Genomic DNA, 55,381 nt, shown 5'->3' with positions numbered 1-55,381 from the left:
TGTGGCCGACCACGGCCAGTTTCAACGGTGCCTTCCAGGCGTTAGTCATGACCGCTCTCCAGCCAGTTCAACGGCGCGCAATCGGCGAACGGCAGCTCCAATTGCTGCAAGGCGACATGCCAGTCCCCCAGCCGTTCGGCATCCAGCGCTTCGCCGGGCGGCGCTTGCAGCAGCCAGACGCGGGTGGCGGCCGCATTGCGCGCCAGTTCGGCGATCAGCGCCAGGCTGCCACGGTCCGGCGAGCGCCGTGGGTCGCAGGCAATCAGCAACCGCGCGGGCGGAAAGCGGCTCAGTTGTTCGAGGAGTTTGTGGCGCGATTCACGGCTGTCGAGTATGCCGGCGTTGCCCACGGTTTTCGGCAGGTGCGGTGGCCACTCGCGTTGGTCATCGAGTTCAATGGCCACCAGCAGGGCGCCGTCGCTTTGCTGATCCGTGACACCGCTTTGCACGCGATGAAGTTGCGCCGGCGCGGCATCGCTGATACCCAGGCGCTCGCTGGTGGGCATCAAGCGTTCGCGCAGTTGGGCATAACCGGGCAGGTTCAAATCCAGGTGCAATTTCGCCTGGCCGGTTTTCCAGCGCCATCGGCAAAACAGCATCAGCAGCAAGCGCGGCAACACGCCGTACATCAGCAGCACACCCACCAGCCAGGCGGCCCAGGCTTGCCGAGCGCTTTCGATGTTCAGCGCGGCATCGCCGCTGGCGCGAATCATCTCCACGCTGGGCACGCTGAAACCGATCAAGGCCGGCAGCGCGCCGAGGGCCTGAGTCATGGCGACGAAGGTGTCGCCGCTCAGGAGGGTGGTTTCCCAGACGAAGCCGTAGCGCCGGGTGGCCATCAACGTCAGTAGAATCGCCAGGGCGCTGAGCATCGCCAGCAGCCACAGGCCGTTGACCAGAATACCGAGGGCCCAGCGATTGAGTTTTTGTCGCTGCAATAGCAGCAGCAGGGCCGGGGCCAGTTGTGCGGCTTTGGCATCACGCGCGAGTCTTTCACTGAGCCACAACCATAAGCGCCCGAGGGTGGCGCCGTGTTCGCCGGCGAAGACCAGGCCCAGCGCCCAACTGATCAGCAAAATCAGGTTCAGCCCGAGCAAACTGCCCAAGGCCCAGAACACATTCACCGGGGTTTGCCCGTCGCCCATCGCAGCAAACGCCAGGCCGGCGCCGCTGACCACGGCCAACACCGCCATCACGATCAGCGCCAGTCGCGCGCCTTGCAGCCAGTGCACGAGGGCATTGGCCAAACCATCGCGTTCGGCCAGCCACACGGCCCGACGTTGAATCCGTGCCGGCAGGTCGCCGCCAGCGCTGCGGGCCAGTCGGTTGGCTTCCAGATCCTCAAGCGGCCCGGCGTGTTCTTCACGCAGGCGGATGGTTTCTGTCAGCCAGAGGTTGTTCAGTTCAGTCACGCGGCATCCCGTCGCTTAGATTGAGTCGTGAGCATAACCGCTGTGGCGCTTATCGGGGTACGGATGGCTCTGGTATCCTCGCCGGCATGACTAAATCACTCCCCCTCAGCCTGATTGCAGCCCTCGGTGAAAACCGTGTAATCGGCGTCGACAACAGCATGCCCTGGCACTTGCCGGGGGATTTCAAATACTTCAAGGCCACCACCCTCGGCAAGCCGATCATCATGGGTCGCAAGACCTGGGATTCGCTCGGGCGACCGCTGCCGGGCCGGTTGAACATCGTGGTCAGCCGTCAGGTTGATCTGGTGTTGGAAGGCGCGGAAGTCTATCCATCGCTGGAAGCGGCCGTGGCGCGCGCCGAGGAATGGGCGAAAGAGCAGGGCGTCGATGAGCTGATGCTGATTGGCGGTGCGCAGTTGTATGCGCAGGGGATGGCTCAGGCTGACCGCTTGTATCTGACGCGCGTGGCGCTAAGCCCGGACGGGGATGCGTGGTTTCCGGAGTTTGATTTGAAGGAGTGGAAGTTGGTGTCGAACGTGCCGAATCCGGCCGAAGGCGACAAACCGGCGTACAACTTCGAGGTTTGGGAGAAGGCTTAAAAGCATCGCGAGCAAGCTCGGCTCCTACAGGGTTTTGAGGTGGAGCACACACCGTGTGAACACCACTGATCCCTGTGTAGGAGCCGGGCTTGCCCGCGATGGGGCCGGTCCTGTCGATGAAGATTTAAGCGTGAGCCAACGACCCATGCTCATCCGCATCCAGCAGCTCTTTATCCGTCTGCTGCATGATCTGGCTGGTGATCGCGCCCGCTGTCATCGACCCACTGACGTTCAACGCCGTGCGCCCCATATCGATCAGCGGCTCGACCGAAATCAGCAACGCCACCAGTGACACCGGCAAACCCATCGCCGGCAACACGATCTACGCGGCAAACGTCGCGCCACCACCGACACCCGCCACACCGGCCGAACTCAGCGTCACAATCGCCACCAGCGTCGCGATCCACAGCGGGTCCAGCGGGTTGATACCCACGGTCGGCGCCACCATCACCGCCAACATCGCCGGGTACAGACCGGCACAGCCATTCTGGCCAATGGTCGCGCCGAACGAAGCGGCGAAGCTGGCGATGGACTGCGGGATTCCCAGGCGGCTGGTCTGCGCTTCGATGCTCAATGGAATCGTCGCGGCGCTGGAGCGGCTGGTGAAAGCAAACGTCAGCACCGGCCAGACCTTGCGGAAGAAGCGCAGCGGGTTGATCCCGGCTGCCGACACCAGCACGCCATGGACCACAAACATCAGGCCCAGGCCGATGTAGGACACCACTACAAAACTGCCGAGCTTGATGATGTCTTGCAGGTTGGAACCGGCGACCACTTTGGTCATCAACGCCAATACACCGTACGGGGTCAGCTTCATCACCAACCGCACCAGGCGCATCACCCAGGCTTGCAGGGTGTCGATGGCGTTGATCACTTTCTGACCTTTTTCGACGTCATCCTTGAGCAATTGCAGGGCTGCGACGCCAAGGAACGCCGCAAAAATCACCACGCTGATGATCGAGGTCGGTTTGGCCCGGGCCAAGTCTGCAAACGGGTTTTGCGGAATGAACGAGAGCAACAGCTGCGGTACGTTCAGGTCGGCGACCTTGCCGGCGTAATCGGTCTGGATGGTTTGCAGGCGCGCCATTTCTTGTGTGCCGGCGATCAGGCCTTCGGCGGTCAGGCCAAACAGGTTGGTCAAACCGATGCCGATCAGCGCCGCAATCGCGGTGGTGAACAGCAGCGTGCCGATGGTCAGGAAGCTGATCTTGCCCAGCGATGATGCGTTGTGCAGACGGGCCACGGCGCTGAGGATCGAGGCGAACACCAGCGGGATCACGATCATTTGCAGCAGCTGCACATAACCGTTGCCGACCAGATCGATCCAGCCGATCGAGGCTTTCAGTACCGGATTGCCGGCACCGTAAACGGTGTGCAACGACACACCGAACACCACGCCCAGCACCAGCGCGAGCAAGACTTTTTTTGCCAGGCTCCAAGTGGTGTGACGGGTTTGTGCCAGCCCGAAGAGCAGGGCGAGGAACACCAGCAGATTGAGAATCAGCGGCAGATTCATAAGGACTCCAATAAGACTTGTGCTGGCTGCCTTCCCGGGCAGCTGCGAACCGGGAATCCTAACAGTTTGATATCTAATGAATTAATACCGAAAACAGAGGTTGACTGTCGTTTTTGGAATAAGCCGGTGTCGCTGTCAGGGATGCAGTTGGCGCGATGGGTACGGTAGCGGTCGCTGACAGACGAGGACTGTCACACTTATTTGTTAGCGTCGATGTCTTTCACATTCAGGGAGAGTCGTCGATGAAATTCATACCAAAAATACTGGCTGCAGCAATTTGCCTGGGCCTTGCCGGCCAGGCATTCGCCACCGATTTGAAACACTGGCCTGCCGATCAGGCCAAGGCGCTGGACGCAATGATTGCCGCCAACGCCAACAAAGGTAACTACGCGGTGTTCGACATGGACAACACCAGTTACCGCTACGATCTGGAAGAGTCGTTGCTGCCGTACATGGAGAACAAGGGCCTGATCACCCGCGAGAAACTCGACCCCTCCCTGAAACTGATGCCCTTCAAAGACACTGCCGATCACAAGGAAAGCCTGTTCAGTTACTACTATCGCCTCTGCGAAGTCGACGACATGGTCTGCTATCCATGGGTCGCCCAAGTGTTCTCCGGCTTTACCCTCAAAGAACTCAAAGGCTATGTCGACGAGATGATGGCGTCCGGCAAACCGGTGCCGGCGACTTATTACGAAGGCGACGTGGTCAAGAATCTCGACGTCAACCCGCCGAAAATCTTCACTGGTCAGAAAGAGCTGTACAACAAGCTGATGGAGAACGGCATCGAGGTCTACGTAATGACCGCCGCCTCTGAAGAATTGGTGCGCATGGTCGCTTCCGATCCGAAGTACGGCTACAACGTTAAACCGCAGAACGTGATCGGCGTGAGCCTGCTGCTCAAGGACCCCAAGTCCGGCGAGTTGACCACTGCGCGCAAACAGATCACCGCGGGCAAATACGACGAGAAGGCTAACCTTGGCCTTGAACTGACCCCATACCTGTGGACCCCGGCAACCTGGATGGCCGGTAAGCAAGCCGCGATCCTGACCTACATCGATCAGTGGAAAAAACCAGTCCTGGTCGGCGGCGACACCCCGAGCAGTGACGGTTACATGCTGTTCCACAGTGTCGACGTGAAGAAGGGCGGCATCCACTTGTGGGTCAACCGCAAAGACAAATACATGACCCAGATTAACGGCATGATGGCCACAAACGCTGCGGCCCAGGCCAAGGAAGGACTGGAAGTTACGGCGGACAAGAACTGGGTGATCGTGAAGCCTGAGGAAATTCAATAACACCGACGATGGGGCCGTAATGTTCAACCATTAAATCGGTCAGACAAAAAAATGCCCCGCACTTGGCGGGGCATTTTTATTTCTACGACTGACGTTTACAGACCGTCGAGCATTGCCTTGTTACGCACGGCACCCTTGTCGGCACTGGTCGCCAGCAGGGCGTAGGCTTTCAGGGCGGTGGTGACCTTGCGTGGACGTTTTTCCACAGGCTTCCAGCCTTTCTGATCCTGCTCGGCACGGCGCCCGGCCAGTTCTTCGTCGCTGACCAACAGGTTGATCGAACGGTTCGGAATGTCGATCAGCACCTTGTCGCCGTCCTGCACCAGACCAATCGCGCCGCCAGCAGCGGCTTCTGGCGAAGCGTGGCCGATGGACAGGCCCGAAGTGCCGCCAGAGAAGCGACCGTCGGTGAGCAGGGCGCAGGCTTTGCCCAGACCTTTGGATTTCAGGTAGGACGTCGGGTACAGCATTTCCTGCATGCCCGGGCCGCCTTTCGGGCCTTCGTAACGAATGATCACGATGTCGCCGGCCTTCACTTCGTCAGCAAGGATGCCGCGCACGGCGCTGTCCTGGCTTTCGAAGATCTTCGCGTTGCCTTCGAAGACGTGGATCGATTCGTCGACGCCAGCGGTTTTCACCACACAGCCATCGAGCGCGATGTTGCCGTACAGGACGGCCAGGCCGCCTTCTTTCGAGTAAGCGTGTTCAACGCTACGGATGCAGCCGTTTTCACGGTCGTCATCCAGGGTTTCCCAACGGGTCGACTGGCTGAATGCGGTTTGCGTCGGAATACCTGCCGGGCCGGCCTTGAAGAAGTGATGCACCGCTTCATCGCTGGTCTGGGTGATGTCCCACTTGGCAATGCCTTCGGCCAGGGTCTTGCTGTGCACGGTCGGCAGGTCGGTGTGCAGCAAACCGCCACGGGCCAGCGAGCCAAGGATGCTGAAGATCCCGCCGGCACGGTGCACGTCTTCCATGTGGTACTTCTGGATGTTCGGCGCGACCTTGCACAGTTGCGGAACGTGACGGGACAGACGGTCGATGTCGCGCAGGTCGAAATCGATCTCGGCTTCCTGGGCCGCGGCCAGCAAGTGCAGGATGGTGTTGGTCGAGCCGCCCATGGCGATGTCCAGCGTCATGGCGTTTTCGAACGCCTTGAAGTTGGCAATGTTGCGCGGCAAGACCGATTCGTCGTTCTCGCCGTAGTAACGCTTGCACAACTCGACGATGGTGCGACCGGCTTGCAGGAACAACTGCTCGCGGTCGCTGTGGGTGGCCAGGGTCGAACCGTTACCCGGCAATGCCAGGCCCAGGGCTTCGACCAGGCAGTTCATCGAGTTGGCGGTGAACATGCCGGAGCACGAACCGCACGTCGGGCAGGCGCTGCGCTCGTACTCAGCGACTTTCTCGTCAGAAGCGCTGGAGTCGGCGGCAATGACCATGGCATCGACGAGGTCGAGACCGTGGCTGGCCAGTTTGGTCTTGCCGGCTTCCATCGGGCCGCCGGAAACGAAGATCACCGGGATGTTCAGGCGCAGAGAGGCCATCAACATGCCAGGGGTGATCTTGTCGCAGTTGGAAATGCAGACGATGGCGTCGGCGCAGTGGGCGTTGACCATGTACTCGACGGAGTCGGCGATGATCTCGCGGCTCGGCAGCGAATACAGCATGCCGTCGTGACCCATGGCGATGCCGTCATCGACAGCGATGGTGTTGAATTCTTTGGCGACACCGCCAGCGCGTTCGATTTCGCGGGCGACCAGTTGACCCAGGTCCTTGAGGTGGACGTGGCCTGGTACGAACTGGGTGAAGGAGTTGGCAATGGCGATGATCGGCTTTTTGAAGTCGTCATCTTTCATCCCCGTGGCGCGCCACAATGCGCGGGCACCGGCCATGTTGCGGCCATGGGTGGATGTTTTCGAGCGGTAATCAGGCATGAAGCACTCCGGGCGGCTAATCAGGTATCAAAAGGGAAGTGAGCTTCTATTGACGTCTGGAACACTCAGAAATGGCCGTGTGTCCGGAAGTTGCCGATAACTTTGCGGGATCGCCGCGCGCTTCAGCTTGAGCTCATAAACCCGCCGGGGGATGACTGGCGATGAATGTCGCGATTCTACACGGCTGGCGTCAGGAGGGAATGCCGGCAAGCGTTGATCCCGTGCTGACGGAGCGGGCGAGATGACGACTGGCACGTATCACCCGGTATTGAGTGCCTGTTGCGTCTTGTAGTTGATGACTGCGTTCACCCCAAGCCCTGCAGCGCTCAGTGCCAGGAAGCCAAGGGCCAGAGCCGTGGTCAGGTTTTCGGGCGTCAGGTTGATCACCGAGCTGATGACGCCGCCGAACATGAAAATCAGCATGGCCCCGACCGAAGTGGAGGCCCCGGCATTCTCAGGGTGAAGACTCATCGCTTTGGAATTGGCGATTGGCCTGGCGATGGTGGTGCCGACGGTGCAAACCAGCATCGAAATCAACACCGTCGCCGCTGAAAGACCGAAGTGGCGAGTCAGCCACAGCATGATTGCGCCTGACACGGCGATCAGGCCCAGGCCGATAATGATCTGGGCGTTGGCTTGCAGGTATCGATGCAGCACGCTGGCTAATACCCCGCCCAATACGTACGCGACGCCATACAGCAGCAATGCACAGGCGAACTCATACGGTGAGAGCGCCAGGCGTTCCATGAAAATGATGGGCGAAGAAACGATGAACGAAAAATGGCAGGCGAAGGCGAGCGCCGAAATCAACCAGTACCCCATGAAACGTCCATCCGAGCACAAGCGCCAATAAGCATTGAAAAACCCTGCGTGGGATGGCTTGCGCCCGGGCGGCGTTTCCTTGAGTAGCCAATAGGCCCCGCACCAGGCAACACACGACAGAGCAATGAATACATAAAAACTGCCTTGCCAGCCAAGGCACGATTGCAGCCAGGTCCCCAACAGGGGCGAAACTGAAATGAACACTCCGCCCCCTGTCACCATCCAGATCCTGATGCGCTCCCGTTCACGACCGACGAACAGATCCTGAATCAGTGCCTGCGACAATGAAAATGCCCCGCAACCCATTGCCTGAACCATGCGAAATCCCAGGAACCAGCGGTAGTCGCTGGCGAACACGCAGCCAACCGCTCCAATAGCCGCGACAGCCATGCCTCCCAGCAGCAGCGTCTTGCGTCCCCACACATCCGATATTGGCCCGACCAGCATCACAGACAGTGCCAGACTGATGGCAAACACGCTGACAGACAGGGAAATTCCGGACGGTGAGGTCTGAAAGTAATCAGCCAGATGGGGGAAGGACGGGAGCACGACGTCGAGGGGGAAGACACCCAGCAGCGTCATGGTCATCAACAGCGTGACGGTGGCTCGACGTTTTTTGCTGAAGGCTGCATCGTTTCCTTTATTCATCAAGAAAACCGGCGCGGGTGAAGAGTTTCCGGTTGCAAGGCCGATCGAAGAAACCGGCTTTTTCCAAGGCGCCCAGGGTGGCGCTGGCCCCCGAGCGGGCGCGTTGCAGGGTGGCTTGCGCGTCGGACAGCCCTTCGATGATTTCCAGGCAGGCTGTCTCGCTGAGACCGACAAAGCGAAGGCTCGACTTCAGCCAACGCTCATCGACTTCAAAGAAAACCCGAATGAGCTCCGGCAGCAGACTCGCGCAGAACATCCGTTGCGCGCTGTTCAAGTGCAGCCACAGATAATGGAAAACTTCGCAGAAATAGCGACTGTGTCGTGCCTCGTCGGCAAGGTGATCCCTGAGCATTTCCTGAACGCCATCCACCAAGGCGTCGCGACAGATGTCGAGCAGATCCTTGGCGATGATCGTCTCGGAGACGAAGCCGGCGAGGAACCAGGCCAGTGATTTGTGCCTGTCCGGTGTGCGCTCGAGCAGGGCCTGCAGGCGGATGATTCGCTGCGGCATGACGGGCCGGTCGAACATGCCGTAGAACGCGGCAATCTGTTCGGCGAGGCTATTGGAAACGAGGGCGTGATACCCCTCGTCGGTGTAGAGCTGCAGTGCGGCGTTTTTCATCCGCCGGGGAATGCACACACCGAGGTCGTCATGGACGATGGTTTCGACAGATCGATTGACGATGCGGTGTTCGAGCAGGGTGGTGTAGTCGAGGAAGTACACCAGATGATTGGCCGATAATCGATGAGTGATCGCCCGCCCTGCGGCTTTGACGGACGGGTGATTCAAATAAGGCAGGAAGGCTGGCGGGAACCAATGCCGGGTTTGCAGTTGCTGCTCAATCTCCGGCGGCAATAAATAGGTGTGCTTACTGGTTCGCACTGCGGCGCGGTTATCCCAGTCGCCGAGGGTGAAGCGATCAGCCCAGCCGGTGGGAAGTGTTGCCTGTTCATGGCGCGAGTCGGTCATGATGGCGAGTCCTGACGGCTCAGCAGCGCTTTCAATTCCTTGCACAGCGCCTCCCCGTCGCTCTTGCCACAACCGACAAAAAACAAGGGCTGTTCGGGGTTGTCATTGAGTCCCAGCAGCGTTTCAACCTGATCGTCCGTCAGCGCTCCGGTCAACCAGGTGTTCAGGCCCAGCGAGGTGGCCACCAGCTGGAAGGTCTGGGAAATGTGCCCGGCTTCAACGTAGGCCATTCGATACGCGCGCGAGTGTTCATATTTCCACCACAACTTGTCGAACCGACTGGTGATGAACAGACCCACTGGCAGGTTATTAATGAAGTGTTGCCCGCACAGCAATTGCCCCAACGGTCGGCCGGGCAGTGGATTGACGAATCTCAGCGCATGTCCGCTTGGAAGGTAGGCATAGAGCCCGGGATTCAGGCCAATGACATTCTGTACCAGCAGGAAACCTTCGCAGGCGTTGAGCCCACCCCCGGATGGACTGGTACGTCGGGCGCCCAGCCCTTCGACACAGTTTTCGTCGATGGCATCTTCACGTTCTCGCAGGTAGCCCAGGGACAGGTATAGCAGCGTGCTGACCACCTCAAGTGAGAGGGCATCCCCGGTGAAGGTACGGCAGGTTTTCCGATCGATCAGGGTGTTTGCCAGAGAGCCTTCCGGCAGGCATGAAGGTTTCGGCAGCTCAATCAGTTCGCCTGCCAGACGTTCGACAAGCCTGTTGTCGGGAGCCGGTGTGGCCAACACTTCGCTGCAATGGTCCAGATACTCTCTGGACCATTCATGAATATTTTGTGGAGTATGTTTGCAGGGAATGTTCTTGGTGCCGATATGGAATATTTTCGACAGTTCATCCCAGCCCCATTCAATAATGACGGGTGTTGAAAGTGTAAGTATTCCTGCATCAAGAAGTTGTGTGTCTATTCTGTTGCTGCTATTGAATTTGCCCGGGTTGCTGATAAGTTCTGCAAGTCGGGTTGAATGCTCAAGATCCAGTTCGTATTGTTTGTGGTTTTTGTAGTCCCAAACTATTTGTCCGGGCGTGCGCGGGAGTATGAAGAGATGAGGGTTTATCTGCATGATAGGCGTTTTGCTCTGGAGTTTTTCATAAAGAACGCTGGGTAGCCGGCACTCCCCAGCGCTTCATTTACTTAGCGGTTTTTTGGGGCAACCAGAAAAGACAGATTGGCGATGTTGTTAGCTTCCAGAGTAATTGCTTTCATGTTTTGAATTCCTTGTCATTGATAGTGAGTGTCACTTCTGTGTGACAACTTAATCATAGTTGTTAATCAGTCCTTATCAAGGGGAGATTGAGTAGGAAGGTTCTAGTAGTTTTGTCAGATCAGTCACGGGTAAGGCGGGATTTTGTAAGGCGTATTCTCTGAAATAAAAAATACAGAGAAACGTCCTGCAAGTCGCACGGATTGCAAGTGTAGGAAGTTGTAAGTTTGAATATCGAATAATAGAACGGGGAACCGAGTGGTTCCCCGTCAAACCGGCCTTATCAGCTGTTTGGCAGCAGGCGGCAGGTGATGCTTTTGATGTAGCGGGTTTCGGCGATGGCCGGGTGAACCGGGTGGTCCGGACCCTGAGCGCCACGCTCCAGCAGCTGGATGTTGCGGTCCAGGTGACGGGCGCTGGTCAGCAGGATGTTTTGCAGGTCGTCTTCGGGCAGGTGCATCGAGCACGAAGCGCTCACCAGGATGCCGTCCTTGCTGAGCAGGCGCATGGCTTGCTCGTTCAGGCGACGATAGGCACCTTCGCCATTTTTCATGTCTTTCTTGCGCTTGATGAATGCCGGAGGGTCGGCCACGATCACGTCGAAACGCTCTTCGCTGGCTTTCAACTCTTTCAGGGCTTCGAACACGTCGCCTTCAATGCAGGTCATCTTGTCGGCGAAACCGTTCAGCGCGGCGTTGCGCTCGACGCCGTCGAGGGCGAAGGCTGACGCATCGACGCAGAACACTTCACTGGCGCCGAACGCGGCCGCTTGCACGCCCCATCCGCCGATGTAGCTGTAGAGGTCCAGCACGCGTTTGCCTTTGGCATACGGGGCCAGGCGAGCGCGGTTCATGCGGTGGTCGTAGAACCAGCCGGTTTTCTGGCCTTGCATGACCGGCGCTTCGAATTTCACGCCGTTTTCTTCCAGCGCCACCCACTCCGGCACCAGACCGAACACGGTTTCGACGTAGCGGTTGAGGCCTTCGGCATCACGGGCAGCGGAGTCGTTCTTGAACAGAATGCCGCTTGGCTTGAGCACTTGGGTCAACGCGGCGATCACGTCTTCTTTATGAGCTTCCATGGTCGCCGAGGCGATCTGCACCACGAGGATGTCGCCAAAACGGTCGACCACCAGGCCTGGCAGCAGGTCGGAGTCGCCGTAGACGAGGCGATAGAACGGCTTGTCAAACAGACGATCGCGCAGCGACAGGGCGACGTTGATACGGTGAACGAGCAACGACTTGTCCAGCGGCAACTTGATGTCACGCGACAGCAGGCGGGCGCAGATCAGGTTGTTCGGGCTCATGGCCACGATGCCCAGCGGCTTGCCGCCGGCTGCTTCGAGGATCGCCTGATCGCCGGCCTTGAAACCGTGCAAAGGCGTGGCGGCTACATCGATTTCGTTGCTGTAGACCCACAAGTGGCCGTTGCGCAGGCGACGGTCGGCGTTGGCTTTGAGGCGCAGGCTAGGCAGGGACATGACGTCGCTCCGGAAAAAAGAGCGGGAGTATAGCGTGTTGCGCAAGGCCACGGTTTGGCGGATGGACATGCGGTGAAGGTCGCGGCTGAAGATGAAACTTCAACAGATGGACCGTCCAAGGTGTCGGATCCAACTTTTAGAAGCTAGAATCTGCGCCTGGCCCAGAGTGTGTACTTATGTCCCAAGAGCTGACTACCGAACAGATTCAACAGTCCCTGCAAGGCATCAGCGTGCCCGCCCAGCCGCAAATCATGGTGGATTTGCAGATGGAGCAGTACATGCCCGACCCGGACCTGGAAGTGATCGCGAAGCTGATCTCCCAGGACCCGGGCCTCTCTGGCTCCTTGTTGAAAATCGTCAACTCGCCGTATTACGGCTTGAGCAACAAGATCACCTCGATCCAGCGTGCGGTGAACCTGCTGGGCAGTCGTTCAATCATCAACCTGATCAACGCGCAGTCGATCAAGGGTGAGATGAATGACGACACCATCGTTACCTTGAACCGTTTCTGGGACACGGCTCAAGACGTGGCGATGACCTGCCTGACGCTGGCCAAGCGGATTGGTGCGCAGGCCGGCGATGAAGCGTATGCCCTGGGGTTGTTCCACGATTGTGGCGTGCCGTTGATGCTTCAGCGTTTCCCTGAGTACATGACCGTGCTCGAACAGGCTTACGCCAATGCCGGCCCCGAGTGCCGAGTGGTGGACACCGAGAACCGGGTGTTCAACACCAACCACGCCGTGGTCGGCTACTACACTGCCAAGTCCTGGCGTCTGCCGGACCATGTGACCGCCGCTATCGCCAATCACCACAACGCGTTGGCGATCTTCAGCGATGAGTCGTCGCGCAATGCCCAGCTCAAGAATCTGCTGGCGATCCTGAAGATGGCCGAGCACATTTGTGCGTCCTACCGGGTGTTGGGCAACCAGACCGAAGACCACGAATGGAACAGCATCGGGCATCTGGTGCTCGACTATGTCGGCCTCTCGGACTACGACTTCGAGACGCTCAAGCAAACGATTCGCGACCTTGGCACTCACCGCTGAGTGTTGGATAGCCTGATTCGAGTGCGCCATGCCTGAACTGCCAGAAGTCGAAACCACCCGCCGCGGGATTGCGCCGTACCTGGAAGGCCAGCGGGTCTGCCGGGTGATCGTGCGTGACCGGCGTTTGCGCTGGCCGATTCCCGAAGACCTCGATGTGCGCTTGTCCGGGCAGCGCATCGTGCTGGTGGAACGGCGTGCCAAGTACCTGCTGATCAATGCCGAAGTCGGCACACTGATCAGCCATTTGGGCATGTCGGGGAATTTACGCTTGGTGGAAGCCGGACTGCCGGCGGCCAAGCACGAGCATGTGGATATCGAGCTGGAGTCCGGGCTGGCGCTGCGTTACACCGACCCGCGCCGGTTTGGCGCAATGCTCTGGAGCCTCGACCCGCTTAACCACGAATTGTTGATTCGCCTGGGGCCGGAGCCGTTGACCGACCTGTTCGACGGCGAACGCCTGTTCCAGCAGTCGCGCGGGCGATCCATAGCGGTCAAGCCGTTCATCATGGATAACGCAGTGGTGGTGGGTGTCGGCAATATCTACGCGACTGAAGCGCTGTTCGCCGCCGGCATCGATCCGCGCCGCGAAGCCAAAAGCATCTCCCGGGCGCGATATTTGAAACTGGCGATCGAGATCAAACGCATCCTCGCCGCGGCCATCGAGCGTGGCGGCACCACCCTGCGCGACTTCATCGGGGGTGACGGTCAGCCGGGTTACTTCCAGCAGGAACTGTTTGTGTACGGTCGAGGCCATGAGCCCTGCAAGGTCTGCGGTACAGAACTGCGGGATGTGAAGCTCGGCCAGCGCGCCAGCGTCTTTTGCCCACGCTGTCAGAGCTGAAAAACCCCACGGTCTATAGTCAGTGTTCTCACTGCCTCGCATAAGGACCGTGCCATGAGTCTTTTTCGAACCCTTGCCGTTGTTTTGCTGTTGAGCGTGAGTACCTCAGCGCTGGCGTCCAGCAGTGGCAGTGGCGATCCGCTCTACACCATCCACAATCCTCCGGCGTACGCCATGATCGGTGATTTGCTGATTGCCCGACCTTTGTTGGTCGTCGCGACGGTGATCGGTGCGGGCGTGTTTGTGGTGTCTTTGCCGTTTACCGCGCTGGGTGGCGGGGTGGGCGATGCGGGACAGGCGTTGGTCGTTGATCCGGCGAAAGCCGCATTCGTGCGATGCCTGGGGTGTATCGGGGAGGGGTTTGAGCAGCAGGAATGAAGGCAGTTATATCTTTGGTGTGGCTGATGGCCTCATCGTCGGAACGCCGCCCGGAGCAAGCTCGGCTCCTACAAGTTCACGCGATCAACTGTAGGAACCGAGCTTGCTCGCGATGGCGGCATGGCAGGCAGAAAAAATCTCAAGCCTTGCCAGTAATTTTCCGGTACTTCTCCATCAGTTGCTCTTCTGTCTCCGGGTGCGCTTCGTCCAGTGGAATGCAATCCACCGGGCACACTTGCTGGCACTGAGGTTCGTCGTAGTGGCCGACGCACTGTGTGCACAGGTTCGGGTCGATCACGTAGATCTCTTCGCCTTGGGAAATAGCGGCGTTCGGGCACTCGGGTTCGCAGACGTCGCAGTTGATGCAATCGTCGGTGATGATCAGGGACATGCTAACTCCAGCCAGGGCGACAGGCCCGGGCGCAATAAACCAATGCGCACAATTGTGCCGCATTGGCGCCCGCAGTGCACGCAGGCGCCGATTCAGCGGTCGTTACTTCTTGAAGCGCTCGGTGAGGGCGTCCGCCACCGCAGGGTGGACGAACTTGGTGATATCGCCGCCAAGCGCTGCGATTTCACGGACCAGCGTCGAGGAAATGAACGAATAACGCTCGGACGGTGTAAGAAACAGGCTTTCTACATCCGGCGCCAGCTGGCGGTTCATGTTGGCCAGCTGGAATTCGTATTCAAAGTCCGACACCGCGCGCAAGCCACGCAGGAACACGTTGGCGTTCTTCTCTTTGGCGAAGTGCGCGAGCAGCGTCGAGAAGCCGACGACTTCAACGTTCGGCAGGTGTTTTGTGACCTCGCGGGCCAGCTCCACACGTTGCTCCAGAGGAAACAACGGGTTTTTCTTCGGGCTGGCGGCGACGGCAATGATGACATGATCGAACAGGCGCGCGGCGCGTTCGACCAAGTCGCCATGGCCCTTGGTAATAGGGTCGAAGGTACCTGGGTACAACACTCGGTTCATCGCGTCGTCCTGGCGGGAGTCCGTTGGGGAGTCGGATGGTATCGCAGCCTTCCCGGTCGGCCAAGTCGCCTGTTGGGTAAGAAAGCACTATAGACGATACGAATATTCTCCATTCTTATGGGTTTTTCAAACGTTCGGCCAGCGAAGTGGCCAATTGCGCTGTCAGCCCATAGACCGACAATTGCGGGTTCGCACCAATGCTGGTGGGAAACAGTGAGCCATCATGGATCGACAGATTGCTCAGCTGATGATGACGGCCAAGGCTGTCGGTCACGGCGTTTTTCGGGTCTTCGCCCATCGCGCAACCGCCCATCACATGGGCACTGCCCAGGCGTGTGCGATAGAGCTCAAGGCTCAAGCCATCGATCAGCGTGCGTGCTTCAGCCAGGGTTTTCACGTAGCGAGCGTCGGCGTGCATGGGCATGACCGCACTGGCGCCGCCGGCAAACTGGATCTCGGCCATGCTGTGAAAGGCTCGGCGCAGGCCCTCCCAGGCATAGGGCGAGACCTGATAGTCGAGCACCGGCGTATTGTCGCCGCGCAGCTCGACGCTACCGCCGGTGCTCTCTGGATGAAAACCGTCGCGCAACAGCGCCAACATCGCATGGGTATGGGGCAGGTGCTCCATGTGCTGGGCGTTTTCCGTGCCGAAACCACCAAGCAGGGTCGTCGCCAGCGCCGGGTGCAGCGGCGGGACTTCAAGTTTGTAGGACATCTTGCCGGTGGTGCCGTCCTGCCATTGGAAATGGTCGGAATAGATCGACTGGGGCGCGCCGTAGAACGGGTTGACCACCTCGTCGAACAAGGCGGCGGACATGTTCACCAAATGCAAAAACGTTCTTTTGCCCAGGCGTTTATGGGGATCGGGCGCGTCGGAACGCAGGAGCAGCGCCGGGCTGTTGATGCCGCCGCCGGCCAATACGTAATGCCGCGCCTTGACCGTGATCGTGCGTCCGGTCGGCGCAACGCAACGGTCATCCATCGCTACGCATTGCAAGCCGGTGACTTTGCCATCCTTGATCGACAGCTGTTGCGCGCGGGCCAGGTACAACAGCTCACCACCTTTTTCCAGCGTGGCGGGAATGGTCGTGACCAGCATCGATTGCTTGGCGTTGGTCGGGCAGCCCATGCCGCAATAGCCCAGGTTCCAGCAGCCACGCACGTTGCGCGGAATGACGTGCCAGCTGTAACCGAGTTTTTCACAGCCTTTGCGGATCACATCGTTGTTGGCGTTGGGCGGCACCCTCCACGGTGCGACACCGAGGCGTTGTTCCATTTTCTCGAACCACGGCGCCATTTCGGCGGGGGAGTGGCCTTTGACATCGTGCTCCTTGGCCCAGTGTTCGAGCGTCGGGGTCGGCGTGCGAAAGCTCGACGTCCAGTTGATCAGCGTGGTGCCGCCCACGGCCCGGCCCTGGAGGATGGTGATCGCGCCATCCTTGCTCATGCGCCCGATGCCTTCCTGATAGAGGCTGGTGTAGGCCTGGTCTTCGAGCATCTTGAAGTCGCTGCTGGTCTTGAGCGGGCCTTCTTCGATCAGCAGCACTTTGTAGCCGGCCGCACTGAGGATTTCAGCCGTGGTACCACCGCCGGCACCGCTGCCGATGATCGCCACATCCGCTTCGAGGGTCAGGTCTTGGGTCAGTTGCGAGCCATTGTAGGTTTTCCAGCCACGGGACAGGCCTTCTCGGAACGGATCGGGTACGGGCATCTTCAAGTTCTCTTTTTATTTTGTTTTTGGTGGTGAGGCGCCTCGGTCTCAAACGGCAGGCGGCCCGGGATATCCGCAATGCACCCACGACTCCGCCCGGCTGTACCACGCCATCATCACCAGTTGCAGCAATGAGCTATGCCCCATGCGCAACAAGCTCAACGAGCTGTTTTCCCAGCGATCAAGAAAATGCCGGATCTCTTCGCTGCTGGCGTTTTCCCAGCTGCCCCAGATGCCGGTCAGCGGGCCGCGCGTCACCGTCATTCCCAGCACATCGAACAATTGCTGGGTCAGCTTGAGCATTTCCGGCGACAGGTGATTCAAGGCGTTATCCAGGCAGTGCAAGGTCTCGTCGACCGATGCCGGCATCTTCCCGGCGGCGACGCTGCCCTCGAGCATCACCGGGATCAGTGCGCGCAAAAACAGCAGATCGCCGCTGCGCAGGATCACGAAGCCGTTCGCCGCAACACTCGACGAGCAGCCGCTGAGGCTCGCACCCAGTCCGGCGGTGGCGAGAAAGGCGGTGGCGCCGAGGCTGAATTTCAGCAGGCCGCGCCGTGACAGCGCGGGTGTATCGGTCAGGCTTGGGCTCATTATTGTTTTTACCCGGTGGTGGCGATCGTTAGCGGATGAACAGTTTCTGGATCAGTTTTTGAATGGACTTTCCGTACGGCGGGTAGATCAGTTTTGCCGCGTTGAACCGCTGCTTGATCAGTACACCTTTGGCCTTGCTGAAGGTCAGGAAGCCTTCGTGGCCGTGGTAATGGCCCATGCCCGAAGCGCCGATACCGCCAAACGGCATGTCGTCTTGGGCGACATGGAGCAGGGTGTCATTGAGGCAAACCCCGCCGGAATGGGTTTCGTGGAGCACACGGTTTTGTTCACGCTTGTCGTAGCCGAAGTAGTACAGCGCCAGTGGGCGAGGGCGTTGGTTGATGTAGGCAAACGCCTCGTCCAGATGCTTGTACGGCACGATCGGCAGCAGCGGGCCGAAGATTTCGTCCTGCATCACCGTCATGTCGTCGGTGACATTGAGCAGCAGGCTGTGGCTCATGCGACGGCCCTGACCTTGATCGAACAGCGGGATCAGCAGCGCACCTTTGCTGGTGGCATCGCTGACGTAGCCGTTGAGGCGCGCCAGTTGCCGCTCGTTGATGATGGCGGTGTAGTCCGGGTTGTCAGCCAGTGTCGGATAAAAACCGCGAACCACCTGGCGATAGGCTTCGACAAACCCACCCACGCGGTCTTCCGGCACCAGTACGTAGTCCGGGGCCACGCAGGTTTGCCCGGCGTTCAGGGTTTTGCCGAAGGCGATGCGTTCGGCGGCGTCTTTGAGGGGCACGTCGTGGGACACGATGGCCGGGGACTTGCCGCCGAGTTCCAAGGTGACCGGGGTGAGGTTCTCGGCCGCCGCACGCATCACGTGTTTGCCGATGCTGGTGGCACCGGTGAACAGCAGGTGATCGAAACGCAGGCGGGAGAATGCGACGCCGACATCGGCTTCGCCCAGCACCACGCAGACCAGGTCCTGAGGGAAGATCCGGGCGAACAGTTCCTTGAGCAGTGCACCGGTGGCGGGGGTTGATTCGCTGAGTTTGAGCATCACTCGGTTACCGGCCGACAGCGCGCCTACCAATGGACCGATGGCCAGGTACAACGGGTAGTTCCAGGGCACGATCACACCCACCACGCCCAGCGGTTGGTACACCACTTTGGCCGCCGCCGGCTGGAAAGCGATGCCCACTTTACGTCGCGAGGCCTTCATCCAGCCCTTGAGGTGCTGGCTGGCGTAATGGATGCCGTGAAGGCTGGGCATCAGTTCAGCGAGCAGGGTTTCGTCAGCGCTGCGGTGGCTGAAATCCTGGCTGATGGCCTCGATCAAGGCCTGACGTTCGCTGCTCAACAGATCGCGCAGGGCCTTCAGCCATTGCTGGCGCTGGGCAGCAGGCGGCATCGGGTTGGCGGCGTAAGCTGCGCGTTGCGCGTCGAACAGTGCCTGCATTTCTTCCAGAGGCTGATTCAAACTCTGGAGGTAGGCGATGTCAGCAGTCATGATCGGCTCCGGATTTATTGTAGTGAGGCACTTTTTATTGTAGTGAGGCACTTTTTAGAGTCTATGCTCTATAAAGTCAAATGACATCTTGCGCGGGGTTGTTTCATCCGCTTGCGGATAGGTCGTAAGATGCCCGTCATCGCACTCTGAATTAAAGCTCAAGCCATGGCCCCTCGGATCAAAACCAGCGAGCGCATCGTGCAGAACAGCCTGGAGCTGTTCAATCAGCAGGGTGAGCGCAGCATCAGCACCAACCACATTGCCGCCCACATGGAAATTTCACCGGGCAACCTGTACTACCACTTCCCCAACAAGCAGGCGATCATCGCCGTGTTGTTCAGTGAGTACGAAAGCCTGGTGGACAGCTTCCTGCGCCCCCCTCAGGGGCGCGCGTCTACGGTCGAGGACAAGCGCTTCTACCTTCAGGAGCTGCTGGCGGCCATGTGGCGCTACCGGTTTTTGCATCGCGACCTCGAGCACTTGCTCGACAGCGATCCCGAACTGGCGGCCCGATACCGACGGTTTTCCCAGCGCTGCCTGATTCATGGCACGCACATCTACGCGGCCTTCGTCGAGGCCGGCATCCTGCAAATGGACAAGGTTCAGATTGAGTCTCTGACGCTCAATGCGTGGATCATCCTGACGTCCTGGGTGCGGTTCCTGTGCACCACGCGGGAGAATTCCAACCACCTGAGCGAGCAGGCCATCAAACGGGGTGTGTATCAGGTGCTGGTGCTTGAGGCCGGGTTTGTCACGGATCAATCCCGCGACGCGGTCAATGCACTCTGCGAAGAGTTTTATGTGCCGTTGGCCCAGGCACTGGAAGAAGTGTAGTAAGACTCAATTCGACTTAATCACTGGAGCCCGTTATGCCCATTGCGCAACTGATCAGCCCGCAAGCACTGGACCTGAAAAAGGAGCAGTCGGGGCTGGTGATTCTGGATTGTCGTTTTGCCCTCGAAGACCCGGACTATGGCCAGCGTAGCTATGCCGAAGGGCACATCGCCGGGTCGAGCTTTGCCGATCTGGAAGGTGATTTGAGTGGTGTTGTGGTCAAGGGGGTCACCGGGCGTCATCCCTTGCCCAAACCTGAAGACTTGATCGAACGCCTGCAAGCCTGGGGCATCAACGCTGACAGTGAAGTGGTTTTGTATGATGACGGTCCGGGTGCCTACGCAGCACGGGCCTGGTGGTTGCTGGCATGGCTGGGCAAGCGTGATGGCGTGTTCATTCTGGATGGCGGGCTCAAGGCCTGGCACGCGGCGGGGTTGCCGCTGAGCCTGGATGCGTGCGAGAGCAAGCGGGGCACCTTCACCGGTGTGCCGGACAACGCGTTGACCCTGAATGCGCAACAACTTCTGCAACGTCTCGGCCAGCCTGCGCTGACCTTGCTGGATGCCCGTGGCTTGCCGCGTTTCAAAGGCGAAGTTGAGCCTATCGATCCGATTGCCGGGCATATTCCGGGTGCGCAATGTGCAGCCTTTACCGACAACCTTGGCGCCGATGGGCGATTCCTGCCGGCGGATCAGCTCAAGCAGCGTTTTGCCGCAAAACTTGCCGATCGCTCGCCGAACGATCTGGTGGCGTACTGCGGTTCAGGCGTAACGGCGTGCCACAACCTGTTTGCGCTGTGCCTGGCGGGTTATCCGTTGGGGACGTTGTATGCCGGATCGTGGAGCGAGTGGATCAACGATCCTGCGCGGGGCGTTGCTACCGGCGAATAAACGCAACCTTACCCTGTGGAGCGAGCCTGCTCGCGATAGCGGTGTGACAGTCAGCATCGATGTCGACTGACCCACCGCTATCGCGAGCAGGCTCACTCCGACAGTAATGCTCATTTCCCGAGCGATTGCCGGGCACTGCGATACGCCCCCGGCCCCACCCCATAAACCTGCTTGAACTGCCGGCTCAGATGACTCTGGTCGGCAAATCCCAATTGCGTGGCCACTTCCAGCGGCAAACACCCGTTTTGTAACAGTGCCCTGGCCCGGGCGATGCGTTGTTGCATCAGCCAGGTGTGCGGCGGCATGCCGGTGGCTCGGCGGAACACCCGGGCAAAGTGAAACGGTGAAAGGTTCACCGCCGCCGCCAATTCCTCCAGTGACGGTGGTGCCGCCAACTGCGAATGCAGCAAATCCTTGGCCCGCGTCACCGCTCGATGCTCATTGCCGGGTTTGCCGGCAATCGGCACGGCCGCGTGTCGTTGCAGCAATAACAGCATCATTTCTCGCCAGACGGTTTGCTGTTGCAGGGCCGTGGATGGACTTTCCAGCAGACAATGCAGCTGGCAGAAACCCTTCACCAGGTCCGGGTCGCGATACAGCGTGGCGCCGAATGCCGGCAAGTGGTGGGTCGGCAATTCCAGCTCCGCCAGCAACGAAAGTAACTGGCTACTGTCCGGATAAAACGCCCGGTACAACCAGCCATCCTCCGTGCCTTTGTGGCCGGTGTGCAGTTCATCCGGGTTGATCAATACCAGCGTGCCACTGCCGGCCAGGTGTTCGGCTCCGCGATAGCGATAACGCTGGGCGCCGGCCATGATCATGCCGATCACATAACCCTCATGCACATGGGGTGCGAAGCGGTGCTCAATGTAGCGCGCGGACAACAACTCGACCCCGGCCAGCGGCGCGGTTTGCCAGAAGCGGATCGACTCGCCCTGATCGGCGTCCATGACCTATTCGCGCCCCACGGCGGCCAGCCACTGCGGGATGCGCCGTTCCAGGTAATAACCCGGTTGTCTGAACGAACCATCCACGAAACCAACATGCCCGCCCTTGGCCTGTAATTCGAGCAGTGTGCAGGCCGACAGTTCGTCGGCGTGGGGCAGGCTGTGGGGGAAAACAAAGGGATCGTCGGCCGCCTGAATAATCAGGGTCGGTGTGCGAATTTCCCCAAGGAAATAGCGGCTCGAGGCGCGGCGATAGTAATCCTCGGCATCGATATACCCGTTCAAGGGCGCCGTGACCCGGCCATCGAAATCCCAGAAGGTGCGCATGTTCTCCAGCGAACCCAACGCGGCCAGCGTCGCCAGGCCATCCTCGCGCCCGTCATGCTGGAACTGGCGCTGTTTGTTTTTGATGTAGGCGAGCATTTCGCGCATGAAGTGCGCCTGATAAACCTTGGAAAAGCCCTGGCCGATGCGATCTGCACATTGGTCGAGACGGAACGGCACCGAGACCGCCACTGCGCCGACCACGCCGCTGTCACTGCCGGACTCGCCCAAATGTTTAAGCAGGACATTACCGCCCAGGGAGTAGCCGACCGCGTACAGCGGCGCCAACGGACGTTTGGCCCGCAGGTGCCTGATGGTTTCGGCGAGGTCTTCACTGGCACCCGAATGGTAGCTGCGCGCCAACAGATTCGGCTCGCCGGAACAGCCACGCCAGTTCAGCGCGACACTGGCCCAGCCTTGGGTGGCGAGTGCCTTTTGCACGCCGGCCACATACGGTGAGTTCGATGAGCCCGTCAGGCCGTGCAACACCAGCACCAAAGGTGATGTCGCGCTGTGAGGGCCGTGCCAGTCGAGGTCGAGGAAGTCGCCGTCTTCGAGCCACAAGCGCTCACGCTCGCGTTCAATATGCGTGGTTTTGCGCCAAAGCGGTCCCCACAAGGTTTGCAAGTGCGGGTTGCCCAGGCCCAAGGCGGGGGTAAAGCGTTCTGGCGGATGGGACACGATCACTCTCGATGCAGCGGTGCGCAACGTGTGCGCACCTTTTCAGGCCGGTCGATTAACCGGCGATCTCTGCCATACGTTGCCACAACGCGTAGTAGACCCGCCCGGATTTCTGTTCACGGTGCAGGCGCCAGTTGCCTGGCAAACCGAGGGACGACGGCGCGTTTTCGCTTTCAGTGTAGATCCAGGCTTCGTTGGCCAACCACTGACGCTCTTCCAGCAGCGTGCAAACGGAAGGCAGCAGGTCCTGGTTGAACGGCGGGTCGAGGAAGACCAGGTCGTACGCAGTCGCTGTCTGGGTTTCCAGATAGCGCAGGGCATCGGCAGTCTGAACGTGGCCGGTGGTGCAGCGCAGTGTGCCCAAGTGTTCCTTGATGCTGGAAACCGCAATGTTGCTGGCGTCCAGCGCCTGGCCCATGGCCGCGCCACGGGACAGGGCTTCTAGAAACAGTGCGCCGCTGCCGGCGAACGGGTCCAGCACCTTGGCGCCCGGGACATAAGGCGCGAGCCAGTTGAACAGGGTTTCACGCACCCGGTCCGGGGTCGGACGCAGGCCTGGGGCATCCGGGAAGCTCAGTTTGCGGCTGCCCCATTCGCCCCCGATGATGCGCAGTTGGTTCACGCCGTTATGGACGTTATGAACAGGTTTTTTTGGACGCGTGGCCATTAATGCTCCGGAACCCCGAGCGGTTGCTCGGCAGGTTTATCAGATGGGGCCGGTAACGGCTTTTGTGGCACGGTCGGGCCAGCGCTGACGATGACCATTTTGTCCGTGCTCAGGTGTTTGTTCAGTGCAGTCTTGACCTGTTCGATGGTCAGGCTCTGGGACTGACGCATGAAATCATCCAGATAACTGAGCGGCAGGTTGTAGAACCCCATGGCGCCCAACTGGCCGACGATATCGGCGTTGCTGGCGGTGGACAGCGGAAAGCTGCCGGCCAGTTCACGCTTGGCGTCATCGAGTTCTTTCTGGGTCGGGCCGGTTTTAAGGTAGTCGGCCAGCACGTCTTGTACCAGCTTCAGCGTGCCTTCGCTCATCTCGGCGCGAGTTTGCAGGTTGATCATGAACGGGCCGCGCGCCTGCATCGGGGTGAAACCCGAGTACACGCCGTAGGCCAGGCCACGCTTCTCGCGGACTTCGCTCATCAGTCGGGTGCCGAAACCACCGCCGCCAAGGATCTGGTTGCCTAACGACAGAGCGGCGTAGTCCGGGTCGTCACGGTCGATGCCCAGTTGCGCGAGCATCAGGTTGGTTTGCTTGGACGGGAACTCGATGTGACCAATGCTGGCTTTGGGTTCTTCGGGCTGCGCGATTTTCGCAAGTGCCGGGCCTTTTGGCAGCGCGCTGGAGACTTGCGCGGCAATCGCTTCGGCCTCGGCGCGAGACAGGTCGCCCACCAGCGCAATCACCACGTTGCCCGCTGCGTAGGCTTTCTCATGGAACGCCTTCAGCTGAGCCTGCGTGATGGCGGGAACGGTTTTCGCCGTGCCGTCACTGGCGTGCGCGTAAGGATGTTCACCGTACAAGCGGTTCATCAGCTCCAGACTCGCCAGTTTGCCGGGGTTTTGTTTCTGATACTCGAAGCCGGCCAGCATCTGATTCTTGATGCGTGCGAAGGAACCGGCGGGGAAGGTGGGTTTGCCGACCACTTCAGCGAACAGCTTCAGTGCCGGTTCGCGCTTGTCCTTGGCACTGAGGCTGCGCAAGGACGCGAGTGCCATGTCTTTGAACGCCCCGTTGCCAAAGTCCGCCCCCAGGCCTTCGAAGCCTTGCGCAATGGCGCCGACATCTTTCCCGGCTATCCCTTCGTTGAGCATCGCGTTGGTCAGCAGGGCCAGGCCCGGTGCATTGCCGTCCTGGCTGCTGCCGGCGGCGAAGATCAGGCGCAAGTCGAACATCGGCAGCTCGCGAGCTTCGACGAACAACACCTTGGCGCCTTCGGCGGTGTTCCAGGTCTGGACGTCGAGTGAGCGGTGGCTCGGTGCCTTGCCATCGAGTTCAGTCAGCGATTGCAACTTCTGGCTGGACTTGGCTTTGTCCAGGGCTTCGCTGGCCTTGGAATCGCCGCTTCTGCTCAGGTAGAAGGCCGCGGAGCCGATCAGGGTGACAGCGATCAGGCCGATCAGGGCCAGGCGTGGTTTTTTACGCTCACTCATGAGTCGTCTCCAGTGGCAGGACATGGGCGACGCTGAGACGTTCGCGGGTGAAATACAGCTTGGCGGCTTTCTGGATGTCTTCTGGCGTTACGCTTTCCAGGTCGGCCAGTTCGGTGTCCATCAACTTCCATGACAGGCCGACGGTTTCCAGTTGACCGATGGACGTGGCCTGGCTGGTGATCGAATCACGTTCGTAGACCAGGCCGGCAATCACCTGAGCCCGCACGCGCTCCAGCTCTTCAGCGGACGGCGCAGTGGTTTTCAGCTGTTCCAGCAGCTTCCACAGACCGGCTTCGGCCTGGGCGATGGTTTTCTTTTTTTGCGAGTTGGGGCTGGCCGACAAGGTGAACAGGCTGTCGCCGCGCGTGTAGGCGTCGTAACTCGACGAACCGCCGGACACCAGCTCTTCGCCGCGTTCCAGTTGGGTCGGGATGCGACCGCTGTAGCCGCCATCGAGCAGGGCCGCGATCAGGCGCAAGGCGTTCACCGAACGCTTGTCTTCGGCGGTAGCGATGCTCGGTACGTTGAAGCCCAGCATCAGGCTCGGCAGTTGGGTTTGCACATGCAGGGTGATCAGGCGTTCACCCGGCTCGGCCAGTTCCAGCGGGATTTTCGCCGGCGGCACGTCGCGCTTGGCGATCGGGCCAAAGTAGCGCTGGGCCAGGGCTTTGACCTCGTCCGGAGTCACGTCACCGACGACCACCAGCGTGGCGTTGTTCGGGGCGTACCAGGACTGGTACCAGTGGCGCAGTTCTTCGACTTTCATGCGATCCAGGTCAGCCATCCAGCCGATGGTCGGCGTGTGGTAACCGCTGGCGGGGTAAGCCATGGCCTTGAAGCGCTCGTAGGCTTTGGACATGGGCTTGTCGTCGGTACGCAGGCGACGTTCTTCTTTAATGACTTCGATTTCCCGGGCGAACTCGTCAGACGGCAGGCGCAGGCTGGCCATGCGGTCCGCTTCCAGTTCAAAGGCTACGCCCAGGCGGTCGCGGGCCAACACTTGGTAGTACGCGGTGAAATCGTCGCTGGTGAACGCGTTCTCTTCGGCGCCCAGGTCGCGCAGGATCAACGAAGCTTCGCCGGGGCCGATTTTCTCGCTGCCTTTGAACATCATGTGTTCGAGGGCATGGGACAGACCGGTCTGGCCCGGTGTTTCGTAGCTGGAACCGACCTTGTACCAGATCTGGGAAACCACCACCGGCGCACGATGGTCCTCGCGCACGATCACCTTCAGACCGTTGTCGAGCGTGAATTCGTGGGTGGGTTGTGGATCGGCAGCCAAGGCTGACAGTGGCAGACAAACTGTGCTGAGCAGCAGGCCTGCAGCGCGGCGGGCTAGAGCATTCATTCGTTTTTTAAACCTGTTGGGCTGCCCGCTTGGTCTTAGCGTCAGCGGGCGAGAGGGTGCTAGGATAACGGTCCGTTTTACTGGCGGCCACGCCTATCAGGCCTTTGATCGGTCTGCAGGTTGTTTGGGTTTTCGGCTCGAGCGTTGAGTTTGTCAGCTAAACTCTGCGTTTTCGCCGACGATGCCGTTCCAGTCCTTCGAATTAGTCGACCTTTGGGGTGCGATTTGCACCCCGACAAAATGTTGCGCGTGAACAAGCTGGGTCAATCGCAGTCTGTTCTGCATCGAATATTTATTTGCCGGGGCGCCATTGGCGCGTCGCTACCGTGAGATAGCCGTCCTCCATGTTTGGTTCCAACGACGACAAGAAAGCCCCAGCTGCGGCTGGCGAGAAGAAAAGCCTGTTCGGATGGCTGCGCAAAAAGCCGCAGGAACCCGTCGTCGAACAGCCACAACCACTTCCTGAGCCCACGCCGGCGCCGGTTATAGAAGAAACACTCGCGCCGATCGTGTTGCCCGTCGCCGAACCGGTGCTGCAACCGGTGGTCGAGCCCGATCTCGTCGCTGAAGTTGTCACCCAAGCGCCCCTGACACCGATTGCCGAACCCTGGCTGACGCTGCCGGTGGCCGAGGAACCGGTGGCATTGGTTGAAGATGAGTTGGCGCCGCACATTACGCCGCCGATTCCCGCGCCGACTGCGTTTGCACCTGCTCCCGTTCAGGTTTCGGTGGTTGAGCCGGTCGTCGCGCCAGCCGTCGTGGCCGAGCCTGAACCGGTTGTTGCAGAGCCGGTGATTCCTGCTTTCGTTGCTCCGGTTGCTCCGGTTGCTCCGGTTGCTCCGGTTGCTCCGGTTGCTCCGGTTGTGCAGGCGCCAGCACCGGTCGCCGCTGTCGTCGAAACACCTGTCGAACCGCCGCGTACAGAAGAAACCAAAGCCGGCTTCTTCGCCCGTCTCAAGCAGGGTCTGTCCAAGACCAGCGCCAGTATCGGCGAAGGCATGGCCAGTTTGTTTCTGGGCAAAAAGGTCATCGATGACGAGCTGCTGGAAGATCTCGAAACCCGTCTGCTGACCGCCGACGTTGGCGTCGAAGCCACTTCCGTGATCATCCAGCGCCTGACCCAAAAGGTTGCGCGCAAAGAGCTGGCCGATTCAGATGCACTGTACAAATCCTTGCAGGCTGAGCTTGCCGCCATGCTCAAGCCGGTCGAGCAGCCGCTGAAAATCACCTCGCAGAACAAGCCGTTCGTCATTCTGGTGGTAGGCGTCAACGGCGCCGGCAAGACCACCACCATCGGCAAACTGGCGAAGAAGCTGCAACTCGAAGGCAAGAAAGTCATGCTCGCCGCCGGTGACACCTTCCGCGCGGCAGCGGTCGAGCAGTTGCAGGTCTGGGGCGAGCGCAACAAAATCCCGGTCATCGCCCAGCACACCGGTGCCGACTCGGCTTCGGTTATCTTCGATGCCGTACAGGCCGCCAAGGCCCGTGGCATTGACGTGCTGATCGCCGACACCGCCGGTCGATTGCACACCAAAGACAACTTGATGGAAGAGCTGAAGAAAGTCCGCCGGGTCATTAGCAAGCTCGATGCCGATGCGCCGCACGAAGTGCTGTTGGTGCTTGATGCCGGTACGGGTCAGAACGCTATCAACCAGGCCAAACAATTCAACCAGACCGTCGAACTGACCGGCCTGGCGCTGACCAAGCTCGATGGCACCGCCAAGGGCGGGGTGATTTTTGCCCTGGCCAAGCAGTTCGGCCTGCCGATCCGCTACATCGGCGTCGGTGAGGGCATCGACGATTTGCGTACCTTTGAAGCTGAACCCTTTGTCCAGGCATTGTTTGCCGAGCGGGAGCGTTCATGATTCGTTTCGAACAGGTCGGTAAACGCTACCCGAACGGACACGTCGGCTTGCATGAGCTGAGCTTTCGAGTCCGTCGGGGCGAGTTTTTGTTTGTAACCGGCCATTCCGGCGCCGGTAAAAGCACCTTGTTGCGCCTGTTGCTGGCCATGGAGCGTCCGACCACCGGCAAGTTGCTGTTGGCCGGCCAGGACCTGGGCACCATCAGCAATGCGCAGATTCCTTACCTGCGTCGACAGATCGGCGTGGTGTTCCAGAATCACCAGTTGTTGTTCGATCGCACGGTGTTCAACAACGTCGCACTGCCATTGCAAATCCTCGGGCTGTCCAAAGCCGAGATCGCCAAGCGCGTGGATTCGGCCCTGGAGCGCGTGGCGCTCTCGGACAAGACCGATTTGTACCCGGGCGACCTGTCGACGGGGCAGCAACAGCGCGTCGGCATTGCCCGCGCCATCGTTCATCGCCCGGCCTTGCTGCTGGCGGACGAACCGACGGGTAACCTCGACCCGCGCCTGGCTGCCGAAATCATGGGCGTATTTGAAGACATCAATCGTTTGGGCACCAGTGTGCTGATTGCCAGCCACGACCTGGCGCTGATCGCTCGTATGCGTCACCGCATGCTCACACTGCAACGTGGCCGATTGATTGGCGATGGGGAGGCGGGCGAATGAGTGCGACACGCAGCCCTAAAGTTTCCGAACGTGTAGCCCCGAAGGCTGCCGAACCGCAACCGCAGAAGAAAAAACACGACGATGACGACGGTCCGGATTTCCCGACGTTGTTTCGGGCCTGGGTCGAAAGCCATCGCGCCAGCCTGCTGGACAGCTTGCGTCGTTTGGGCAAACAGCCGATCGGCAGCTTTTTCACTTGCCTGGTGATGGCCGTTGCGCTGAGCCTGCCCATGGGCCTGTCACTTTTGCTAAGTAACGTCGAGCGTCTGGGCGGGTCCTGGCAGCGTGCAGCGCAGATTTCCCTGTACCTGCAACTGGAAGCCAGCCCTGAGCAGGGCGAATCGCTGCGCGAGCAAATCAAGGGGATGCCCGGTGTCGCTGATGCCGAGTACGTGGGGCGCGACCAGGCGCTGGAAGAGTTTCAGCAGCAATCTGGCTTGGGTGAGGCGCTGAAGGAATTGCCGGAAAACCCGCTACCCGGCGTGGTTCTGGTCACTCCGAAGGAAGTCGACAAGCCGGCGCTTGAAGCATTACGACAAAAACTTTCCGAGTTGCCGAAGGTACAACAGGCACAACTTGATCTAGTCTGGGTCGAGCGTCTGGCCGCGATCCTCAAGCTGGGCGATCGTTTTGTCTTTGGTCTGACCGTGCTGCTGGTTTCTGCATTACTTTTGGTGATAGGCAATACCATTCGTCTTCATATTGAAAACCGCCGCACAGAGATAGAAGTGATTAAACTCGTCGGCGGCACTGACAGCTATGTGCGCAGGCCCTTTCTATATATGGGTGCGCTTTATGGCTTCGGTGCGGGGATTCTGTCTTGGGGCGTACTGGCGTTTGGCCTGAACTGGCTCAACGACGCGGTGGTAGGGCTGGCCGGTTTATACGGCAGTGATTTCGCGCTGGCCGGAGTGCCAGTTGCCGACGGTCTGTCTCTCTTGCTTGGCGCGGTGCTGTTGGGGTATATCGGTGCATGGATTGCAGTCGCACGCCACCTGAGGGAGCTTGCGCCTAAGTAGTATCATTTTGCTCGTATTGACCTTTCAGCGTTTATGGGAACTTGTTTTTCGGTTTCCGGTCAATTTTCGCAGTGCTGAACTGCACGAGTTTGTAAGTGGGAGGTTTTTTCGTATGACCAATTCTTTGCAACCTGCATATGCTCTGGTCCCGGGTGCGAACCTGGAGGCCTATGTGCACACCGTCAACAGCATTCCATTGCTGACGCCGGAGCAGGAGCGTGAACTGGCCGAGAGTCTCTATTATGAGCAGGATTTGGGGGCGGCTCGGCAGATGGTGCTCGCCCACCTGCGTTTTGTCGTACATATCGCCCGTAGCTATTCCGGCTACGGTCTGGCTCAGGCTGACCTGATCCAGGAAGGCAACGTCGGGCTGATGAAGGCGGTCAAGCGCTTCAACCCGGAAATGGGTGTGCGTCTGGTTTCGTTTGCTGTGCACTGGATCAAGGCGGAAATCCACGAGTTCATCCTGCGCAACTGGCGCATTGTGAAAGTCGCGACCACCAAGGCCCAGCGCAAGTTGTTCTTCAACCTGCGCAGCCAGAAGAAGCGCCTGGCGTGGCTGAACAACGAGGAAGTCCATCGGGTGGCGGAAAGCCTCGGTGTAGAGCCTCGGGAAGTGCGCGAGATGGAAAGTCGCCTGACCGGCCATGACATGGCCTTCGACCCGGCCGCGGAAGCGGACGACGACAGCGCTTTCCAGTCGCCGGCCAACTACCTGGAAGACCACCGGTACGACCCGGCCCGTCAACTGGAAGATGCCGATTGGAGCGACAACTCCAACCACAACCTGCACGAAGCGCTGGAAGTGCTGGACGACCGCAGCCGCGACATCCTCTACCAGCGCTGGCTGGCGGAAGAAAAAGCCACGCTGCACGACCTGGCGCAGAAGTACAACGTGTCGGCCGAGCGTATCCGTCAGCTCGAGAAGAGCGCGATGAACAAGCTCAAGTTGTCGATTGCGGCATAACCGGCGCGAAGGCAATAAAAAACGCCCCGATCATTGATCGGGGCGTTTTTGTTTGTGGCCTGCTGAACCCTGTGGGAGCCGGTGCTATTCGGCCCAAGGCGCTCGGCGCGAATCATTGAGACCCACCAGATAACTGTCGCCACCCAGCTGACTCATCTGTTTGCGAATCCAGCCGGCTCGCCGCGCCACATAAGAGGTGGGATGGCTTGCACTCCAGACACGCGGGTTTGGCAGTACGGCGGCCAACAAGCTCGATTGTTGGCGACTGAGGCCTTTGGCGCTCACACCAAAGTGGTGTCTGGCTGCCGCCTCTGCGCCAAATACCCCGTCATCCCATTCCACACTGTTGAGGTACACCTCAAGAATCCGCTGCTTGGGCCACAACACCTCGATCAATCCGGTAAACCAGGCTTCCAGGCCTTTGCGCAGCCAGCTACGGCCGGACCAGAGAAACAGATTCTTCGAGACTTGCTGGCTCAAGGTGCTGGCGCCTCGAATCGAGCCACCGAGTTCGTTGTGAGCCAGTGCTGCCTGAATCGCACCGAGATCAAACCCCCAGTGTTCCGGGAATTTTTGGTCTTCGCCGGCAATCACCGCGACTTTAAGGTCGTCGGAGATTTCATCCCACGGCTTCCAGGTGCGTTGCAGGTCAATGGGCTCGCCGTCGAACCAGGATTCGATCTTGCGCTCGACCATCAGCGCAGTCCCCGGTGGCGGGACCACGCGGAAGATCAACACCAGCAATACGCTGCCGCCCATGAACCAGAGCACGGCCTTCGTGAAACGACGGAAATAGATACGCAGCATAGAGATGGCTTGGCCGAACCCGTTGAGCGGGCCATTATACAGACCCTGTTGATCGAGTCTGACTGGAGTTCTTAATGCTGCGTGGCTTTCTGATGCTGGCCGCTTTCTTCGGCTTCACCGGCGTTGCCTTGGGCGCGTTCGCCGCCCACGGCTTGAAAAACCGTCTGACCCCCGAGTATCTGGCGATATTCCACACCGGCGTCACTTACCAATTGGTGCACACCCTGGCGTTGCTAGGCATTGCGTTACTGGCTACGCAAATTCAGGGGCGACTGATCACCTGGGCGGGCGCGTCGTTTGCCATCGGTATCCTGCTGTTTTCCGGCAGCCTGTACCTGCTTACCCTGACCGGTGTCAGCAAGCTCGGAATCATTACGCCCTTCGGCGGGCTCGCATTCCTGGTGGGCTGGGCGTGCCTGGGGCTTGCCGCCTGGCGGTTGAGCTGACCGGGTGGTCCATTTCATGACGAATGGCTTGGGTCACCAAGACTGATCGGGCTAGAATGCCAGCCCCTAAAAATGATGACGGCATTCGGTATGCGCATTCAGTTGAACGGCGAATCCCTTGAACTGCCCGACGGTGAAACCGTTGCGGCCCTGCTGACCCGTCTGGAACTGACCGGACGCCGGGTAGCGGTCGAACTCAATCTGGATATCGTCCCGCGCAGTCAGCATGCCGGCACTGCACTGAACGACGGCGACAGCGTCGAAGTCGTTCACGCCATCGGCGGCGGCTAGTCTGCGCCCAGTCCGAAAGGGCAAGAATTCTGCAAGAACCTCACCCCTACAGAGGATTTCCCATGAGCATCGTTCGTAGCGACAAGCCTTTCGTCCTGGCCGGTCGTACTTACCAGTCGCGTTTGCTGGTCGGTACTGGCAAGTACCGTGACATGGAAGAAACCCGCCAGGCTATCGAAGCCTCGGGTGCCGAAATCGTCACCTTCGCCGTGCGCCGCACCAATCTGGGCCAGAACGAAGGCGAGCCGAACCTGCTCGATGTCCTGTCGCCGGATCGCTACACCTTCCTGCCGAACACCGCCGGTTGCTTCGACGCTGTCGAGGCCGTGCGCACCTGCCGCCTGGCTCGTGAACTGCTTGGCGGGCACAATCTGGTGAAGCTGGAGGTGCTGGCGGACCAGAAAACCCTGTTCCCCAACGTGATCGAAACCCTCAAGGCCGCCGAAGTGCTGGTCAAGGAAGGCTTCGACGTGATGGTGTACACCAGCGATGACCCGATCATCGCCCGTCAATTGGCGGAAATCGGCTGCATCGCGGTCATGCCGCTGGCCGGCCTGATCGGCACAGGCCTTGGGATCTGCAACCCGTACAACCTGCAGATCATCCTCGAAGAAGCCAAGATCCCGGTGCTGGTGGATGCCGGTGTCGGTACCGCGTCCGACGCCACCATCGCCATGGAACTGGGTTGCGAAGCCGTGCTGATGAACTCGGCCATCGCCCATGCCCAGCAGCCGGTCATGATGGCTGAAGCCATGAAACACGCCATCGTTGCAGGTCGTTTGGCCTACCTCGCCGGCCGCATGCCGAAAAAACTCTATGCCAGCGCCTCCTCGCCGCTGGATGGTCTGATCAAGTAAGAGCCATTGATGACTGAATCAAACGACACGCCAATCCAGACGGAAGAAGGCGAAGAGCGCCAACACCGCCGCATCAAGAGTTTTGTGATGCGCGCCGGGCGCATGACCGAAGGCCAGCAAAAAGGCCTGGAGCAGGGCACGCCGCTGTTTGTCTTGCCGTTGGCCGATGCGCCGGTGGACTTCGATCAAGTGTTCGGCCGTTCGGCGCCGCGCTCGCTGGAAATCGGTTTCGGCATGGGCCATTCGCTGCTGGAAATGGCTGCTGCCTCGCCGGAGCAGGATTTCATTGGCGTGGAAGTTCACCGTCCGGGTGTGGGTGCGCTGCTCAATGGCGTGCTGACTCAGGGCCTGACCAACCTGCGGGTCTACGATTGCGACGCGATTGAAGTGCTCAATCGCTGCATCGCCGACAACAGCCTCGATCGCCTGATGCTGTTTTTCCCGGACCCGTGGCACAAGAGCCGTCACCACAAGCGTCGTATCGTTCAGGCTTCGTTCGCTGAACTGGTACGCAGCAAGCTGAAGGTGGGCGGTGTGCTGCACATGGCTACCGATTGGGAGCCGTACGCCGAGTACATGCTGGAAGTGATGAACGTCGCGCCGGGTTATCGCAACCTCGCCGAAGACGGCAAGTGCGTTCCGCGCCCGGCCGAGCGTCCGATCACCAAGTTCGAACGCCGCGGCGAACGGCTTGGGCACGGCGTGTGGGACCTGAAGTTCGAGAAACAGTCCTAAGCCTTACGCAACAAACTGTGTGCGAGCCTGCTCGCGAAAGCTTCATGACATTCAACACTTCGTTGATTGTCAGGCCTTCGCAAACCGGGTGGCTCCCACCGTCGTTGTGTGTGGTGTTCAAGTTCAGTGGCGATCCGCCGACAACTCTACGCCCCCACTTGTAAAGGAAGACAGGTTTGAAAGCCCTCTTCGCCTGCACGTTGCTTTTGAGCCTGTTGGCCTCGACAGCCTGCGGCCCCGCCGTAACCCCCGATGAGTATTTTGCGCGCGCCCAGAAAGCGGCCGCGGATCTGCAGCGTAACGCCGATGAAATAATCAGGCTGGAGGCGGCAGGACAGCTCGATCTGACCAACAGGCCCGAGCAGTTGGAGAATGCAGAAAGTACCCTCGAAGTACTCGCAGATAATCTCAAGCGCGCATCTGATGGCGGGCACACGCTCGCGACGTACTTTCTGGCTAACCTGCAAAGCAATCCGATGTATTCCGGGCAGTCGCCGAAAGAGGCCTGCGGCCTTTACCAAAAAGCCATGGACCAAGGCTTGTTGGCAGCCGCCATTGGCTATTACAACGTGTGCGATCGGGCATACGAAAGGTTTGATCTGCACAACGCCGATCACCTGAAATACTTGCAAACACTGGAGCAGTTGCTTCAGAAACCCGACATAAAGGGCGGCGGCTATCCGTTGATGGCCACGCGTTCCCTATGTTTCCAGGACGTGAATGCACCATTGCCCCAGCAAGGCATCATGGAGGCTATGCAGGCCCGCGCCGCCGCGTTGCTGCTGACAGAAGCGCAATATCGCGCCGAGGCCAATTACATTCTGGCGCTGACACGCGTGAACAAAAATGACCGTCCCGATAGCCAGAATATTGTCTATCTGGATAAAGCCGAGGCATTGGGCTGCAAAGACTTTCTGGGGCTGAGCGCCATGATGCGCAACGCAGTCATGGCGGCAGAGGCTAAATAGAAGGCGTTGACGTCAGCGGCGGTCAGCCACGACACCAATCAGCACCAGCACCACCAGCAACACGGGGGCCAGGCTGTAGTTGTTGAACTGGCTCAAGCCGCGAACGATCCATGGCGTCGCGTAAATCAGCGCGGCGCCGCTGCCGATCATGCACAGCAGGGCCATCAGTGGCACGCGCAAGGCGCCGGCAATGCTGCCCAGCCGTTGCTCGACCCAACCTTTGAAGTCCGAACCAAACAGCACCAGCAGACAGCCCACCAAGGCCAAGGCGATTTCCGACAGGTTGCTGCGGCTCCAGCGGGACACGGTGGCGAGCAGGTCGAGTATCAAATCCATTCGTTTTCCCTTAAGGCTGAAATCAGCTCAGAAATGTCTGCAACAAGTCATTGAGAAACAGTTGTCCGCGCGTCGTGGCCGCCAGACGTGACGGTTCGACCTGCAACAAGCCACTTTGTTCGGCTTCGCGACGGTGTTCGGCAAGGCTTTCCAGGCTCAGCCCGGTGCGCTCCGGATACAGTCGCGATTCGACGCCCTCGGTCAGGCGCAACGCGTTCATCAGGAACTCGAACGGCATCTCATCGTTAGTCAGCGCCTTCTCGCCCGCCTTGAAGCTTTTGGCCGGATTGAGGTAATCCTTGGGCAAGCGTGTCTTCCAGGTGCGCACGATGCGCCCGTGCGGATGGCTGAGCTTGCCGTGGGCGCCCGCGCCAATACCGATGAAGTCGCCAAAGCTCCAGTAATTGAGGTTATGCCGCGCCGGGCGACCCGGCTGGGCATACGCCGACACTTCGTATTGCGCGTAACCGTGTTCGGCGAGCAGCGCCTGACCCGCTTCCTGAATGTCCCACAGGGTGTCGTCTTCCGGCAGTGTCGGTGGCTGGTTCCAGAACACCGTGTTCGGCTCCAGCGTCAGCTGATACCAGGATAAATGAGTCGGTTTCAGGGCGATGGCGGTACGCAGGTCGTTCAGGGCATCTTCCAGGGACTGATCGGGCAGGCCGTGCATCAAGTCCAGGTTGAAGTTATCGAACCCGGCCTGACGGGCCATGCCAGCGGCGCGTACCGCTTCGTCGCCGTTGTGAATCCGCCCCAGGGCCTTGAGTTTCTCTTCCTGAAAACTCTGGATGCCGATCGACAGGCGATTGATCCCCAGTTTCCGGTACGCCACGAACTTGTCTTGCTCGAACGTTCCCGGATTGGCTTCCAGGGTGATTTCGATGTCATGCGCAAACGGGATGCGTTGTTCCACGCCTTTGAGCAATCGGCCCAAGGCTTCGGCGCTGAACAGGCTTGGCGTGCCGCCACCGAAGAAGATCGAACTCAGTTCGCGGCCGTAAACCGCGTGCAAGTCTTCATCGAGGTCAGCCAGCAGCGCATCGACGTACTCTTCTTCCGGCAGCACCGGGCTGGCGGTATGGGAGTTGAAGTCGCAATAAGGGCATTTGCGCACACACCACGGAATGTGGATGTACAGCGCCAAGGGCGGGAGCACGGGCAGTGCCGCCCGTGGCGATTGGGCGTCACCGCCGAAGATCAGCGGCGACGCGGATGATTCACGGGTCATTTCAAGCCCAGACGCTGGCGCAGCAGATCCATTGCACGGGCGCGGTGACTGATCTGGTTCTTGTCGCTCGGGCTCAGTTCGGCGCTGGAGCAATCGCGCTCCGGCACCCAGAACAGCGGGTCATAGCCGAAACCGTGTTCACCGCTGGCCGCCGTCAGGATGCGCCCGTGCCACAGGCCTTCGCAGAGGATCGGCAACGGATCATCGGCGTGACGCACCAGTGCCAATACACAGACAAACTGCGCGCCGCGCTCGGCCTCGGGCACGTCTTTCAAGACGTCGAGCAGCTTGGCGTTGTTCGCCGCATCGCCCTTGCCATCGGCATAACGAGCCGAATAGATACCCGGCGCACCGCCGAGGAAATCCACTGCCAGCCCAGAGTCGTCGGCGAGCGCCGGCAGGCCGGAGATGCGCGCGGCGTTGCGGGCCTTGAGGATGGCGTTCTCGACGAACGACAGGCCGGTTTCTTCAGGTTCGACGCTGCTGAACTCGCCGATCGAGCGCAGTTGCACCGAGTCGCCGAGCATGGCCTGGAGTTCCTTGAGTTTGCCGGCGTTATGGCTGGCCAATACGAGTTGCGTGAAGTTGATCATTCGCCGGGGAATAGCTCTTGGTTGAAATTGATGGTGTTGATTTTGTCACCGTTCTGCACCTTGATTTCGAAGGTGCGGACTTCCTGCTGATCCACCGGGTATTGCGCGATGTAGTAGATCGCACCTTGTTCGGTGATTTGTTTGAATTGCAGGGGCACGCTCTGGCTGGTCAGGTCTTTGACCGTGCCGCTCACCTGCGCCACCAGCGGCTTGCCTTCCTTGATCACGGCAACATTGATCACGCCCTGGTTCTTGCTGCGGATCAACTCCGCCGATTTGGCGATGTCCGGTGTCAGGAATGTGGAGTTGAAGGTGTTGTAGTGCACCGTCACGTCGCCAAAGGTTTCCTGGCGATCGCCCTTGATGGCGTCCGCGGCCATGGCCGTGACGCTCAGGCAGGCAGTGAGTAGAAACAGCGCTAGACGACCCATATTCGTTCTCCTTGGAATGTCGTGGTTCAGACAGCGACCTTGTGATCCTGCAGCCCGGGGCTGCTGACGCGGTAAATACCGATCTCACCTAACAGATTAGGCCATAGCTTACTGGCCCACCCGTGCCGATGCTGTTGATCCACGGCAAGCCGATCAATGACCTTGGCTTCACGTTCGCGACACAACGCCTCAAAGTCTTCGAAGGTGCAGAAGTGGATGTTCGGCGTGTTGTACCAGGTGTACGGCAGAAACTCGGAGACCGGCATCCGGCCCTTGCTCGCCAGGTACCAGCGGCAGCGCCAGTGACCGAAGTTGGGGAAAGTGATGATGCACTGGCGCCCAACGCGCAGCATTTCGTCGAGGATCTTGTCCGGGTAATGCACGGCTTGCAGCGCCTGGGTCATGACCACGATGTCGAAGCTGTTGCTGGCAAAGTTGCCCAGGCCCTTGTCCAGGTCCTGCTCGATGACGTTGATGCCTTTGGCCACGCACTCGGCGATATTGTCCGGGTCGTTTTCCAGGCCATAGCCGGTGACTTGCTTGTGGTCGCGCAGCCAGGTCAGCAGTTCGCCATCGCCGCAGCCGAGGTCGAGCACGCGGCTGCCGGCGGGGATCCATTCCTGGATGATTTCCAGATCGGCTCTCATGTCTTCCTCAAAGCGAAATGCGGTTCATGTAGTTGCTGAAGGCTTGCAGGTAGCGCGGGATCGGAATCAGGAAGGCGTCGTGGCCTTGCGGGGCGTCGATCTCGAGGTAGCAGACGTCTTTTTTCGCGGCCATCAGCGCGTCCACCAGTTCCCGCGAGCGGGCAGGGGAGAAGCGCCAGTCGGTGGTGAACGACATCACGCAGAACTTGGCCTGGGCATTGGCGAAGGTTTTCGCCAGGTCATCATCAAAGTTCGCTGCCGGGTCGAAGTAGTCCAGCGCCTTGGTCATCAGCAGGTAGGTGTTGGCGTCGAAGCGCCCGGAGAACTCTTCGCCCTGATAGCGCAGGTAACTTTCGACCTGGAATTCCACGCTGTGAAAATCGTAGTTGAGCTTTTCGCTTTTCAGGCCACGGCCGAATTTTTCGCCCATCGAATCATCGGACAGGTAGGTGATGTGCCCGACCATCCGGGCCAGCATCAGACCGCGCTTGGGAATCACGCCGGCTTCCTGGAACGAACCGCCGTGGAATTCGGGGTCGGTGAGGATGGCCTGGCGCGCCACTTCGTTGAACGCGATGTTCTGCGCCGATAGCTTGGGGGCCGAGGCGATAGCCAGGCAGTGACGAATGCGGTCGGGGTAAGTGATGCTCCATTGCATAGCCTGCATGCCGCCAAGGCTGCCACCGATCACTGCTGCCCATTGGCCGATGCCGAGGCGGTCGGCCAGACGCGCCTGGCTGTGCACCCAGTCTTCCACGGTCAGCACCGGGAAATCGGCGCCGAAGGGCTTGCCGGTGTCCGGGTTGATGCTGCTCGGGCCTGTGGAACCGTTGCAACCACCAAGGTTGTTCAGGCTGACCACGAAGAATTTGGTGGTGTCGATCGGCTTGCCGGGCCCGATGCAGCTGTCCCACCAACCGGGTTTACGGTCGTCGGGGCTGTGAAAACCGGCAGCGTGGTGATGACCGGACAACGCATGGCAAATCAGCACGGCGTTGCTCGCCGTGGCATTCAGCGTGCCGTAGGTTTCGTAGATCAGGTCATAGGCTGGAAGCGAACGCCCGCAGGCCAGGGCCAGGGGTTCGCTGAAGTGCGCCACTTGCGGCGTCACCAGACCAACAGAATCGGGGGGAAAGGCAGTTGGCATCGACCCTGCTCTCGTTGAAATGAGGCGTAAGTCTAAAGACCGCTGCCCCTAGCAGCAAGCGACTACCCATGATCGTTCCCACGCTCTGCGTGGGAATGCCTCAATGGACGCTCCGCGTCTGCTTCGGCGGTGACGCGGAGCGTCACAGGCTGCATTCCCACGCGGAGCGTGGGAACGATCAAGGTCGGGCCAATCCGGGCAACTCCGGCAGCTTCTTCGGCGAACAGATCCGCACCCGTTTCTGCCGGTTCAGCTCACCGCTGATCAAACTCACCTGGCTCTTGGAGACCCCAAACGCCTTGGCCAGAAACGCCATCAGGTAAGCATTTGCCTTGCCTTCGACCGGTGGTGCGGTCAGGCGGATTTTCAGGCGATCCCCATGCAGCCCGCAGAAATCATCGCTGCGGGCGGCCGGTTGCAGGTGACACTCCAGAATCAGGTCGTCACCGTCCCAGCGGTAGTAGCTCATCAGATCAGGCCAAGCAGGCCCTGCGGCATGAACGCATAGAACGCAAGGCGCGGGATCAGCCAGCTTTGCAGCAGCTGGATCGCGATGAACGCGAAGATCGGCGAAATATCGAGGCCGCCCAGGTTCGGAATGATGCGGCGGAACGGCGCGAGTACCGGCTCAGTGATCTGGCCGACCAACTCAGCCCCCGGATTGTGGCTGCCCGGGGCGACCCAGGACAGAATCACGCTGATGATCATGGCGTAGAACAGCACATTCAAGAACAGCGAGAACAGCGCAATGATCGACCATGGCACCAACAGCAGCCAGTCAACGTCGAAGCCTTTGAGCGTGAGGATGACCGCCATCAGCAGCATCTGCAGGATCAGCGCCAGCACCAGCGACGACATGTCCAGCCCGAACATGCTCGGGATCACCCGGCGCAGTGGCTTGAGCAGCGGTTGGGTGGCTTTGACGATGAACTGGCAGAGCGGGTTGTAAAAATTCGCCCGGACCAGTTGCAGGATGAAGCGCAGCAGCACGATCAGCAGGTACAGGCTGCCCAAGGTTTTAATGATGAAAACGGCAGCGTCATTGAGTCCTAGCATTATTGAATCCTTTGTAAGAGCTGATTAGCGACCAAGTTGCTCAGCCATTTCGGCCGAGCGATGCGCGGCGGCGCCGAGTGCCGTTTCGACCAGGGCTTCGAAGCCGCCGGCCTGGAACGACTTGATCGCAGCTTCCGTGGTGCCCGCAGGCGACGTTACACGACGACGCAGTTCGGCGGCATCGACATCGCTGGCGACCGCCATGTGCGCGGCGCCCAGCGCGGTTTGCAGGGTGAGTTGTGCGGCGATGTCTGCTGGCAGGCCTAGCTTCACGCCCGTGGCGGTCATGGCTTCGATCAGCAGGAAAAAGTACGCCGGGCCGGAGCCGGACACCGCAGTGACGGCGTCCAGTTGCTGTTCTTCGTTGAGCCACAGGGCAATGCCGACAGCCGACAGCAACTCTTGGGCTTGCTGGCGTTGATCGGCGTTCACTTGGGCCGTGGCGAACAAACCACTCACGCCCTGACGCAGCAGCGCCGGGGTATTAGGCATGCAGCGCACGATCGGCTGGGCGCCGAGCCAGTTGTTCATGCTGGCGCAGGTGATGCCAGCGGCAATCGACACCACCAGTTGATTGGGCTTCAGGCTTGGGCGAATCGCTTCGCACACGGCTTTCATCGCCTGAGGTTTGACCGCCAGGACGACCACGTCGGCGTCTTGAATGGCGTCGGCATTGTCGGCGAATACTTCGATGCCGTGTTCGGCAGCGACCTTGGCGCGGGTTTCGGCACCGGGATCGCTGGCGCGGATCTGCGCAGCGTCCAGACCTTTGGCGCGCAGGCCGCCGATCAGGCTGGCGGCCATGTTGCCGGCACCGATAAAGGCAATACGGGTTTTGCTCATGTCAGGTCCTTATAAAGAGTGGTGTCAGCCAGGGTTTCAAGGCTGGCCGTAGTCGCGGGCGCCGAACAGGGCCGTACCAACGCGGACCCAGGTGGCGCCCATGGCAATGGCCGACTCAAGGTCGTGGCTCATGCCCATGGAAAGTGTGTCGAGCGGCAGGTTCAGGCTGGCTTGCAAGTGCTGCACGGCAGCAAAAGCGGCATCCTGGGCGGCGCGATCTTCAGTCGGCTCGGGAATTGCCATCAGCCCGCGCAGCTTTATGCGAGGCAAGGCGTTGATGGCATTGGCCAAGGCCGGCAGGTCGGCCGGGGTGCAGCCGGATTTGCTGGCTTCACCGCTGACGTTGACCTGGATGCAGATGTTCAGTGGCGGCAAATCGGCAGGGCGTTGTTCGGACAGGCGTTGTGCGATTTTCAAGCGATCCACGGAGTGCACCCAGTCGAAGTGCTCGGCGATAGCGCGAGTCTTGTTCGATTGAATGGGGCCGATGAAGTGCCAGATCAAGGGCAGGTCGGCCAGTTCGAGCTGTTTGCCCAAGGCTTCCTGCAGGTAATTCTCGCCAACGTCGCGCAGGCCGGCGGCATAGGCTTCACGCACGGCTTCGGCGGGTTTGGTCTTGCTCACGGCCAGCAGTTGAACGCTGTGCTCATCGCGCCCGGCAGCCAGGGCGGCGGCGCGGATGCGTGAACTAACCTGAGCAATGTTGTCTGCTATCGTGGACATTCAATGTGCGCCAGCGGTCTGAAGGTTCGCGGCATTCTACTGGAATTGAGGAGCGCTATGGATATCACTGAGCTGCTGGCTTTCAGCGCTAAACAGGGCGCATCCGACCTGCACTTGTCAGCTGGCCTGCCCCCGATGATCCGTGTCGACGGCGATGTACGGCGCATCAACCTGCCGGCCCTGGATCACAAACAGGTACAGGAACTGATCCACGACATCATGAACGACACCCAGCGGGTGGACTTCGAGAAACACCTGGAAACCGATTTCTCATTCGAAGTGCCTGGTGTGGCGCGTTTTCGGGTGAACGCGTTTAACCAGAACCGTGGCGCCGGGGCGGTGTTCAGGACCATTCCATCGAAGGTTCTGAGCATGGACGACCTCGGCATGGGCGAGGTGTTTCGCAAGATCACCGATGCGCCGCGCGGGCTGGTGCTGGTCACCGGGCCGACCGGTTCCGGCAAGTCCACCACGTTGGCGGCGATGATCGACTACCTGAACAGCCATCGCCATCACCACATCCTCACCATCGAAGACCCGATCGAGTTTGTCCACGAATCGCGCAAATGCCTGATCAACCAGCGCGAGGTGCATCGCGATACGCGCAGCTTTGCCACGGCCCTGCGCTCGGCCCTGCGCGAAGACCCGGACGTGATTCTGGTAGGGGAGATGCGGGACCTGGAGACCATTCGCCTGGCGCTGACCGCTGCCGAGACCGGGCATCTGGTGTTTGGCACGCTGCACACCACGTCAGCGGCGAAAACCATCGACCGGGTGGTGGATGTGTTTCCGGGGGATGAGAAGTCGATGGTGCGGTCGATGCTGTCGGAATCGTTGCTGGCGGTGGTGTCGCAGACACTGGTGAAGAAGATCGGCGGCGGGCGGATTGCGGCGCACGAGATCATGTTGGGTACGTCGGCGATCCGTAACCTGATCCGCGAGGACAAGGTGGCGCAGATGTACTCATCGATTCAGACGGGAGGATCGCTGGGGATGCAGACGCTGGATATGTGCTTGAAGGAGTTGGTGACCAAGGGCTTGATCAGTCGCGAGCATGCGCGGGATAAGGCGCGGTCGCCGGATAACTTCTGAGGAGGAGGTGATCGCTCCCACACAGAGCGTGGGAGTGATCATCCCGGGTCAGGCCCGGGATTTCATCAGCGCTGTACGACGCGCATCTGATTCGGTTCTTTTGGCAGAACCCGCTTGGCAACCACGTAGTGTTTTTCCCAGTACGGTTTCTTCAGCGTATCGATGCTCACCGACTTGCCACGGCGGGGCGCGTGGATGAAGCGGTCATTGCCCAGGTAGATGGCAACGTGATTGACTCGACGGCTTTTGATGTTGAAGAAAATCAGGTCGCCGGGCTTCAGTTCGTCGCGATCGACTTTCTCGCCATGACCGCTGGCCATGGCATTGGAAGTGCGCGGCAGGTCAAACGTAGCGTCGTTGAACGCGTATTTCACCAGGCCACTGCAATCGAACCCTTTACTTGGGCTACTGCCGCCCCAACGGTAGGGAGTACCGAGGACGTTGACGGCGCGGCTCAGCACATTGCTGCTTTCCTTGCTCGCCATCGGCGGTACAAGTTTGCTGTTGGCGTTGCTCGGTTCGCTCGACAGTTTTGCAGTTTGTTTGCTTTTGTTCGAAGGAGCAGAAGCATGGGATTTTGGGGTGTAACCATTAACGTTTGGAAGACGTTGCTCACGATTGGTGGCGTGGGCGGCCAGTGGCATCAAAAGGCAAATGGTTAGCCATGTCTTGAAAAATGGACGCATTAGGCAGGGCTCGAATGGGTGAACGCGCAACTTTATAACAGCTTTTTTTACCCTTCCGAGGCCGTTGGTCGATTCAACCTGGTGGCCATTTGAACCAAACAAGCGGCAGATTGACGCAATTGTCGGACAGAAGTCAGGTGCTATAAGGCTTTGACGGGACCCACGGTAGCATTTGCCATACGTCGGCTACCTGTAAAAAAGTCACAAAGATTTAAAGAATATTTCTCTATCGTGTGAATCGAGGTCATTCATGAACAGCTATCAACAGTCGGCCGCGCATCAGGATACTCACAGCAAAGTGATCGGGTATCTGCTGTGGATTTTTGGTTTTACCGGGGCCCACCGCTTCTATTACGGCAAGCCTGTGACCGGGACGATCTGGTTCTTCACCTTTGGTTTGCTGGGGATTGGCTGGCTGATCGACGTATTTCTGATCCCGGCTATGGACCGTGAAGCTGACCTTCGGTTCACCGCTGGGCCTATCGAGTACAACGTGGCGTGGATTCTGCTGACGTTTCTAGGGGTGTTCGGCGTGCACCGGATGTATCAGGGGAAGTGGATCAGCGGCTTGCTGTACCTGGTGACGGGCGGGTTGTTCTTTGTGGGGGTGCTGTATGACTTCTGGACACTGAATGACCAGGTTTCCGTGCGTAACGCTCAGAACAGAGGTGCTTTCCAGTAAGCCATCGCTGGCAAGCCATGCTCCTACAGGGTGTTCATACACAATCCCGTAGGAGCAAAGCTTGCTCGCGATTGTAGCCACGCGGTCTTATGCCTGGTGACTGATCCGCCCATCCACCAGGGTGTAACGCACTACGCCCGGCAGGCTATGCCCGATGAACGGGCAGTTTTCACCCTTGGACAACCAGGTTTCACCCGCCACCGTCGACGCTGTCGGGTCGAACAGCACGATGTCCGCCGGCCCGCCGACCGCCAAACGACCTGCCGGCAAGCGCAAGGCCTCGGCCGGGCCGGTGCTCAAGCGTGTCAGTAACGTCGGCAGGTCGAGCAAACCATCCTCCACCAGCGTCATCGCCAACGGCAGCAGCAATTCAACACTGCTGATGCCCGGCTCCGTGGCGCCGAACGGCGCCAGTTTGGCGTCCAGCTCGTGTGGCTGGTGATGGCTGGAAATGGCCGAGATCACACCCGATTTCACTGCCTCGCGCAGGCCATCGCGGTCGGCGCGGGTGCGTAGCGGTGGCTGGACGTGATAGAGGCTGCTGAAGTCGATCAAGGCTTCATCCGTCAGGATCAGCTGATACAGGGCGACATCGGCGGTCACCGGCAGCCCGCGGGCCTGGGCCTGGGCGATCAGGGCCACGCCGCGAGCGCTGGTGAGCTGGCTGAAGTGCGCGCGCACGCCGCTCTGCTCAACCAACAACAGATCGCGGGCCAGGGCCACGGTCTCCGCGGTTTCCGGTATGCCCGGCAAGCCGAGGAAACTGGCGGTCGGGCCTTCATGGGCCAGGCCACCTTCGGCCAGATCATGGTCCTGGGAATTGAAAATCACCGTGAGGTCGAATGTCGCCGCGTATTCCAGCGCCCGGCACAGGGTGCGGGTATTGCGAAAGCTCTCCAGGCCATTGCCGAAGGCCACGCAACCGGCATCGCGCAGCGCAACGAGCTCGGCAAGCTGTTCGCCGTCCAGGCCTTTGCTCAGGGCGCCAATCGGGAACACTTTGGTGTTGCCGGCTTCACGCGCGCGGTCGAGGATCAGTTCGGCCACGGCCGAAGTGTCCAGCACCGGTTTGGTTTTCGGCGGGCAGCACAGGCTGGTGACGCCACCGGCGGCTGCTGCGCGGGTTTCGCTGATGATCGAGCCTTTGCGGCTGTAACCCGGCTCGCGCAGGGCGACGTTCAGGTCAACCAGGCCGGGAGCAGCCACGAGGCCATGGGCGTCGATTGTGTCGACGGCGACAAAACCGGCTGGCGCAGCGCCAAGGGCGACGACTTTGCAGGCTTCAATGTGGATATCGGTTACTTGATCCAGCCCCGTGGCTGGATCGATCACGCGGGCGCCGAGAATACTGAGCTTCACTGGGCGTTCTCCTGCTCGAATTGACGTTGCGCAGTCTGCCCGCTCATGGCCATGGACAGCACGGCCATACGAATCGCAATACCGTAGGTGACCTGGTTGAGGATCACCGAGTGCGGGCCGTCGGCCACCGCCGACTCGATTTCCACCCCACGGTTGATCGGCCCCGGGTGCATGACGATGCAATCGGGCTTGGCCCCGGCCAGGCGTGCGGTGGTCAGGCCGAACAGGCGGTAGAACTCGCCTTCGCTCGGCAGCAGGCCGCCGGCCATGCGTTCGCGCTGCAGGCGCAGCATGATCACCACGTCGACGTCTTTCAGGCCTTCGGTCATGTCGGTGTAAACCTTCACGCCGTATTGCTCGATGCCGATGGGCAGCAGGGTTTTCGGCGCGATCACGCGGATGTCCGGGCAACCCAGGGTTTTCAGGGCCAGCATGTTCGAGCGCGCCACCCGCGAGTGCAGGATGTCGCCGACGATGGCCACCGAGAGATTTTCAAAACCACCCTTGTGCCGGCGGATGGTGAGCATGTCGAGCATGCCCTGCGTCGGGTGCGCGTGACGGCCGTCGCCGCCGTTGATGATTGCCACTTGCGGGCACACATGCTCGGCGATGAAGTGCGCGGCGCCGGAGTCGCCGTGGCGCACGACGAACATGTCGGCGGCCATGGCCTCCAGGTTGCGCAGGGTGTCGAGCAGGGTTTCGCCCTTGCTCGCCGACGAGGTCGACACGTTCAGGGTGATCACGTCCGCCGACAGCCGCTGGGCCGCCAGTTCGAAGGTGGTGCGAGTGCGGGTCGAGTTTTCGAAGAACACGTTGCACACGGTCTTGCCGCGCAGCAACGGGACTTTCTTCACGGCCCGGGCGCCGACTTCGAGGAACGAGTCAGCGGTGTCGAGGATTTCCGTCAGCAGCTCGCGGCGCAAACCGTCGAGCGAGAGGAAGTGGCGCAGCTGGCCCTGATCATTGAGCTGCAGCGGGCGCTTGGTATCTAGAGGCGTCATCGCGAGGGGACTCTCAATAGGGCGGATTAAAGGGCGAGGTCTTGCAGTTCAAGCTTGAGTTCGGGGCCGGAAAGCTTCACTCGTTCATGGGCGGCCAGCGACAGCGTCGCGCCAACCACGTTCGGGCGGATCGGCAGTTCGCTGGCGTCCAGGTCCAGCAGGCAGACCAGCGTTACGCTGGCCGGGCGGCCGTAGTCGAAGAGTTCGTTCATGGCAGCGCGGATGGTCCGGCCGCTCATGAGCACGTCGTCGATCAGCACCAGATGCTGGCCTTCGATCTCGAATGGCAGTGCCGACGGGCGAACCTGTGGGTGCAGGCCGTTCTGGCTGAAGTCGTCGCGGTAGAAGGACACGTCCAGCGTACCGAGCGGCGAATCGCTGCCCAGTTCTTCGAGCAACGCCTGGGCGACCCAGACGCCGCCGGTACGGATACCGATATAACGCGGTTCGCTGATGCCACGGTGTTCCAGGTGTGCCTTGAGACGGATCGCCATCTGGCTGATCAGTTCGGCGGGATTGGGCAGGCTCATGGTTGCTCCTTCTTGGGCCCGAGCCGGGTTCTGCGGGTGTGACGCCTGGCTCGGGTTGTCGCTAAGTAGAGACGCTTGCTGCGCCTCTTCAGGATTCGAACAATGCGGTGTTTTCGTCGAGCCAGCCTTGCAGCAGCAGGGCGGCGGCGATGGCGTCCACCGGGTTGTCGCGGTAACTGCCTTTTTGCCCGCCACGATCACGTCGTTCGCCTTTGGCTTCAAACGTGGTCAGGCGTTCATCGTGGGTATAGAAAGGCAGGTTGTAGCGGCCGTTGAGACGGCGGGCGAATTTTTCCGCGCGCAGGCACATGTCGCTTTGGGTGCCATCCATGTTCAAGGGCAGGCCCACCACCACTGCGTCGGGTTTCCATTCTTTGATCAGGGCTTCGACCTGATTCCAGTCCGGAACGCCGTTCTGCGCTTTCAACGTACACAACTCGCGGGCCTGGCCGGTAATCACCTGCCCGACCGCGACGCCGATCTGTTTGGTGCCGTAGTCGAAACCCAATATCAGGCGCAGGGCCATCAGGCGTGCCCCGCCTGGCTGGTGAGCAGGCTGAGGTTGACGCCCAGATGCTTGGCCGCCGCTTCCAGACGCAATTCGCTGCTGGTGTTGAACAGGATGTCGGCGTCGAACGGGCAGGTCAGCCAGGCGTTCTGAGCCAGTTCGGCGTCCAGTTGCCCGGCTTCCCAACCGGCGTAGCCGAGGGCAATCAGGCTTTTCGCCGGGCCGACACCGTCGGCAATGGCAAACAGTACGTCTTGAGAGGTGGACAGGGACAGATCGCCTTCCAGATCAACGGTCGCCTGATAACTCTGCCCTTTGGGGTGCAGGACAAAACCGCGATCCGTCTGCACCGGGCCGCCGATGAAAATCGGCACATGCCGGCACAGCGGTGGGGGCTCGATGTCCGGGCGCAGTTGCTCAAGGATCTCGGCCAGGTTCAGGTCTTGCGGGCGGTTGATCACCAGCCCCATGGCACCATTGGCCGTGTGCTCGACGATGTAGGTCAAGGTGTGCGCAAAGTTCGGGTCGGCCATGTGAGGCATGGCGATCAGGAAGTGATGCTTGAGGTAGCTGGGGCTGACATTCTTCATGAGCGCTAGTGTGGCGTTGGAGGGGCGAACTGACAAGCTGGGGATGCACGGGAAATGCCCCGATTTTCCCCGGCAACAGAGATCATTGTGGGAGCGGGCCTGCCCGCGAAGGCGTCAGGTCGGTCGATATTTATGCTGAATGTGCCGACCTCTTCGCGGGCAAGCCCGCTCCCACAGGGGGATATGCAGTGTTCAATTGCTCGAGAGGCGGTCGCCGCGGGCAAATTTCCAGGTGCGGATGATTTCCAGGCGGTCGATGTCCGACAGATCCCCGGTAAACGGCGCAAACGGGGCCGCGAGCCGCACGATCCGCTGTGCCGCCTGATCCAGCAGCGGCTGCCCGGACGACTCCAGCACCAGCACTTCATACAACGAGCCGTCCCGGTTGATCGAAACCATCAAGCGCAAATTGCCGTAAATCTGCTTGCGTCGGGCTTCGTCGGGGTAATTGAGGTTGCCGATGCGCTCGACCTTCTTGCGCCATTCGTCCTTATACCAGGCGCCTTTGTCGCGCATGGTCGAAGCCGCGCTCAAGCGGTGAATGCGCGGGCGCTTGGCGTACAGCTGTTGTTCATTGGCCAGTTCCGCTTCGAGGCTGGCGATGTCGCTGGACAGCTGGGCACTGTCAAACGTCGGCGCGGCCACGGCAGGCTTGGCCTGTGGCTTGACCTCTTCGTTCTTGGCCGGCGCTTTTTTAGGTTGGGGTGCGACGGTAGTCACGGCTGCCTTGGGCGCTGCTTCCTGTACTTCAGGCTTGGCGGCGGGCGGTGGCGTGACTTTCTGCACTTTGTTGTCCTGGAACGGCGCGACCTCGGTGGTCTTGGGAATCGCTTTTTTATCCAGGGTGCCGCTGCCTTGCTGATTTTCCTGGGCGAGGAAATCGGCTTTTTCGGGCTTCTTTTCGCTTTTGAAGGTGGCGAGGGTGATTTCCAGGGTTTTGCTGATGGTTTTGGGTTCGACCATCGTAAAGCCGACGCCCAACAGCAAGGCCAGGTGAATCAACGCCGCGAGAAACAGGGTAAAACCGAGGCGATCGGCCGGGCGCACGCCACGATGGGCGAGTTCAGCAGGCAGATCGGACGGGAGGGTCATGGCAAGAAAACCAACATCGCGTTTTTCACAGGCCGCGCATGATAACGCAATGTTGGGGGTCCTTAGACTGTTCTATATCAGCGAGCCTTGAGCTTCTGATCGATGGCATCCATCAGCAGGCCGCCGATGTCGGTGCCAAAGGCGTTATCGATTTCGCGGATGCAGGTCGGGCTGGTGACGTTGATTTCGGTCAGATGCTCGCCGATCACGTCCAGGCCAACAAACAAAAGACCTTTTTCACGCAGGGTAGGGCCCACTTGTGCCGCGATCCAGCGATCCTTCTCGGTCAATGGACGGGCTTCGCCACGACCACCGGCGGCGAGGTTGCCACGGGTTTCTCCGGCGGCCGGAATGCGCGCCAGGCAGTAATCCACCGGCTCGCCGTCGATCATCAGGATGCGTTTGTCGCCGTCCTTGATCGCCGGCAGGTACGCCTGGCCCATGATCTGCTGGGCGCCCAGCGCCGTCAGGGTTTCCAGGATCACCGACAGGTTCGGATCACCAGCGCGATGACGGAAGATCGACGTGCCACCCATGCCGTCCAGCGGCTTGAGGATCACGTCGCCGTGCTTGGCGGCGAATTCACGCAGCACATCGGCGCGACGGCTGACCACGGTCGGCGGCGTGCATTGCGGGAACAGCGTGGCGAACAGTTTTTCGTTGCAGTCACGCAGGCTCTGCGGCTTGTTGACCACCAGCACGCCGGCGCTTTCGGCTTGTTCCAGCAAATAGGTGGAGTAAACGAACTCCATGTCGAACGGTGGATCCTTGCGCATCAGGATCACGTTCAGATCGCTGAGCGGCGCATCGCTCTCGGCGCCCAGTTCGAACCATTTTTCCGGGTTGGCGAACACTTGCAGCGGACGCATCCGCGCGCGAGCCTGGCCTTCGCCCTGGTACAAATCGCGCTGTTCCATATAGAACAGTTCCCAGCCGCGCTTCTGCGCGGCCAGCAGCATGGCCAGCGAGCTATCCTTTTTATAGGAGATGCTGGCAATGGGGTCCATGACAATCCCGACGCGAACGCTCATGGGTTTTTCCTCGAATTTGGGTGGTCCGAATGGACATGAAAAAGTGGCGTCAGAGTGGCGCTGAGTGTGTTCCCGGTCAAGGAAAAACCATCGTGCAAGTCGGCCGATAGATTGGTTTTGGAGACTGTGCTAAAAAGGCTGCCATGTCATGCTGGCCCTTGAGTATCAAGGGTTTCGAGCGCAAACGGACAATTTGTTTCGCAAAGGCGACGGTAGAGCATTTATGGATCAGCATTCCAGCGCCTTGAAGGTCATGGTGATCGACGATTCGAAGACGATTCGTCGCACCGCCGAAACGCTGTTGAAGAATGTGGGTTGTGAAGTCATTACGGCCATCGACGGTTTCGATGCGCTGGCCAAGATTGCCGATAACCATCCCGGCATCATCTTTGTCGACATCATGATGCCGCGTCTGGATGGCTATCAGACCTGCGCTTTAATCAAGAACAATAGTGCGTTCAAGTCCACGCCAGTGATTATGCTGTCGTCCAAGGACGGGCTGTTCGACAAGGCCAAGGGGCGCATCGTTGGCTCCGACCAGTTTTTGACCAAGCCTTTCAGCAAGGAAGAACTGCTGAACGCGATCCAGGCCCATGTTCCGGGCTTCGCCGCCGTTTTGCCGCAGTAGGACACGCACAGTGACGCTCGGCCAGCGGGCCCGGTGTCGACAAGAATGGGGAAGACCATGGCTCGTATTCTGATCGTCGATGATTCGCCGACCGAAATGTACAAACTGACCGGCATGCTGGAAAAGCACGGTCACGAAGTGTTGAAAGCCGAGAACGGCGCCGACGGCGTGGCCCTGGCCCGTCAGGAAAAACCTGACGCCGTGTTGATGGACATCGTCATGCCTGGCCTCAACGGCTTCCAGGCGACTCGCCAGCTGACCAAAGACCCGGAAACCGGGCACATCCCGGTGATCATCATCACCACCAAGGATCAGGAAACCGACAAGGTCTGGGGCACGCGCCAGGGGGCCAAGGATTACCTGACCAAACCGGTCGACGAAGAAACCCTGATCAAAACCCTGAACAACGTGCTGGCCGGTTGAACGTCCGCCCATGACTGAATCGCTGACGGCTTTCGAGCTGCTGCTGCAGATCGATCAGCGCTGTCGTCTGCTGGCGGCGGATTTACCGTCCCAGCCGACCCGACAGGACAGCTGGAGCGGCATTGGTTTCCGCTTGGGCGAGGACTGGTACGTCGCGCCGATGGGCGAAGTCAGCGAAGTCCTGCATGAACCGCGCTTCACCCAATTGCCGGGCGTCAAACCCTGGGTCAAAGGGGTGGCCAACTTGCGTGGGCGATTGCTGCCGATCATGGACCTGGGTGGTTTTTTTGGCCACGAAGCCTCGGCTGTGCGCAAGCAGCGGCGCGTGTTGGTGGTGGAACATAACGAAATTTTTGCCGGGTTGCTGGTCGACGAAGTCTTCGGCTTGCAGCACTTTGCCCAGGACAGCCTGCAGCCGGCAGATCATTTGAACGGGCCAATGTCGGGCTTCGTCAAAGGCCGGTTTCAGCGAGAGCAGGCCTGGCAGGTGTTCAGCCCGTTTGCGCTGGCGCAGTCACAAAGCTTTATGCATGTAGCGGTGTAATCCCCGGACCCTGTAGGAGCCGGGCTTGCCCGCGATGCAGACGGCGCGGTCTCACTTTGGACCGGGGTGATGCCATCGCGGGCAAGCCCTGCTCCTACAAGGGCGAGTAGTGAATTGGGCAGGACAGGCGAGGACCGATGACAAAAGCACAAACAGGCAAGCCAGAAGGATCGCGCAGCCGTTCGCAGATCATCGTGCTGTTTATCGCGCTGATCGTGTTCATCATGCTGCTGTTCGCCAATTTCGCTTACCTCAATACCCAAGCCACGTACGACAAACAGTACATCGGCCACGCCGGCGAGCTGCGCGTGCTGTCCCAGCGCATCGCCAAAAATGCCACCGAAGCTGCCGCTGGCAAAGCGGCCGCGTTCAAGTTGCTCAGTGATGCGCGCAACGACTTTGCCCTGCGTTGGGGATACCTGAAGAAGGGCGACCCGGCCACCGGCCTGCCGCCAGCGCCGACCACCGTGCGCCCGGAAATGCGCGCCGTGCAGCTCGATTGGGAACGCTTGCTGAAAAACACCGACGCCATTCTCTCCAGCGAGCAGACGGTGCTGTCGCTGCATCAGGTCGCGGCGACCCTGGCCGAAACCGTGCCGCAGTTGCAGGTCGAGTACGAGAAAGTCGTCGAAATCCTCCTGCAACGCGGCGCACCGGCCGCGCAGGTGGCGATGGCCCAGCGCCAATCGCTGCTGGCCGAGCGCATTTTGGGCGCGGTGAACACCGTGCTGTCCGGCGACGAAAACTCGCAGCAGGCCGCCGACGCCTTCGGCCGCGATGCCGCGTGTTTCGGCCAGGTGCTCAACGGCATGCTTCAGGGCAATGTGGCGCTGAGAATCAGCCAGGTCGAGGACCGCGATGCTCGCGCTCGCTTGAGCGAGATTTCCGAGCTGTTTGAATTCGTCTCGGGCTCGGTGGATGAAATCCTCGAAACCTCCCCCGAATTGTTCAAGGTCCGCGAGTCGGCCACCAACATATTTACCCTGTCGCAAACCTTGCTCGATGAAGCCTCGCACTTGGCCACCGGGTTCGAAAACCTTGCCGGCGGGCGCAATACCGACACCATCGGCGGTTACGTGCTGGGCCTGCTGGCGCTGATGTCGATCATTCTGATAGGGATGGTGATGGTGCGCGAAACCAATCGTCAGCTTCGGGAAACCGCCGAAAAGAACGAACGTAACCAGAGCGCGATCATGCGCCTGCTGGACGAAATCGAAGACCTGGCCGACGGCGACTTGACCGTCACCGCCTCGGTGACCGAAGACTTCACCGGGACCATTGCCGACTCGATCAACTATTCCGTGGACCAATTGCGCGACCTGGTGGCGACCATCAACCTCACTGCCGGCCAGGTGGCCGCCGCCGTGCAGGAAACCCAGGCCACCGCCATGCACCTGGCACAAGCCTCGGAGCATCAGGCGCAGCAGATCTCCGAAGCCTCGACGGCGATCAACGACATGGCCCAGTCCATCGATCAGGTCTCGGCCAATGCCGCCGAGTCGTCAGCGGTGGCCGAGCGTTCGGTGGAAATTGCCAACAAGGGCAACGAAGTGGTGCACAACACCATCCACGGCATGGACAACATTCGCGAGCAGATTCAGGACACCGCCAAGCGCATCAAGCGTCTGGGCGAGTCCTCCCAGGAAATTGGCGACATTGTCAGCCTGATCGATGACATTGCCGACCAGACCAACATACTCGCGCTCAACGCGGCGATCCAGGCATCGATGGCCGGTGACGCCGGGCGCGGTTTTGCCGTGGTGGCCGACGAAGTCCAGCGCCTGGCCGAGCGTTCATCCGCCGCGACCCGGCAAATCGAAACCCTGGTGCGGGCGATCCAGACGGACACCAACGAAGCGGTCATTTCCATGGAGCAGACCACCACCGAAGTGGTGCGGGGAGCGCGTCTGGCGCAGGATGCCGGTGTGGCCCTGGAAGAAATCGAAGGCGTATCGAAGACCCTCGCGGCGTTGATCCAGAGTATTTCCAATGCTGCGCAGCAACAAACGTCTTCGGCCGGGCAGATTTCCCTGACGATGAACGTGATTCAACAGATCACCTCGCAGACCTCGTCCGGTTCCACCGCCACTGCCGAGAGCATCGGCAACCTGGCTAAAATGGCCAGTCAGCTGAGGCGTTCGGTGTCCGGTTTCACCTTGCCGGCCGCCAAGGCGCAGGCGGCGGACAAGGCTTGAACCGGCCACAGGCGTATGATTTTTGAAAGGCGTAGGGACTGGAGTGGTTATGGGTGATCGGCACGACTATGTGGCCCTCGAGTGGGTCAAAGGCGAGATTGCCGAAACGCTGAAGCAGGCCCATCAAGCAATCGAAACGTTGCTTGATGACCCGCAGGCGCTGCACGCCTTGAGCGATTGCCTGGCGTACATCCATCAGGTTCACGGCAGTTTGCAGATGGTCGAGTTCTACGGCGCGGCCCTGCTCGCCGAAGAAATGGAACAGCTGGCCAGCGCCTTGCTGCAGAACCGCGTCAGCCATCGTGATGAAGCGCTGCACCTGTTGATGCAAGCCCTCGGGCAACTGCCGATTTACCTCGACCGCATACAAGGGGCACGCCGTGACCTGCCCTTGGTGGTGTTGCCGCTGATTAACGATTTGCGCAGCGCCCGGGGTGAAACCCTGCTGTCGGAAACCAGCCTGTTCAGCCCGCAACTGGTGGACTTGCCACCGTTGGACGAAGCGTCGCTGGCGCTGCTTGAGCCTGCGGACTTCGCCAATGTGCTGCGCAAATTGCGCCAGATGCTGCAAATGGCACTGGTCGGGTTGCTGCGAGAACAGGATGACGACACCCATTTTAATTATCTGGCCAAGGTTTTTTCACGCCTTGAAGGGATATGCGCTGATGCGCCCCTGAGCCCGCTGTGGCAAGTCGCCTCGGCACTGGTCGAAGGCATGCGCACAGACGTGATCGCCAACAGCCCGGCGCTGCGCAGCCTGTTCAAGGACGCTGACAAAGAACTCAAGCGTTTGCTCGAACAAGGCATCCGCGGGATCAATCAGCCGGCACCGCCCGAGCTGCTCAAGAGTTTGCTGTTCTACATTGCCAAGGCCGAACTTCCTACCGGGCAGATGCTGACCATGAAAGATCGCTACTCACTGGACGACGCGTTGCCCGACAGCGCGATGGTCGATGAAGAACGCGCACGCCTGGCCGGTCCCGACCGCGATGCCATGCGTTCGGTGCTGGCCGCGCTCTGCGAAGAACTGGTGCGGGTCAAGGAGCGCCTGGACCTGTTCGTGCGCAGCGACCGTCAGCACACCTCGGACCTCGACAGCCTGCTGGCGCCACTGCGCCAGATCGCCGACACCCTGGCGGTGCTGGGGTTTGGGCAGCCGCGCAAAGTCATCATCGATCAACTGGCGGTGGTACTCAGCCTGGTTCAGGGCCAGCGCGAACCCAACGACGCCATCCTCATGGACGTCGCGGGCGCCTTGCTCTACGTCGAAGCCACCCTGGCCGGCATGGTCGGCACCGTGGAGCCCGAGAG

The 55,381-nt window shown here is 60.0% G+C and carries 59 protein-coding genes and 1 pseudogene (2 of these 60 only partly in view); 23 read left to right on the top strand and 37 right to left on the bottom strand.

Annotation, left to right across the window (positions count from 1 at the left end; translation table 11 throughout):
• Together C7534_RS09880 and C7534_RS09875 are read right to left on the bottom strand one after the other, a co-directional pair.
• Nucleotides 1–49: the 5' portion of a GTPase/DUF3482 domain-containing protein gene (locus C7534_RS09880; protein WP_109785651.1), read on the bottom strand. 1,328 nt of this gene lie to the left of the window's left edge; only the first 49 of its 1,377 coding nucleotides appear in the window; the start codon lies at nt 47–49; the stop codon falls past the left edge of the window.
• Nucleotides 42–1,412, bottom strand: a complete 1,371-nt coding sequence (locus C7534_RS09875; RefSeq protein WP_109785650.1) for a DUF2868 domain-containing protein — start codon at nt 1,410–1,412, stop codon at nt 42–44. Before C7534_RS09875 ends, C7534_RS09880 begins: the two co-directional genes overlap by 8 nt.
• Before the next feature lie 86 nt (nt 1,413–1,498).
• Between C7534_RS09875 and C7534_RS09870 the strand changes: the two genes are divergently transcribed.
• A complete protein-coding gene (locus C7534_RS09870) occupies nt 1,499–2,011 on the top strand; it encodes a dihydrofolate reductase (protein ID WP_046032330.1) in 513 nt (170 codons plus the stop codon).
• A gap of 124 nt (nt 2,012–2,135) precedes the next feature.
• Here C7534_RS09870 and C7534_RS09865 read toward each other — a convergent pair.
• A pseudogene (locus tag C7534_RS09865) lies at nt 2,136–3,527 on the bottom strand (L-cystine transporter).
• A 242-nt stretch (nt 3,528–3,769) separates the two neighbouring features.
• Between C7534_RS09865 and C7534_RS09860 the strand changes: the two are divergent.
• Nucleotides 3,770–4,825, top strand: a complete 1,056-nt coding sequence (locus C7534_RS09860) for a phosphorylcholine phosphatase (RefSeq protein WP_109785649.1) — start codon at nt 3,770–3,772, stop codon at nt 4,823–4,825.
• A gap of 95 nt (nt 4,826–4,920) precedes the next feature.
• Here C7534_RS09860 and ilvD read toward each other — a convergent pair whose 3' ends face one another.
• From ilvD to C7534_RS09835, 5 genes are all read right to left on the bottom strand, one after another.
• Nucleotides 4,921–6,762 (bottom strand): dihydroxy-acid dehydratase, encoded by a 1,842-nt coding sequence (gene ilvD, locus C7534_RS09855; protein WP_109785648.1) that lies wholly within the window; start codon nt 6,760–6,762, stop codon nt 4,921–4,923.
• Between the two features lie 258 nt (nt 6,763–7,020).
• Nucleotides 7,021–8,232, bottom strand: coding sequence for an MFS transporter (locus C7534_RS09850; protein ID WP_109785647.1), 1,212 nt, complete (start codon nt 8,230–8,232; stop codon nt 7,021–7,023).
• Nucleotides 8,225–9,202, bottom strand: a complete 978-nt coding sequence (locus C7534_RS09845; protein ID WP_109785646.1) for a diiron oxygenase — start codon at nt 9,200–9,202, stop codon at nt 8,225–8,227. The genes C7534_RS09850 and C7534_RS09845 overlap by 8 nt, the downstream gene beginning before the upstream one ends.
• Nucleotides 9,199–10,278, bottom strand: a complete 1,080-nt coding sequence (locus C7534_RS09840) for a SagB family peptide dehydrogenase (protein WP_109785645.1) — start codon at nt 10,276–10,278, stop codon at nt 9,199–9,201. The genes C7534_RS09845 and C7534_RS09840 overlap by 4 nt, the downstream gene beginning before the upstream one ends.
• A gap of 424 nt (nt 10,279–10,702) precedes the next feature.
• Entirely contained in the window at nt 10,703–11,899 is a 1,197-nt protein-coding gene (locus C7534_RS09835) for a class I SAM-dependent rRNA methyltransferase (RefSeq protein WP_007945535.1), read from the bottom strand.
• A gap of 230 nt (nt 11,900–12,129) precedes the next feature.
• On the opposite strand from C7534_RS09835, the gene C7534_RS09830 reads away from it, so the two are divergent.
• From C7534_RS09830 to C7534_RS09820, 3 genes are read left to right on the top strand one after another with little or no spacing between them, the layout of a single operon-like run.
• A complete protein-coding gene (locus C7534_RS09830) occupies nt 12,130–12,945 on the top strand; it encodes an HDOD domain-containing protein (RefSeq protein WP_177412231.1) in 816 nt (271 codons plus the stop codon).
• Between the two features lie 28 nt (nt 12,946–12,973).
• Nucleotides 12,974–13,786, top strand: coding sequence for a bifunctional DNA-formamidopyrimidine glycosylase/DNA-(apurinic or apyrimidinic site) lyase (gene mutM, locus C7534_RS09825; RefSeq protein ID WP_109785643.1), 813 nt, complete (start codon nt 12,974–12,976; stop codon nt 13,784–13,786).
• A 54-nt stretch (nt 13,787–13,840) separates the two neighbouring features.
• Nucleotides 13,841–14,164 (top strand): multidrug transporter, encoded by a 324-nt coding sequence (locus C7534_RS09820; protein WP_109785642.1) that lies wholly within the window; start codon nt 13,841–13,843, stop codon nt 14,162–14,164.
• 139 nt (nt 14,165–14,303) lie between these two features.
• Here C7534_RS09820 and C7534_RS09815 read toward each other — a convergent pair whose 3' ends face one another.
• From C7534_RS09815 to C7534_RS09795, 5 genes are all read right to left on the bottom strand, one after another.
• Entirely contained in the window at nt 14,304–14,555 is a 252-nt protein-coding gene (locus tag C7534_RS09815; RefSeq protein WP_003195146.1) for a YfhL family 4Fe-4S dicluster ferredoxin, read from the bottom strand.
• A 102-nt stretch (nt 14,556–14,657) separates the two neighbouring features.
• Nucleotides 14,658–15,137 carry a pantetheine-phosphate adenylyltransferase gene (gene coaD, locus C7534_RS09810; RefSeq protein ID WP_007945531.1) on the bottom strand — a complete coding sequence of 160 codons (480 nt, stop codon included), beginning with the start codon at nt 15,135–15,137 and terminating at the stop codon, nt 14,658–14,660.
• Between the two features lie 115 nt (nt 15,138–15,252).
• Complete coding sequence (locus tag C7534_RS09805) at nt 15,253–16,848, bottom strand: GMC family oxidoreductase (protein ID WP_077431099.1); 1,596 nt, start codon at nt 16,846–16,848, stop codon at nt 15,253–15,255.
• 48 nt (nt 16,849–16,896) lie between these two features.
• Complete coding sequence (locus C7534_RS09800) at nt 16,897–17,442, bottom strand: twin-arginine translocation pathway signal protein (protein ID WP_109785641.1); 546 nt, start codon at nt 17,440–17,442, stop codon at nt 16,897–16,899.
• Nucleotides 17,443–17,470: 28 nt separating this feature from the next.
• Nucleotides 17,471–18,901 (bottom strand): coniferyl aldehyde dehydrogenase, encoded by a 1,431-nt coding sequence (locus tag C7534_RS09795; RefSeq protein ID WP_109785640.1) that lies wholly within the window; start codon nt 18,899–18,901, stop codon nt 17,471–17,473.
• A 165-nt stretch (nt 18,902–19,066) separates the two neighbouring features.
• Between C7534_RS09795 and C7534_RS09790 the strand changes: the two genes are divergently transcribed.
• Together C7534_RS09790 and C7534_RS09785 are read left to right on the top strand one after the other, a co-directional pair.
• Nucleotides 19,067–19,735: a TetR/AcrR family transcriptional regulator gene (locus tag C7534_RS09790; protein ID WP_046029693.1), complete on the top strand. Its 669-nt coding sequence runs from the start codon at nt 19,067–19,069 to the stop codon at nt 19,733–19,735.
• 35 nt (nt 19,736–19,770) lie between these two features.
• Nucleotides 19,771–20,625, top strand: a complete 855-nt coding sequence (locus C7534_RS09785) for a sulfurtransferase (RefSeq protein ID WP_109785639.1) — start codon at nt 19,771–19,773, stop codon at nt 20,623–20,625.
• A gap of 110 nt (nt 20,626–20,735) precedes the next feature.
• Here C7534_RS09785 and C7534_RS09780 read toward each other — a convergent pair whose 3' ends face one another.
• From C7534_RS09780 to C7534_RS09760, 5 genes are read right to left on the bottom strand one after another with little or no spacing between them, the layout of a single operon-like run.
• Entirely contained in the window at nt 20,736–21,575 is an 840-nt protein-coding gene (locus C7534_RS09780) for an AraC family transcriptional regulator (RefSeq protein WP_109785638.1), read from the bottom strand.
• Between the two features lie 3 nt (nt 21,576–21,578).
• Complete coding sequence (locus C7534_RS09775; protein WP_109785637.1) at nt 21,579–22,577, bottom strand: hydrolase; 999 nt, start codon at nt 22,575–22,577, stop codon at nt 21,579–21,581.
• A gap of 55 nt (nt 22,578–22,632) precedes the next feature.
• On the bottom strand, nt 22,633–23,244 hold the full coding sequence (gene rsmD / locus C7534_RS09770; protein ID WP_046029702.1) for a 16S rRNA (guanine(966)-N(2))-methyltransferase RsmD: 612 nt from the start codon (nt 23,242–23,244) through the stop codon (nt 22,633–22,635).
• Entirely contained in the window at nt 23,244–24,734 is a 1,491-nt protein-coding gene (locus C7534_RS09765; protein ID WP_109785636.1) for a M16 family metallopeptidase, read from the bottom strand. Before C7534_RS09765 ends, rsmD begins: the two co-directional genes overlap by 1 nt.
• Complete coding sequence (locus tag C7534_RS09760) at nt 24,727–26,082, bottom strand: M16 family metallopeptidase (RefSeq protein WP_109785635.1); 1,356 nt, start codon at nt 26,080–26,082, stop codon at nt 24,727–24,729. The genes C7534_RS09765 and C7534_RS09760 overlap by 8 nt, the downstream gene beginning before the upstream one ends.
• A 344-nt stretch (nt 26,083–26,426) precedes the next feature.
• Here C7534_RS09760 and ftsY point away from each other — a divergent pair, with 344 nt between their 5' ends.
• The 4 genes from ftsY to rpoH all read left to right on the top strand — a co-directional run bounded on the left by ftsY (nt 26,427) and on the right by rpoH (nt 30,601).
• The gene (gene ftsY, locus C7534_RS09750; RefSeq protein WP_109785634.1) at nt 26,427–27,947 is read left to right on the top strand and encodes a signal recognition particle-docking protein FtsY; all 1,521 of its coding nucleotides are present in this window, start codon (nt 26,427–26,429) and stop codon (nt 27,945–27,947) included.
• Nucleotides 27,944–28,615 carry a cell division ATP-binding protein FtsE gene (gene ftsE / locus C7534_RS09745; protein WP_008026149.1) on the top strand — a complete coding sequence of 224 codons (672 nt, stop codon included), beginning with the start codon at nt 27,944–27,946 and terminating at the stop codon, nt 28,613–28,615. The genes ftsY and ftsE overlap by 4 nt, the downstream gene beginning before the upstream one ends.
• Complete coding sequence (ftsX, locus tag C7534_RS09740) at nt 28,612–29,634, top strand: permease-like cell division protein FtsX (RefSeq protein WP_046029714.1); 1,023 nt, start codon at nt 28,612–28,614, stop codon at nt 29,632–29,634. Before ftsE ends, ftsX begins: the two co-directional genes overlap by 4 nt.
• A 112-nt stretch (nt 29,635–29,746) precedes the next feature.
• Entirely contained in the window at nt 29,747–30,601 is an 855-nt protein-coding gene (rpoH, locus tag C7534_RS09735; protein ID WP_007897890.1) for an RNA polymerase sigma factor RpoH, read from the top strand.
• Between the two features lie 84 nt (nt 30,602–30,685).
• Here the strand turns inward: rpoH and mtgA are convergent, their stop codons facing one another.
• Entirely contained in the window at nt 30,686–31,408 is a 723-nt protein-coding gene (gene mtgA, locus C7534_RS09730) for a monofunctional biosynthetic peptidoglycan transglycosylase (protein ID WP_109785633.1), read from the bottom strand.
• A gap of 74 nt (nt 31,409–31,482) precedes the next feature.
• Here mtgA and C7534_RS09725 point away from each other — a divergent pair, with 74 nt between their 5' ends.
• From C7534_RS09725 to C7534_RS09705, 5 genes are all read left to right on the top strand, one after another.
• Nucleotides 31,483–31,854, top strand: a complete 372-nt coding sequence (locus C7534_RS09725; RefSeq protein WP_046029720.1) for a DUF423 domain-containing protein — start codon at nt 31,483–31,485, stop codon at nt 31,852–31,854.
• 90 nt (nt 31,855–31,944) lie between these two features.
• A complete protein-coding gene (gene thiS / locus C7534_RS09720) occupies nt 31,945–32,145 on the top strand; it encodes a sulfur carrier protein ThiS (protein WP_175648963.1) in 201 nt (66 codons plus the stop codon).
• 62 nt (nt 32,146–32,207) lie between these two features.
• Nucleotides 32,208–33,002 carry a thiazole synthase gene (locus tag C7534_RS09715; protein ID WP_109785632.1) on the top strand — a complete coding sequence of 265 codons (795 nt, stop codon included), beginning with the start codon at nt 32,208–32,210 and terminating at the stop codon, nt 33,000–33,002.
• Between the two features lie 9 nt (nt 33,003–33,011).
• Entirely contained in the window at nt 33,012–33,737 is a 726-nt protein-coding gene (trmB, locus tag C7534_RS09710) for a tRNA (guanosine(46)-N7)-methyltransferase TrmB (protein ID WP_046029724.1), read from the top strand.
• A gap of 176 nt (nt 33,738–33,913) precedes the next feature.
• Nucleotides 33,914–34,705: a hypothetical protein gene (locus C7534_RS09705; RefSeq protein ID WP_046029726.1), complete on the top strand. Its 792-nt coding sequence runs from the start codon at nt 33,914–33,916 to the stop codon at nt 34,703–34,705.
• A gap of 12 nt (nt 34,706–34,717) precedes the next feature.
• Here the strand turns inward: C7534_RS09705 and C7534_RS09700 are convergent, their stop codons facing one another.
• The 10 genes from C7534_RS09700 to C7534_RS09655 form a co-directional block, all read right to left on the bottom strand.
• Nucleotides 34,718–35,041, bottom strand: coding sequence for a DUF3392 domain-containing protein (locus C7534_RS09700; protein WP_046029728.1), 324 nt, complete (start codon nt 35,039–35,041; stop codon nt 34,718–34,720).
• 22 nt (nt 35,042–35,063) lie between these two features.
• Nucleotides 35,064–36,269 carry a radical SAM family heme chaperone HemW gene (gene hemW, locus C7534_RS09695; protein ID WP_109785631.1) on the bottom strand — a complete coding sequence of 402 codons (1,206 nt, stop codon included), beginning with the start codon at nt 36,267–36,269 and terminating at the stop codon, nt 35,064–35,066.
• Nucleotides 36,266–36,862, bottom strand: a complete 597-nt coding sequence (rdgB, locus tag C7534_RS09690) for an RdgB/HAM1 family non-canonical purine NTP pyrophosphatase (RefSeq protein ID WP_109785630.1) — start codon at nt 36,860–36,862, stop codon at nt 36,266–36,268. The genes hemW and rdgB overlap by 4 nt, the downstream gene beginning before the upstream one ends.
• The gene (locus C7534_RS09685; protein WP_109785629.1) at nt 36,859–37,293 is read right to left on the bottom strand and encodes a DUF4426 domain-containing protein; all 435 of its coding nucleotides are present in this window, start codon (nt 37,291–37,293) and stop codon (nt 36,859–36,861) included. Before C7534_RS09685 ends, rdgB begins: the two co-directional genes overlap by 4 nt.
• 26 nt (nt 37,294–37,319) lie before the next feature.
• A complete protein-coding gene (gene metW / locus C7534_RS09680) occupies nt 37,320–37,940 on the bottom strand; it encodes a methionine biosynthesis protein MetW (RefSeq protein WP_046029734.1) in 621 nt (206 codons plus the stop codon).
• A 7-nt stretch (nt 37,941–37,947) separates the two neighbouring features.
• Nucleotides 37,948–39,087: a homoserine O-succinyltransferase MetX gene (gene metX, locus C7534_RS09675; RefSeq protein WP_109785628.1), complete on the bottom strand. Its 1,140-nt coding sequence runs from the start codon at nt 39,085–39,087 to the stop codon at nt 37,948–37,950.
• Nucleotides 39,088–39,265: 178 nt separating this feature from the next.
• Nucleotides 39,266–39,556, bottom strand: coding sequence for a DUF167 domain-containing protein (locus C7534_RS09670; RefSeq protein ID WP_109785627.1), 291 nt, complete (start codon nt 39,554–39,556; stop codon nt 39,266–39,268).
• Nucleotides 39,556–40,143: a YggT family protein gene (locus C7534_RS09665; protein WP_046029737.1), complete on the bottom strand. Its 588-nt coding sequence runs from the start codon at nt 40,141–40,143 to the stop codon at nt 39,556–39,558. Before C7534_RS09665 ends, C7534_RS09670 begins: the two co-directional genes overlap by 1 nt.
• A 24-nt stretch (nt 40,144–40,167) precedes the next feature.
• On the bottom strand, nt 40,168–40,986 hold the full coding sequence (proC, locus tag C7534_RS09660) for a pyrroline-5-carboxylate reductase (protein WP_109785626.1): 819 nt from the start codon (nt 40,984–40,986) through the stop codon (nt 40,168–40,170).
• A gap of 36 nt (nt 40,987–41,022) precedes the next feature.
• Nucleotides 41,023–41,709, bottom strand: a complete 687-nt coding sequence (locus C7534_RS09655) for a YggS family pyridoxal phosphate-dependent enzyme (RefSeq protein ID WP_046029739.1) — start codon at nt 41,707–41,709, stop codon at nt 41,023–41,025.
• 57 nt (nt 41,710–41,766) lie between these two features.
• On the opposite strand from C7534_RS09655, the gene C7534_RS09650 reads away from it, so the two are divergent.
• Entirely contained in the window at nt 41,767–42,801 is a 1,035-nt protein-coding gene (locus C7534_RS09650) for a type IV pilus twitching motility protein PilT (protein WP_046029740.1), read from the top strand.
• Between the two features lie 65 nt (nt 42,802–42,866).
• Here C7534_RS09650 and C7534_RS09645 read toward each other — a convergent pair whose 3' ends face one another.
• The gene (locus C7534_RS09645) at nt 42,867–43,487 is read right to left on the bottom strand and encodes a C40 family peptidase (RefSeq protein ID WP_046029741.1); all 621 of its coding nucleotides are present in this window, start codon (nt 43,485–43,487) and stop codon (nt 42,867–42,869) included.
• Nucleotides 43,488–43,737: 250 nt separating this feature from the next.
• Here C7534_RS09645 and C7534_RS09640 point away from each other — a divergent pair, with 250 nt between their 5' ends.
• Nucleotides 43,738–44,169, top strand: a complete 432-nt coding sequence (locus tag C7534_RS09640) for an NINE protein (protein ID WP_046029742.1) — start codon at nt 43,738–43,740, stop codon at nt 44,167–44,169.
• A gap of 87 nt (nt 44,170–44,256) precedes the next feature.
• On the opposite strand, the gene C7534_RS09635 is transcribed toward C7534_RS09640, so the two are convergent.
• The 7 genes from C7534_RS09635 to gshB all read right to left on the bottom strand — a co-directional run bounded on the left by C7534_RS09635 (nt 44,257) and on the right by gshB (nt 50,280).
• Entirely contained in the window at nt 44,257–45,528 is a 1,272-nt protein-coding gene (locus C7534_RS09635) for a dihydroorotase (RefSeq protein WP_109785625.1), read from the bottom strand.
• Nucleotides 45,525–46,529: an aspartate carbamoyltransferase catalytic subunit gene (locus tag C7534_RS09630; protein ID WP_046029744.1), complete on the bottom strand. Its 1,005-nt coding sequence runs from the start codon at nt 46,527–46,529 to the stop codon at nt 45,525–45,527. The genes C7534_RS09635 and C7534_RS09630 overlap by 4 nt, the downstream gene beginning before the upstream one ends.
• 26 nt (nt 46,530–46,555) lie before the next feature.
• Nucleotides 46,556–47,059: a bifunctional pyr operon transcriptional regulator/uracil phosphoribosyltransferase PyrR gene (pyrR, locus tag C7534_RS09625; protein WP_046029746.1), complete on the bottom strand. Its 504-nt coding sequence runs from the start codon at nt 47,057–47,059 to the stop codon at nt 46,556–46,558.
• Nucleotides 47,060–47,147: 88 nt separating this feature from the next.
• The gene (ruvX, locus tag C7534_RS09620; protein WP_109785624.1) at nt 47,148–47,585 is read right to left on the bottom strand and encodes a Holliday junction resolvase RuvX; all 438 of its coding nucleotides are present in this window, start codon (nt 47,583–47,585) and stop codon (nt 47,148–47,150) included.
• Nucleotides 47,585–48,157, bottom strand: coding sequence for a YqgE/AlgH family protein (locus C7534_RS09615; RefSeq protein WP_046029751.1), 573 nt, complete (start codon nt 48,155–48,157; stop codon nt 47,585–47,587). The genes ruvX and C7534_RS09615 overlap by 1 nt, the downstream gene beginning before the upstream one ends.
• A 192-nt stretch (nt 48,158–48,349) precedes the next feature.
• Nucleotides 48,350–49,249 (bottom strand): energy transducer TonB, encoded by a 900-nt coding sequence (locus tag C7534_RS09605; RefSeq protein WP_077431107.1) that lies wholly within the window; start codon nt 49,247–49,249, stop codon nt 48,350–48,352.
• Between the two features lie 77 nt (nt 49,250–49,326).
• On the bottom strand, nt 49,327–50,280 hold the full coding sequence (gene gshB / locus C7534_RS09600) for a glutathione synthase (protein ID WP_046029757.1): 954 nt from the start codon (nt 50,278–50,280) through the stop codon (nt 49,327–49,329).
• A gap of 223 nt (nt 50,281–50,503) precedes the next feature.
• Between gshB and pilG the strand changes: the two genes are divergently transcribed.
• From pilG to C7534_RS09575, 5 genes are all read left to right on the top strand, one after another.
• Nucleotides 50,504–50,908, top strand: coding sequence for a twitching motility response regulator PilG (gene pilG, locus C7534_RS09595; protein WP_027926573.1), 405 nt, complete (start codon nt 50,504–50,506; stop codon nt 50,906–50,908).
• 57 nt (nt 50,909–50,965) lie between these two features.
• Nucleotides 50,966–51,331 carry a twitching motility response regulator PilH gene (pilH, locus tag C7534_RS09590; protein ID WP_008068134.1) on the top strand — a complete coding sequence of 122 codons (366 nt, stop codon included), beginning with the start codon at nt 50,966–50,968 and terminating at the stop codon, nt 51,329–51,331.
• 10 nt (nt 51,332–51,341) lie between these two features.
• Nucleotides 51,342–51,875: a chemotaxis protein CheW gene (locus tag C7534_RS09585; protein ID WP_109785623.1), complete on the top strand. Its 534-nt coding sequence runs from the start codon at nt 51,342–51,344 to the stop codon at nt 51,873–51,875.
• Nucleotides 51,876–52,012: 137 nt separating this feature from the next.
• On the top strand, nt 52,013–54,070 hold the full coding sequence (locus C7534_RS09580) for a methyl-accepting chemotaxis protein (protein WP_109785622.1): 2,058 nt from the start codon (nt 52,013–52,015) through the stop codon (nt 54,068–54,070).
• A gap of 49 nt (nt 54,071–54,119) precedes the next feature.
• Nucleotides 54,120–55,381 carry the 5' end (the start) of an Hpt domain-containing protein gene (locus C7534_RS09575; RefSeq protein ID WP_109785621.1) on the top strand. 4,654 nt of this gene lie beyond the right edge of the window, so the window shows 1,262 of its 5,916 coding nt (coding positions 1–1,262); it begins with the start codon at nt 54,120–54,122; its stop codon lies off the right edge, out of view.

This window comes from Pseudomonas sp. OV226, from assembly GCF_003148705.1.
GTDB lineage: Bacteria > Pseudomonadota > Gammaproteobacteria > Pseudomonadales > Pseudomonadaceae > Aquipseudomonas.
The sequence above is the reverse complement of the archived record's forward strand: the minus strand, read 5'-3'. Positions and strand labels throughout refer to the sequence as shown.

Coding starts and splice junctions, on each gene's coding strand:
- mtgA (WP_109785633.1), bottom strand. CDS start 31,408: ATGCTGCGTATCTATTTCCGTCGTTTCACGAAGGCCGTGCTCTGGTTC.
- C7534_RS09800 (WP_109785641.1), bottom strand. CDS start 17,442: ATGAGCCCAAGCCTGACCGATACACCCGCGCTGTCACGGCGCGGCCTG.
- C7534_RS09585 (WP_109785623.1), top strand. CDS start 51,342: ATGACTGAATCGCTGACGGCTTTCGAGCTGCTGCTGCAGATCGATCAG.
- C7534_RS09870 (WP_046032330.1), top strand. CDS start 1,499: ATGACTAAATCACTCCCCCTCAGCCTGATTGCAGCCCTCGGTGAAAAC.
- C7534_RS09840 (WP_109785645.1), bottom strand. CDS start 10,278: ATGCAGATAAACCCTCATCTCTTCATACTCCCGCGCACGCCCGGACAA.
- C7534_RS09795 (WP_109785640.1), bottom strand. CDS start 18,901: ATGACTGCTGACATCGCCTACCTCCAGAGTTTGAATCAGCCTCTGGAA.
- C7534_RS09685 (WP_109785629.1), bottom strand. CDS start 37,293: ATGGGTCGTCTAGCGCTGTTTCTACTCACTGCCTGCCTGAGCGTCACG.
- C7534_RS09760 (WP_109785635.1), bottom strand. CDS start 26,082: ATGAATGCTCTAGCCCGCCGCGCTGCAGGCCTGCTGCTCAGCACAGTT.
- metW (WP_046029734.1), bottom strand. CDS start 37,940: ATGAGAGCCGATCTGGAAATCATCCAGGAATGGATCCCCGCCGGCAGC.
- gshB (WP_046029757.1), bottom strand. CDS start 50,280: ATGAGCGTTCGCGTCGGGATTGTCATGGACCCCATTGCCAGCATCTCC.
- ftsX (WP_046029714.1), top strand. CDS start 28,612: ATGAGTGCGACACGCAGCCCTAAAGTTTCCGAACGTGTAGCCCCGAAG.
- hemW (WP_109785631.1), bottom strand. CDS start 36,269: ATGACCCGTGAATCATCCGCGTCGCCGCTGATCTTCGGCGGTGACGCC.
- mutM (WP_109785643.1), top strand. CDS start 12,974: ATGCCTGAACTGCCAGAAGTCGAAACCACCCGCCGCGGGATTGCGCCG.
- C7534_RS09580 (WP_109785622.1), top strand. CDS start 52,013: ATGACAAAAGCACAAACAGGCAAGCCAGAAGGATCGCGCAGCCGTTCG.
- rdgB (WP_109785630.1), bottom strand. CDS start 36,862: ATGATCAACTTCACGCAACTCGTATTGGCCAGCCATAACGCCGGCAAA.
- C7534_RS09640 (WP_046029742.1), top strand. CDS start 43,738: ATGAACAGCTATCAACAGTCGGCCGCGCATCAGGATACTCACAGCAAA.
- ftsE (WP_008026149.1), top strand. CDS start 27,944: ATGATTCGTTTCGAACAGGTCGGTAAACGCTACCCGAACGGACACGTC.
- pilG (WP_027926573.1), top strand. CDS start 50,504: ATGGATCAGCATTCCAGCGCCTTGAAGGTCATGGTGATCGACGATTCG.
- trmB (WP_046029724.1), top strand. CDS start 33,012: ATGACTGAATCAAACGACACGCCAATCCAGACGGAAGAAGGCGAAGAG.
- ilvD (WP_109785648.1), bottom strand. CDS start 6,762: ATGCCTGATTACCGCTCGAAAACATCCACCCATGGCCGCAACATGGCC.
- C7534_RS09765 (WP_109785636.1), bottom strand. CDS start 24,734: ATGAGTGAGCGTAAAAAACCACGCCTGGCCCTGATCGGCCTGATCGCT.
- C7534_RS09655 (WP_046029739.1), bottom strand. CDS start 41,709: ATGTCCACGATAGCAGACAACATTGCTCAGGTTAGTTCACGCATCCGC.
- C7534_RS09630 (WP_046029744.1), bottom strand. CDS start 46,529: ATGACGCCTCTAGATACCAAGCGCCCGCTGCAGCTCAATGATCAGGGC.
- C7534_RS09615 (WP_046029751.1), bottom strand. CDS start 48,157: ATGAAGAATGTCAGCCCCAGCTACCTCAAGCATCACTTCCTGATCGCC.
- C7534_RS09835 (WP_007945535.1), bottom strand. CDS start 11,899: ATGTCCCTGCCTAGCCTGCGCCTCAAAGCCAACGCCGACCGTCGCCTG.
- metX (WP_109785628.1), bottom strand. CDS start 39,087: ATGCCAACTGCCTTTCCCCCCGATTCTGTTGGTCTGGTGACGCCGCAA.
- C7534_RS09725 (WP_046029720.1), top strand. CDS start 31,483: ATGCTGCGTGGCTTTCTGATGCTGGCCGCTTTCTTCGGCTTCACCGGC.
- C7534_RS09605 (WP_077431107.1), bottom strand. CDS start 49,249: ATGACCCTCCCGTCCGATCTGCCTGCTGAACTCGCCCATCGTGGCGTG.
- C7534_RS09850 (WP_109785647.1), bottom strand. CDS start 8,232: ATGAATAAAGGAAACGATGCAGCCTTCAGCAAAAAACGTCGAGCCACC.
- pilH (WP_008068134.1), top strand. CDS start 50,966: ATGGCTCGTATTCTGATCGTCGATGATTCGCCGACCGAAATGTACAAA.
- C7534_RS09860 (WP_109785649.1), top strand. CDS start 3,770: ATGAAATTCATACCAAAAATACTGGCTGCAGCAATTTGCCTGGGCCTT.
- pyrR (WP_046029746.1), bottom strand. CDS start 47,059: ATGAGCCTGCCCAATCCCGCCGAACTGATCAGCCAGATGGCGATCCGT.
- ftsY (WP_109785634.1), top strand. CDS start 26,427: ATGTTTGGTTCCAACGACGACAAGAAAGCCCCAGCTGCGGCTGGCGAG.
- rpoH (WP_007897890.1), top strand. CDS start 29,747: ATGACCAATTCTTTGCAACCTGCATATGCTCTGGTCCCGGGTGCGAAC.
- C7534_RS09780 (WP_109785638.1), bottom strand. CDS start 21,575: ATGGACGCCGATCAGGGCGAGTCGATCCGCTTCTGGCAAACCGCGCCG.
- C7534_RS09820 (WP_109785642.1), top strand. CDS start 13,841: ATGAGTCTTTTTCGAACCCTTGCCGTTGTTTTGCTGTTGAGCGTGAGT.
- proC (WP_109785626.1), bottom strand. CDS start 40,986: ATGAGCAAAACCCGTATTGCCTTTATCGGTGCCGGCAACATGGCCGCC.
- C7534_RS09700 (WP_046029728.1), bottom strand. CDS start 35,041: ATGGATTTGATACTCGACCTGCTCGCCACCGTGTCCCGCTGGAGCCGC.
- C7534_RS09845 (WP_109785646.1), bottom strand. CDS start 9,202: ATGACCGACTCGCGCCATGAACAGGCAACACTTCCCACCGGCTGGGCT.
- C7534_RS09805 (WP_077431099.1), bottom strand. CDS start 16,848: ATGCCCGTACCCGATCCGTTCCGAGAAGGCCTGTCCCGTGGCTGGAAA.
- C7534_RS09790 (WP_046029693.1), top strand. CDS start 19,067: ATGGCCCCTCGGATCAAAACCAGCGAGCGCATCGTGCAGAACAGCCTG.
- C7534_RS09670 (WP_109785627.1), bottom strand. CDS start 39,556: ATGAGCTACTACCGCTGGGACGGTGACGACCTGATTCTGGAGTGTCAC.
- C7534_RS09650 (WP_046029740.1), top strand. CDS start 41,767: ATGGATATCACTGAGCTGCTGGCTTTCAGCGCTAAACAGGGCGCATCC.
- C7534_RS09645 (WP_046029741.1), bottom strand. CDS start 43,487: ATGCGTCCATTTTTCAAGACATGGCTAACCATTTGCCTTTTGATGCCA.
- rsmD (WP_046029702.1), bottom strand. CDS start 23,244: ATGGCCACGCGTCCAAAAAAACCTGTTCATAACGTCCATAACGGCGTG.
- C7534_RS09665 (WP_046029737.1), bottom strand. CDS start 40,143: ATGCTAGGACTCAATGACGCTGCCGTTTTCATCATTAAAACCTTGGGC.
- C7534_RS09715 (WP_109785632.1), top strand. CDS start 32,208: ATGAGCATCGTTCGTAGCGACAAGCCTTTCGTCCTGGCCGGTCGTACT.
- C7534_RS09785 (WP_109785639.1), top strand. CDS start 19,771: ATGCCCATTGCGCAACTGATCAGCCCGCAAGCACTGGACCTGAAAAAG.
- C7534_RS09815 (WP_003195146.1), bottom strand. CDS start 14,555: ATGTCCCTGATCATCACCGACGATTGCATCAACTGCGACGTCTGCGAA.
- coaD (WP_007945531.1), bottom strand. CDS start 15,137: ATGAACCGAGTGTTGTACCCAGGTACCTTCGACCCTATTACCAAGGGC.
- thiS (WP_175648963.1), top strand. CDS start 31,945: ATGCGCATTCAGTTGAACGGCGAATCCCTTGAACTGCCCGACGGTGAA.
- ruvX (WP_109785624.1), bottom strand. CDS start 47,585: ATGGCCCTGCGCCTGATATTGGGTTTCGACTACGGCACCAAACAGATC.